Origin of the sequence: uncultured Veillonella sp., from assembly GCF_963543145.1 — a bacterium.
GTDB lineage: Bacteria > Bacillota > Negativicutes > Veillonellales > Veillonellaceae > Veillonella.
This window is the reverse complement of sequence record NZ_CAUTZP010000002.1, coordinates 57,672-115,342: the sequence shown is the minus strand read 5'-3', so window position 1 is coordinate 115,342 and position 57,671 is coordinate 57,672. Positions and strand designations below refer to the sequence as shown.

Annotated in this window: 57 protein-coding genes (2 of these 57 cut by a window edge); 56 read left to right on the top strand and 1 reads right to left on the bottom strand. The window is 37.8% G+C overall.

What is annotated here, in order from left to right:
• The 18 genes from trxA to RWZ05_RS02100 form a co-directional block, all read left to right on the top strand.
• A protein-coding gene (gene trxA / locus RWZ05_RS02185) for a thioredoxin (protein WP_005386226.1) crosses the window boundary here: on the top strand, positions 1–156 show its final stretch. It extends 165 nt beyond the left edge of the window; the window shows 156 of its 321 coding nt (coding positions 166–321); its start codon lies off the left edge, out of view; it ends in the stop codon at positions 154–156.
• 379 nt (positions 157–535) lie between these two features.
• A complete protein-coding gene (locus tag RWZ05_RS02180) occupies positions 536–8,308 on the top strand; it encodes an ESPR-type extended signal peptide-containing protein (RefSeq protein WP_314641653.1) in 7,773 nt (2,590 codons plus the stop codon).
• A 311-nt stretch (positions 8,309–8,619) separates the two neighbouring features.
• Positions 8,620–9,051 carry a division/cell wall cluster transcriptional repressor MraZ gene (mraZ, locus tag RWZ05_RS02175; RefSeq protein ID WP_314641652.1) on the top strand — a complete coding sequence of 144 codons (432 nt, stop codon included), beginning with the start codon at positions 8,620–8,622 and terminating at the stop codon, positions 9,049–9,051.
• 9 nt (positions 9,052–9,060) lie between these two features.
• Positions 9,061–9,993, top strand: coding sequence for a 16S rRNA (cytosine(1402)-N(4))-methyltransferase RsmH (gene rsmH / locus RWZ05_RS02170; RefSeq protein WP_314641651.1), 933 nt, complete (start codon positions 9,061–9,063; stop codon positions 9,991–9,993).
• A gap of 21 nt (positions 9,994–10,014) precedes the next feature.
• Positions 10,015–10,419: a cell division protein FtsL gene (ftsL, locus tag RWZ05_RS02165; protein WP_314641649.1), complete on the top strand. Its 405-nt coding sequence runs from the start codon at positions 10,015–10,017 to the stop codon at positions 10,417–10,419.
• A 55-nt stretch (positions 10,420–10,474) separates the two neighbouring features.
• Positions 10,475–11,959 carry a UDP-N-acetylmuramoyl-L-alanyl-D-glutamate--2,6-diaminopimelate ligase gene (locus RWZ05_RS02160; protein ID WP_314641647.1) on the top strand — a complete coding sequence of 495 codons (1,485 nt, stop codon included), beginning with the start codon at positions 10,475–10,477 and terminating at the stop codon, positions 11,957–11,959.
• 1 nt (position 11,960) lies between these two features.
• The gene (gene murF, locus RWZ05_RS02155) at positions 11,961–13,319 is read left to right on the top strand and encodes a UDP-N-acetylmuramoyl-tripeptide--D-alanyl-D-alanine ligase (RefSeq protein ID WP_314641645.1); all 1,359 of its coding nucleotides are present in this window, start codon (positions 11,961–11,963) and stop codon (positions 13,317–13,319) included.
• A gap of 58 nt (positions 13,320–13,377) precedes the next feature.
• Positions 13,378–14,364, top strand: coding sequence for a phospho-N-acetylmuramoyl-pentapeptide-transferase (mraY, locus tag RWZ05_RS02150; RefSeq protein WP_314641643.1), 987 nt, complete (start codon positions 13,378–13,380; stop codon positions 14,362–14,364).
• An 84-nt stretch (positions 14,365–14,448) separates the two neighbouring features.
• Positions 14,449–15,819 carry a UDP-N-acetylmuramoyl-L-alanine--D-glutamate ligase gene (murD, locus tag RWZ05_RS02145; protein WP_314641640.1) on the top strand — a complete coding sequence of 457 codons (1,371 nt, stop codon included), beginning with the start codon at positions 14,449–14,451 and terminating at the stop codon, positions 15,817–15,819.
• Entirely contained in the window at positions 15,819–16,928 is a 1,110-nt protein-coding gene (gene murG / locus RWZ05_RS02140; RefSeq protein WP_314641638.1) for an undecaprenyldiphospho-muramoylpentapeptide beta-N-acetylglucosaminyltransferase, read from the top strand. The genes murD and murG overlap by 1 nt, the downstream gene beginning before the upstream one ends.
• Positions 16,929–16,942: 14 nt before the next feature.
• Positions 16,943–18,325, top strand: a complete 1,383-nt coding sequence (murC, locus tag RWZ05_RS02135) for a UDP-N-acetylmuramate--L-alanine ligase (protein ID WP_314641637.1) — start codon at positions 16,943–16,945, stop codon at positions 18,323–18,325.
• Positions 18,322–19,254 carry a D-alanine--D-alanine ligase gene (locus RWZ05_RS02130; protein ID WP_314641635.1) on the top strand — a complete coding sequence of 311 codons (933 nt, stop codon included), beginning with the start codon at positions 18,322–18,324 and terminating at the stop codon, positions 19,252–19,254. The genes murC and RWZ05_RS02130 overlap by 4 nt, the downstream gene beginning before the upstream one ends.
• Before the next feature lie 28 nt (positions 19,255–19,282).
• Complete coding sequence (locus RWZ05_RS02125; RefSeq protein WP_314641634.1) at positions 19,283–20,164, top strand: FtsQ-type POTRA domain-containing protein; 882 nt, start codon at positions 19,283–19,285, stop codon at positions 20,162–20,164.
• Positions 20,165–20,860, top strand: a complete 696-nt coding sequence (locus RWZ05_RS02120; RefSeq protein ID WP_314641633.1) for a DUF881 domain-containing protein — start codon at positions 20,165–20,167, stop codon at positions 20,858–20,860.
• A complete protein-coding gene (locus RWZ05_RS02115) occupies positions 20,857–21,201 on the top strand; it encodes a small basic family protein (protein WP_314641632.1) in 345 nt (114 codons plus the stop codon). Before RWZ05_RS02120 ends, RWZ05_RS02115 begins: the two co-directional genes overlap by 4 nt.
• Before the next feature lie 137 nt (positions 21,202–21,338).
• Positions 21,339–22,379 (top strand): cell division protein FtsZ, encoded by a 1,041-nt coding sequence (gene ftsZ, locus RWZ05_RS02110; protein ID WP_314641630.1) that lies wholly within the window; start codon positions 21,339–21,341, stop codon positions 22,377–22,379.
• 80 nt (positions 22,380–22,459) lie between these two features.
• Positions 22,460–23,029: an outer membrane beta-barrel protein gene (locus RWZ05_RS02105; RefSeq protein WP_314641629.1), complete on the top strand. Its 570-nt coding sequence runs from the start codon at positions 22,460–22,462 to the stop codon at positions 23,027–23,029.
• A 250-nt stretch (positions 23,030–23,279) separates the two neighbouring features.
• Positions 23,280–24,527, top strand: a complete 1,248-nt coding sequence (locus tag RWZ05_RS02100; RefSeq protein ID WP_314641628.1) for an aminotransferase class I/II-fold pyridoxal phosphate-dependent enzyme — start codon at positions 23,280–23,282, stop codon at positions 24,525–24,527.
• 57 nt (positions 24,528–24,584) lie between these two features.
• Here RWZ05_RS02100 and RWZ05_RS02095 read toward each other — a convergent pair whose 3' ends face one another.
• Complete coding sequence (locus RWZ05_RS02095) at positions 24,585–24,854, bottom strand: DUF896 domain-containing protein (protein WP_314641626.1); 270 nt, start codon at positions 24,852–24,854, stop codon at positions 24,585–24,587.
• Between the two features lie 123 nt (positions 24,855–24,977).
• Here RWZ05_RS02095 and nth point away from each other — a divergent pair, with 123 nt between their 5' ends.
• The 38 genes from nth to pheT all read left to right on the top strand — a co-directional run.
• Positions 24,978–25,613 carry an endonuclease III gene (nth, locus tag RWZ05_RS02090; protein WP_314641624.1) on the top strand — a complete coding sequence of 212 codons (636 nt, stop codon included), beginning with the start codon at positions 24,978–24,980 and terminating at the stop codon, positions 25,611–25,613.
• Position 25,614: 1 nt separating this feature from the next.
• Positions 25,615–27,054, top strand: coding sequence for a hypothetical protein (locus RWZ05_RS02085; protein WP_314641622.1), 1,440 nt, complete (start codon positions 25,615–25,617; stop codon positions 27,052–27,054).
• A gap of 110 nt (positions 27,055–27,164) precedes the next feature.
• Positions 27,165–27,434, top strand: coding sequence for a YdbC family protein (locus RWZ05_RS02080; protein ID WP_005386267.1), 270 nt, complete (start codon positions 27,165–27,167; stop codon positions 27,432–27,434).
• Between the two features lie 79 nt (positions 27,435–27,513).
• Positions 27,514–27,711 carry a 50S ribosomal protein L31 gene (rpmE, locus tag RWZ05_RS02075; RefSeq protein WP_004696185.1) on the top strand — a complete coding sequence of 66 codons (198 nt, stop codon included), beginning with the start codon at positions 27,514–27,516 and terminating at the stop codon, positions 27,709–27,711.
• A gap of 57 nt (positions 27,712–27,768) precedes the next feature.
• Positions 27,769–28,674 carry a DUF1385 domain-containing protein gene (locus RWZ05_RS02070; protein ID WP_314641705.1) on the top strand — a complete coding sequence of 302 codons (906 nt, stop codon included), beginning with the start codon at positions 27,769–27,771 and terminating at the stop codon, positions 28,672–28,674.
• Positions 28,675–28,676: 2 nt separating this feature from the next.
• Complete coding sequence (gene prfA, locus RWZ05_RS02065; protein WP_314641620.1) at positions 28,677–29,759, top strand: peptide chain release factor 1; 1,083 nt, start codon at positions 28,677–28,679, stop codon at positions 29,757–29,759.
• Entirely contained in the window at positions 29,752–30,621 is an 870-nt protein-coding gene (gene prmC, locus RWZ05_RS02060; protein WP_314641618.1) for a peptide chain release factor N(5)-glutamine methyltransferase, read from the top strand. The genes prfA and prmC overlap by 8 nt, the downstream gene beginning before the upstream one ends.
• A 1-nt stretch (position 30,622) precedes the next feature.
• A complete protein-coding gene (locus tag RWZ05_RS02055) occupies positions 30,623–31,654 on the top strand; it encodes an L-threonylcarbamoyladenylate synthase (protein WP_314641616.1) in 1,032 nt (343 codons plus the stop codon).
• Positions 31,655–31,767: 113 nt separating this feature from the next.
• Entirely contained in the window at positions 31,768–32,214 is a 447-nt protein-coding gene (locus tag RWZ05_RS02050) for a low molecular weight protein arginine phosphatase (protein WP_314641615.1), read from the top strand.
• Between the two features lie 11 nt (positions 32,215–32,225).
• Entirely contained in the window at positions 32,226–32,663 is a 438-nt protein-coding gene (gene rpiB / locus RWZ05_RS02045; protein ID WP_314641614.1) for a ribose 5-phosphate isomerase B, read from the top strand.
• Positions 32,664–32,709: 46 nt separating this feature from the next.
• On the top strand, positions 32,710–33,942 hold the full coding sequence (glyA, locus tag RWZ05_RS02040; protein WP_314641613.1) for a serine hydroxymethyltransferase: 1,233 nt from the start codon (positions 32,710–32,712) through the stop codon (positions 33,940–33,942).
• A gap of 200 nt (positions 33,943–34,142) precedes the next feature.
• On the top strand, positions 34,143–34,769 hold the full coding sequence (gene upp, locus RWZ05_RS02035; RefSeq protein WP_314641612.1) for a uracil phosphoribosyltransferase: 627 nt from the start codon (positions 34,143–34,145) through the stop codon (positions 34,767–34,769).
• Positions 34,770–34,978: 209 nt separating this feature from the next.
• Complete coding sequence (locus RWZ05_RS02030; RefSeq protein WP_314641610.1) at positions 34,979–36,004, top strand: sugar-binding domain-containing protein; 1,026 nt, start codon at positions 34,979–34,981, stop codon at positions 36,002–36,004.
• Between the two features lie 58 nt (positions 36,005–36,062).
• Positions 36,063–37,073, top strand: coding sequence for a type I glyceraldehyde-3-phosphate dehydrogenase (gene gap, locus RWZ05_RS02025; RefSeq protein ID WP_314641608.1), 1,011 nt, complete (start codon positions 36,063–36,065; stop codon positions 37,071–37,073).
• Positions 37,074–37,086: 13 nt separating this feature from the next.
• Complete coding sequence (locus tag RWZ05_RS02020; protein ID WP_314641606.1) at positions 37,087–38,265, top strand: phosphoglycerate kinase; 1,179 nt, start codon at positions 37,087–37,089, stop codon at positions 38,263–38,265.
• Position 38,266: 1 nt separating this feature from the next.
• A complete protein-coding gene (tpiA, locus tag RWZ05_RS02015; RefSeq protein WP_314641604.1) occupies positions 38,267–39,037 on the top strand; it encodes a triose-phosphate isomerase in 771 nt (256 codons plus the stop codon).
• A gap of 13 nt (positions 39,038–39,050) precedes the next feature.
• Positions 39,051–40,577 (top strand): 2,3-bisphosphoglycerate-independent phosphoglycerate mutase, encoded by a 1,527-nt coding sequence (gene gpmI / locus RWZ05_RS02010; RefSeq protein ID WP_314641602.1) that lies wholly within the window; start codon positions 39,051–39,053, stop codon positions 40,575–40,577.
• Between the two features lie 113 nt (positions 40,578–40,690).
• The gene (gene eno, locus RWZ05_RS02005) at positions 40,691–41,974 is read left to right on the top strand and encodes a phosphopyruvate hydratase (protein ID WP_314641600.1); all 1,284 of its coding nucleotides are present in this window, start codon (positions 40,691–40,693) and stop codon (positions 41,972–41,974) included.
• 188 nt (positions 41,975–42,162) lie between these two features.
• The gene (locus RWZ05_RS02000) at positions 42,163–43,173 is read left to right on the top strand and encodes a GspE/PulE family protein (RefSeq protein ID WP_314641598.1); all 1,011 of its coding nucleotides are present in this window, start codon (positions 42,163–42,165) and stop codon (positions 43,171–43,173) included.
• Positions 43,157–44,176 carry an ATPase, T2SS/T4P/T4SS family gene (locus tag RWZ05_RS01995; protein ID WP_314641597.1) on the top strand — a complete coding sequence of 340 codons (1,020 nt, stop codon included), beginning with the start codon at positions 43,157–43,159 and terminating at the stop codon, positions 44,174–44,176. The genes RWZ05_RS02000 and RWZ05_RS01995 overlap by 17 nt, the downstream gene beginning before the upstream one ends.
• Before the next feature lie 8 nt (positions 44,177–44,184).
• Positions 44,185–45,360 (top strand): type II secretion system F family protein, encoded by a 1,176-nt coding sequence (locus tag RWZ05_RS01990; RefSeq protein WP_314641595.1) that lies wholly within the window; start codon positions 44,185–44,187, stop codon positions 45,358–45,360.
• Positions 45,361–45,422: 62 nt separating this feature from the next.
• Positions 45,423–45,869 (top strand): prepilin-type N-terminal cleavage/methylation domain-containing protein, encoded by a 447-nt coding sequence (locus tag RWZ05_RS01985; RefSeq protein ID WP_314641593.1) that lies wholly within the window; start codon positions 45,423–45,425, stop codon positions 45,867–45,869.
• A gap of 168 nt (positions 45,870–46,037) precedes the next feature.
• The gene (locus RWZ05_RS01980; RefSeq protein WP_314641591.1) at positions 46,038–46,580 is read left to right on the top strand and encodes a prepilin peptidase; all 543 of its coding nucleotides are present in this window, start codon (positions 46,038–46,040) and stop codon (positions 46,578–46,580) included.
• Positions 46,581–46,717: 137 nt separating this feature from the next.
• The gene (locus tag RWZ05_RS01975; RefSeq protein ID WP_314641589.1) at positions 46,718–47,020 is read left to right on the top strand and encodes a hypothetical protein; all 303 of its coding nucleotides are present in this window, start codon (positions 46,718–46,720) and stop codon (positions 47,018–47,020) included.
• Positions 47,021–47,027: 7 nt separating this feature from the next.
• Positions 47,028–47,384 (top strand): hypothetical protein, encoded by a 357-nt coding sequence (locus tag RWZ05_RS01970; protein ID WP_314641588.1) that lies wholly within the window; start codon positions 47,028–47,030, stop codon positions 47,382–47,384.
• A 189-nt stretch (positions 47,385–47,573) separates the two neighbouring features.
• On the top strand, positions 47,574–48,095 hold the full coding sequence (locus RWZ05_RS01965) for a hypothetical protein (protein WP_314641703.1): 522 nt from the start codon (positions 47,574–47,576) through the stop codon (positions 48,093–48,095).
• Positions 48,076–48,483, top strand: coding sequence for a hypothetical protein (locus tag RWZ05_RS01960; protein WP_314641586.1), 408 nt, complete (start codon positions 48,076–48,078; stop codon positions 48,481–48,483). The genes RWZ05_RS01965 and RWZ05_RS01960 overlap by 20 nt, the downstream gene beginning before the upstream one ends.
• Before the next feature lie 9 nt (positions 48,484–48,492).
• Positions 48,493–49,347: a hypothetical protein gene (locus RWZ05_RS01955; protein ID WP_314641583.1), complete on the top strand. Its 855-nt coding sequence runs from the start codon at positions 48,493–48,495 to the stop codon at positions 49,345–49,347.
• On the top strand, positions 49,331–49,927 hold the full coding sequence (locus RWZ05_RS01950) for a fimbrial assembly protein (protein WP_314641580.1): 597 nt from the start codon (positions 49,331–49,333) through the stop codon (positions 49,925–49,927). The genes RWZ05_RS01955 and RWZ05_RS01950 overlap by 17 nt, the downstream gene beginning before the upstream one ends.
• Before the next feature lie 205 nt (positions 49,928–50,132).
• Positions 50,133–50,324, top strand: a complete 192-nt coding sequence (locus RWZ05_RS01945; protein ID WP_314641578.1) for a hypothetical protein — start codon at positions 50,133–50,135, stop codon at positions 50,322–50,324.
• A gap of 115 nt (positions 50,325–50,439) precedes the next feature.
• Positions 50,440–51,207, top strand: a complete 768-nt coding sequence (locus RWZ05_RS01940; protein WP_314641575.1) for a shikimate kinase — start codon at positions 50,440–50,442, stop codon at positions 51,205–51,207.
• A complete protein-coding gene (locus RWZ05_RS01935; RefSeq protein ID WP_314641702.1) occupies positions 51,179–52,093 on the top strand; it encodes an ATP-dependent 6-phosphofructokinase in 915 nt (304 codons plus the stop codon). Before RWZ05_RS01940 ends, RWZ05_RS01935 begins: the two co-directional genes overlap by 29 nt.
• Before the next feature lie 173 nt (positions 52,094–52,266).
• Positions 52,267–53,349, top strand: a complete 1,083-nt coding sequence (locus RWZ05_RS01930; protein ID WP_314641573.1) for an efflux RND transporter periplasmic adaptor subunit — start codon at positions 52,267–52,269, stop codon at positions 53,347–53,349.
• Positions 53,350–53,361: 12 nt separating this feature from the next.
• The gene (locus RWZ05_RS01925) at positions 53,362–54,084 is read left to right on the top strand and encodes an ABC transporter ATP-binding protein (RefSeq protein WP_314641572.1); all 723 of its coding nucleotides are present in this window, start codon (positions 53,362–53,364) and stop codon (positions 54,082–54,084) included.
• Positions 54,077–55,288 carry an ABC transporter permease gene (locus tag RWZ05_RS01920; RefSeq protein ID WP_314641570.1) on the top strand — a complete coding sequence of 404 codons (1,212 nt, stop codon included), beginning with the start codon at positions 54,077–54,079 and terminating at the stop codon, positions 55,286–55,288. Before RWZ05_RS01925 ends, RWZ05_RS01920 begins: the two co-directional genes overlap by 8 nt.
• 227 nt (positions 55,289–55,515) lie before the next feature.
• Entirely contained in the window at positions 55,516–55,980 is a 465-nt protein-coding gene (locus RWZ05_RS01915) for a PaaI family thioesterase (RefSeq protein ID WP_314641568.1), read from the top strand.
• Between the two features lie 36 nt (positions 55,981–56,016).
• Positions 56,017–57,039, top strand: a complete 1,023-nt coding sequence (pheS, locus tag RWZ05_RS01910) for a phenylalanine--tRNA ligase subunit alpha (protein ID WP_314641565.1) — start codon at positions 56,017–56,019, stop codon at positions 57,037–57,039.
• Positions 57,040–57,048: 9 nt separating this feature from the next.
• Positions 57,049–57,671, top strand: the start of a protein-coding gene (gene pheT / locus RWZ05_RS01905; protein WP_314641562.1) for a phenylalanine--tRNA ligase subunit beta. The gene runs 1,822 nt beyond the window's last position; only the first 623 of its 2,445 coding nucleotides appear in the window; its start codon is at positions 57,049–57,051; the stop codon falls past the right edge of the window.

The following is a 57,671-nucleotide window of genomic DNA, read 5'->3' as shown; positions in this document are numbered from 1 at the left end:
AAAGTAAATGCTGATGAAGAACCAGAATTAGCACGTAATTTACAAGTTGAAGTATTGCCTACATTTGTTATCTTAAAAGATGGCGAAGTAGTAGATCGTAAAATTGGTTTCTTACCAAAAGGCGATCTTCAAGGTGCTATTGAATCTAAATTCTAATAATCGAAATAAAACGATATAAATAGAGACAAAAAACCCTCATCAATGTATAAAGTATACATTGATGAGGGTTTTTTCATATTTTCTATAGAAGTGAATAAAAATAATATTCTAAAAATTAAATAATTTTAAAAATTAAAATTTCATTTTATGAAATAATATTATATTAAATACACAGTAAAAATGCATATTTGTGATGGCTTTTTTATGAGTGAAAAATGAAGCATAAGTTTAACTTATTAATTTTTTTATAGAGTTTTAAAAAAATGTATGGTAATATTAAGTTAAATATTGTGAATGTTTAGTGAAAAAGAGTGCAATATTTGATTTATTTCTTCATTGTGGGGTGAGAGCCACAAATGTTGGGAGGGAACTTAATATGAATAAGGTATTCAAAGTTGTATGGAGTGCAACTAAGCACGCTTACGTTGTAACGTCTGAGTTGGCTAAGTCACATCAAAAATCCGCTACTACAATTGTAGCAGCAGTTATTTTGGCGGCTAGCTTTTCTGGAGGTGTTGCTAATGCATCCAGCCCTGAGGATTGGGCTAGAGCTGATCTTATTGGTAGCCAAAGATGGTTGACACCAGATCAAAATGCATGGGGACACAATCAAAATCAACATCAAGTGGATCCAGAACAATTAGATCAACAGCAACAACAACAGCAACAACAGCAGCAATGGCAACAACAAGTGCCACAGCAACAACAACAGCAGCAACAAAGACGTCCACGTCCACAAGTGCCGCAACAACAGCAACAATGGCAACAAGACCAACAACAATGGCAACAACAAGAACCTAAAAAAGACGGTTCTAATGGGAACACTGTAATTAACAATTATTATACAGTTGTAACTACTGATGTTAAGAATGTTAAGAAAAATACAAATAATATTAATATTCTTAACCAAAAGGTGGAAAAGAATACTTCTAATATTACAAACATTAATAATAACGTTGAGAGTGTAAAAACTGACATTATAGGTATTAAATCCGATATTACTACTATCAATGCTAAAGTTGATAAAAATAGTAAAGATATCGAAGGCCTAAAAGGTAAAGTTGGCACTCAAATTACTAATATTCAACAAGATATTACTAATATTAATAATAATATCGATGCTAGATTTACAGAAATCAACAATAACATCGACACAAGAATCAATAATCAAGTTACTAACATCACGAATAATGTTGTTAATAATGTAAACACTAATATCGATGCAAGTGTTAAAAAACACATCGAAGCTAATAATACTAATATTATTAACCAAGTAAATCAAAATATTAACACTGAAATTCAAAATAATAACACTACAATTTTAAGCAAAGTTGATGAGCGAATTGAAAACAACAATACAACTATTATCAATAATGTTAACAAAGATGTAGATGTTAAAATTGCTGATATTAAAACAAATATCAACAATGTAAAAACTGAGTTAAACAACAATATCACTAATGTTAAGACTGAGTTGAATAATAATATTAACAACGTTGATGTTAAAGTTAACGACAACAAAAAAGCTATCAATAATTTAACTGTTAATGTTAACAATAATAGCAAAGCTATTAATGATTTGACTGCTAAAGTTGAAGAGAATACCAATAACATTACTTTCAACAATACTATAGCGATGGAAAACCGCAAAGGTATCGGTGATAACAAAAAAGCTATCGGTGAAAATAAAAAAGCCATCGAAGACTTGAAAGGTAAAGTTGGTACAACGATTACTAACATCAATACAACTATTGACAATAAAATTACTGAAAATAACACAAAAATCATTAATGAAGTCAATAAAAATGTAGATGCTAAGATTGATGCAGTTAAAGTAGACATTACAAAGATTAATAACTCTGTAAGTAATGTAAGTGCAAAAGTTGATACTAATACAACTAACATCACTAATAACACTACAAATATTAACAAAAATTCTACTGCAATTACTGAATTGAATGCTAAAGTTGATAAAAATCATACTGATTTGATGAATCGTTTCAACTATCATAATGATGCGTTGAGCAATCATGAAGGTCGCATCCAGGCGCTTGAACAAGATAATAAAACTATCAAAACTGATGTATCCAACACTCAAAACCAAGTTAATATCAACACTAAAGATATTGCTGATTTAAAAGGTAAAGTTGGCCAAAATATTGGTAATGTTCAAGTAGATATTAAAGATATTAAAAACAATATCACTAATATCAATAGCAAAGTAGAAGCAAATGCAACTGCAATTAATAACGTTAATGTAAAAGTTGATGGTGTTAAAGGGGACTTGGATGGTCTTAAAGGTCGTGTAGATCGCCATGATCAAAGTTTAGAATACTTACATGATAATATTAATGATAACTCTACACGTATCTCCGTTGTAGAAGATGGCGTAAAAGCTAATAAAAAAGCTATCGATGAGTTAAAAGGTCATGTTGGCAATCAAATCACAAATATCGAAAATACAATTACTAATAAAATTAACGAAAACAATACAGTAATTAACAAAACTATCGATAATAAGATTGAAGCTAACAACACTACTATTATTAATAAAGTAGATCAAAATATTGATGCAAAGATTACTGAAAATAATAAAGTAATCAACACTAATATCAACAACGTAAACGTTAAAGTTGATGGTATTAAAGGTGACTTGGATGGTCTTACTAAACGTGTAGATAAAGCGGAAAACGATATCAACGTAGCAGGTACAATTGCTATTGAAAACCGTAAATTCATTGGGGACAACAAAAAAGCTATCGATGAATTAAAAGGTCATGTTGGCACACAAATCACAAATATCGAAAACACAATTACTAATAAAATCAACGAAAACAACACAGTAATTAACAAAACTATCGATAATAAGATTGAAGCTAACAACACTACTATTATCAATAAAGTAGATAACAATATTGACGCTAAGATCAATGCTAATAACACAACAATCATCAATAAAGTAGATCAAAATATTGATGCAAAAATCACTGAAAATAATAAAGTGATTAATAATAATATCAACAACGTAAACGTTAAAGTTGATGGTGTTAAAGGTGATTTAGATGGCCTTAAAGGTCGTGTAGATCGTCATGATGAACGTTTAGACTACTTACAAGGTAATATTGTAGATAACTCTACACGTATTACTGTAGTAGAAGATGGTGTTAAAGCTAACGCTAAAGATATCAATGTAGTTGGCACTATCGCTATGGAAAATCGTCAATTCATCGGTGATAACAAAGCTGCTATTGATAAAAATACAAAAGCTATTGATGCATTAAAAGGTCAAGTTGGCACTACAATTAAAAATATCGAAACTACAATTAATAACAAAATTACAGAAAACAATGTAACTATTAATAAAAATATCGATACTAAGATTGAAGCTAACAATACTGTTATCAACCAAAACATTGATAATAAAATTAACAGCAATAATACAACAATCATCAATAAAGTAGATCAAAACATTGATGCAAAAATCAATGCTAATAACACTACTATTCTTAACAAAGTTGATCAAAACATCGATGTAAAAATCAATGAAAATAACAAACAAATCAACAACACAATCAATACTAAGATTGGGGATGTAAATGTTAAGATTGATGGCGTTAAAGGTGACTTGAATGGTCTTAAAGGTGATTTAGATGGCCTTAAAGGTCGTGTAGATCGTCATGACCAACGTTTAGACTACTTACAAGGTAACATTGAGGATAACTCCACACGTATTTCCGTAGTTGAAGATGGTGTGAAAGCTAATGCAAAAGATATTAATGTAGTTGGTACAATTGCAATGGAAAACCGTCAATTCATTGGCGATAATAAAGTTGCTATTGCAAACAATACTAAAAATATCAATATCAATGCTAAAGCTATCGATGAGTTAAAAGGTCAAGTAGGTCAATCCTCTACAGTTATCAATGATATTAAGAAACAAGTTACTAATATCAACGGTAAAGTAGAAAACAATTCTACAAATATTGCTAAAAATACTACAGCAATTAACAACGTAAATGTTAAAGTTGATGCTAATGCAAACGCTATCGTAGACAATAGCAAACGTATCGATGCAACTAATATGAAAGTAGATGCTAATACTACTAACATTGCTAAAAATACTACAGCAATTAACAACGTAAACGTTAAAGTTGATGGTGTTAAAGGTGATGTAGAAGGCTTGAAAGGCCGTGTTGATCGTCATGACCAACGCTTAGATTACCTACAAGACAATATTGTAGATAACTCTACTCGTATTACAGCAGTAGAAGATAGTGTTAAAGTAAATACTACTAATATTGCTAACAATGCTGCAAATATCCAAGCGAATGTAATAGCAATTGCGGATAATAGCAAACGTATTACAGAAAATACTACAAACATTGCTAACAATACAACAGCAATCAACAATGTAAACGTTAAAGTTGATGGAGTTAAAGGTGACTTGAAAGACCTTACTGCTAAAGTTGAACAAAATACTAAAGATATCAACGTAGCAGGTACAATTGCTCTTGAAAACCGTAAATTCATAGGCGATAACAAAGCTGCTATTGCAAATAACACTACAAATATTAATGTTAATGCAAAAGCTATCGATGAATTAAAAGGTCAAGTAGGTAAATCTTCTACCGTAATCAACGATATTAAAAACCAAATCACTAATATCAACGGTAAAGTAGAAAATAATGCTACTAACATTGCTAACAATGCTACAAACATTCAAACTAATGTAGTGGCAATTGCTGACAATAGTAAACGTATCAATGAAAATACTACAAATATTACTAATAACACAACAGCTATTAACAATGTAAACGTAAAAGTTGACGGTGTTAAAGGTGATTTGGATGGTCTTACTAAACGTGTAGATCAAAATGAAAAAGATATCAATGTAGCTGGTACAATTGCTATCGAAAACCGTAAATTCATTGGCGATAACAAAAAAGCTATTGATGAATTAAAAGGTCAAGTTGGTAATACAGTTAAAAATATCGAAACTACTATTAATAACAAAATTACTGAAAACAATGTAGTTATTAATAAAAATATCGATACTAAGATTGAAGCTAACAACACTGTAATTAACCAAAACATTGCAAATGCAATCAACGAAAATAACACAACAATCATTAACAAAGTTGATAAATCTGTAGATGTTAAGATCGCTGAAAATAACAAAACGATTAACAATACAATCAACAATGTAAATGTTAAAGTTGACGGTGTTAAAGGTGATTTGGATGGTCTTACTAAACGTGTTGACCAAAATGAAAAAGATATCAATGTAGCTGGTACAATTGCTATCGAAAACCGTACATTCATTGGCAATAACAAAGCTGCTATCGACAAGAATGCAAAAGCTATTGCTGAATTGAACGGTAAAGTTGGTACTACCATTACTAACATTGAATCTACTATTAACAACAAGATTGAAGCTAACAATACTACAATTCTTAACAAAGTAGATCAAAATATCGATGCTAAGATTACTGCTAATAACACAACAATCATTAACAAAGTTGATAAAAACATCGATGTAAAAATCAATGAAAATAACAAAGAAATCAACAATACAATAAATACTAAGATTGGTGATGTAAATGTTAAGATTGACGGTGTTAAAGGTGATTTGGATGGTCTTACTAAACGTGTAGATCGTCATGATGAACGTTTAGATTACTTACAAGGCAATATTGTAGAACATTCTGGACGCATTAGTGCTAATGAAGATGCTATTAAGAAATTACAAGGTCAAGTTGGTACAACTGTTACTAATGTTGAAAATACAATTAATGCTAAGATTGAAGCTAACAACACTGTAATTAACCAAAACATTGCAAATGCAATCAATGAAAACAACACAACAATCATTAACAAAGTTGACAAAAATATTGATGCTAAGATTACTAATAACAACATAGAAATCAATAAAACTATCAACAGTATAGTTAATGAAGTAAATGTTAAAGTTGATGCTAACGCAAAAGCAATCGTTGATAATAGCAAAGCTATTACTGACATTAAAGCTAATGTGACAAACATCAGTAATAAAGTAGATGTTAACACTGCAGATATTAAAGCTATTCGCACAGATGTAACTAATAACACTACTAATATTGCTAATAACACTGCAGCTATTGCTAATGTAAGTAAACAAGTTACAAATAATACAACTAATATTTCTAACAATGCAACAGCTATTGCAAACATTAGTAAACAAGTCGCTGGTAACACAGCTAATATTACAGATGTAACTGCTAAAGTAAATGCTAATACTGGTCGTATTGAATCTAATACAACGGCTATTAATAACTTGACTGGTAAAGTTGATGCTAATTCTCAAGCTATTGAATCCTTGAAAGGTCAAGTTGGTAAAGGCAATACTACAATCGTTAATGTCGCTCAAAAAGTAGAAAATATTACTCAAAACATTAACGCTCAAAATAGTAACATTCAAGCTAATACTGTAAATATTCAAAACAATACTTCCAATATTAATAACATTAAAGCTAATGTTGTAAATGTTGAAAAAAATGTAAACAATATTAAAGCTGATGTAACAGTAGTAAAAGCTGATATCACAAACATCAATGCTAAGGTTGATCAAAAAATCAATATTGTAAATAACAATATCAACAACATTAGTGCTAAAGTTGATAAACAACTTAATATTGTAAATAACAATATTACTAATGTTCAAAATGATGTGAAGAATATTGATGCAAAAGTTACTAACATTGATAATAAAGTAACTACTATTGACAACAAATTGACTGATATTGATGTAAGAGTAAATAATCAAAATACTGTAATCAACAATATCAAAACTGATGTAACTGGCTTGAAAGACCAAGTTGGCAAAAACACCGAAGCAATCAAAAACTTACAAAACGTAAGTGTTGATGTAAGCAAAGTGAAAGAACAAGTGAATGCAAATACTCAAAAAGCAAATGCTAATGAAGAACGCATTAAAAATGTTCAAAGCCAAGTTTCTGTTAATACTGAAGCAATCAAACATAACACTGAAAACATCAATATTAACAAAGCAGCGATCAAACAAAATGCAGAAGCAATTCAAAACACTAATGTAACAGTACAAAAAGTAATCAACAAAGTTGATGAACATAGCAAAGTTATTAACGATGTATCTAAACAAGTTAATACTAATACAACTAATATTGCTAATATTAATAATGTTGTTAACCAAAATACGACTAATATTACGAATGTAACTAACCAAGTTAATACAAATACAAGCAATATTAGTAAAGTATCTAATCAAGTTAATACAAATATTGCTAACATCAACACTCTCAATGCTAAGGTAGATACTAATATTACAAATATTACTAAAGTAGATAATCGTGTAACAGAAGTAGCAACTCAAGTTAATGAAAATACTAAATTAACTAAAGCTGTTGGTACTCTAGCATTAGAAAATCAAGAAAAGGTTAGTGTATTAGGTTTACAAGTAAACAAAAATACTCAAGACATTTCTGATGTAAATAACAAAGTTGATGAAAATGTTAAATTAACTAAAGCTGTTGGTACATTGGCATTAGAAAATCATGAAAAAGTTAATGTATTAGGATTACAAGTAGATAAAAATACTCAAGACATCGGTACATTGGCTGAAGCTGCAAACTATAGCTTGAAAGCTTCTAACGTAGCTCTTCAAGACCATGCAACTCTTGTTCAACACGATGCTCAAATCGCAGAAAACTCTCGCCGTATTAGTAGCGTAGAACGCGATGTTAAAGTAGTGGGTGCTAATGCAGCAGCATTGGCAGCATTGAAACCTATCGAATATCACGAAGGTCAAAAAGCTCAAATCATGGCCGCTGTTGGTACTTACAAAGGTAAAACATCTACTGCATTGGGTGTAGCTCATTATGCAAACCCTGATTTGTTAATCCATGCTGGCGCAGCTTATGGTGGTGACCATAGCGTAATGGCAAATGCTGGTGTAACAATCGGTATCGGTAGTGCTCCTACAGCTCCTAAAGCATCCCCAGCAACTGTAAAAGTTCTTGAGGATAAAGTGGCTGATTTACAAGCTCAAAATAAAGAAATCCGTGATCTTCTTGATAAAGTGCTTGCACAACAACCACAACAAGCTCCACAAGCAGCTGTAAAAACAACTAAATAATTAGCCTCCCAATTGATAGATTAATTCTTTGATCTATCGTAGGTATAGAAACCGCGTAACAGAAATGTTACGCGGTTTTCTTTTTTGTGATATAAATTTTGTGTTGTTGTGGTAAATAGTGGTTTTTAACAGCTACTTTTAGTTTTATATTCGAACATATGTATTGTAGAAAAAAGAAGAAAAATAGAGATTGAATAAGAAAAATATAAAAAAGTGGGTTAAAAATGGAAAATTTGTTGTTAAAGGTGGGGAATTGTGGTAGAATTTACCATATAGTGGTGGATAAGGAATAGTAAAGGGCGGTGATACGTATGTTCATGGGAGAATATAATCACACCATTGATACAAAAGGGCGGATGATTATACCTGCCAAAATACGTGAACAATTAGGCGATTTGTGCATTGTCACAAAAGGATTAGATGACTGCTTAGCTATTTACACACAAGAGGCGTGGAAGAAAATTTCTGATGCCTTACAAGCACAATCCTCCACTAAAGCTAGCGTACGTGCCTTAAAACGTTTTGTTTTCGGTAGTGCTGCTGAGCTTGAATATGATAAACAAGGTCGTGTCCTCATTCCTGTGCCACTACGTGAATATGCGAGCCTTGATAAACAGGCCGTTATTGTCGGTGCTGGGGATCACGTTGAAATTTGGAGCCGCGAAAAATACGATTACTATGATGATCAAGTGGCTGAAAGTATGGAAGAATTAGTCGAAGGGCTTGAAGGGATTATGTTATAGGAGGCTATGATGGAATTTAATCATACCAGCGTACTTTTACGCGAAACGGTGGACTCCGTCGTAACTAATCCGAAAGGCATTTATGTGGACTGTACCCTTGGTGGAGCAGGTCATGCTCACGCAGTGGGCGAAATGCTTGACCCAGAAGGCATGATAATAGGTTTAGATCAAGACGAAGACGCATTGAGCGTAGCTAGACAGAGGTTGTCTGATTTAAATTGTCAGGTATTAACAATACCAACAAACTTTTCTAACTTAAAAGAAGCTCTCCAAACTGCGGGCATCTATGAGGTAGATGGTTTTATATTTGATCTTGGCGTATCAAGTTATCAGCTCGATACCCCAGAGCGTGGCTTTTCATATATGAATGATGGACCGCTCGATATGCGTATGGATAAAGATGCACCACTTACAGCAGAGGAAATTGTTAATGAGTACGATGCTGAACAATTGCTGCAAATCATCCGCGATTATGGGGAAGAACGATGGGCTAAGCGCATTGTTAAATTTATTGTGAATGCACGTCAAGAGAATCGAATTACTACTACCGGTGAGTTAGTTAGAATTATTAAGCAAGCAATACCTGCGAAGGCGCGTCAAGATGGGCCACATCCGGCGAAACGGACGTTCCAAGCCATTCGCATTGAGGTAAATAGAGAATTAGCTATCTTGCATGATAGTTTTGTAGATGCTGTATCTATGTTGAAACCAAAGGGGAAAATTGGGGTTATCACATTCCACTCTTTGGAAGATCGAATTACGAAACAAACTTTCAAAGAATTAAGTACAGCATGTATATGTCCTCCAGAATTGCCAATGTGTGTATGTAACCACAAAGCAGTTGTGAAGGCGAAGAATAAGGCTATAGAGCCAAGTGCAGGGGAGATTGAGGTTAATCCGAGGGCTAGAAGTGCGAAGTTGCGCGTAGCCGTCAAGTTGTAGAATTGGAAGGGGTTAGTATTTATGTTAGCGAGAAAGGCTGTTGTGGGCCAAGTAAAAAGCGATGTGTTGGTTGCTACACAAGGGAGAAAACGTAGTGCAAATGTGGTTCTAGATTTGAGCCCTATGATGTGGCAAGTTATTTATGGCATTGCTGCATTAGTTGCATTTTTACTTATCATGATGTTTATGAATGCATACAGCACGAAATTAGGCTATGAAGTAGTTAAAACACAGCAAGCTGTAGTACAATTAACAAAAGAAAACGATGCATTGGATGTAGAGGTAGCTTCCTTGAAGTCTCCTGTTCGTATCCAACAGATCGCAGAAGAACAACTAGGGATGGTTTTGCCTGATTCTTTTGTTTATAGCACTAAAAGCGCTGTTACTGAACGTAATGTGCAAGAGAAACAGCAAATTATAGACTAGCAGGCAAAGCAGCTCGTATTGGGCTGCTTTCCTTTGCGTGTAAAGGAGATTGTATATGAAACAATTACAAGATATAGTGAAAACATTGCAAGCACCGCAAGTAACAGGTAATACAGCTGTTGAAATTTTAGATATTACAGCGGACTCTCGTGCAGTTAAAGCCGGTAGTTTATTTATTGCTTTAGATGGTGCTACTGTAGATGGTCATAACTATGTAAATAAAGCTATTGAAGCTGGTGCAGTAGCAGTACTAGTATCTAAACCAGTAGAAGTAAGTGGTGATGTTTGTACTATCACTGTAGAGGATACTCGTGAGGCTATGATGGCTTGCGTACCTTATTTCTTTGATTATCCAGCTAACTCCATGCGTATGATTGGTGTTACTGGCACTAATGGTAAGACAACTACAACGCATATGATTCGTCATATTTTGAAAGCGCAAGGTTATAAAGTAGGGATTATTGGCACCGTTCATATTATGATCGGCGATACAACGTATCCGATACATAATACGACACCTGATGTAGTAGATTTGCAACATATTCTTCATCAAATGGTAGAGGAAGGCATTACACATTGTGTAATGGAGGTTTCTTCTCATGCTTTAGCGCTAGGTCGCGTATCTGGTGTTGAATATGATACAGCTGTATTTACTAATTTGACACAGGATCATTTAGACTTCCATAAAACCTTTGAGAACTATTTGGCAGCTAAATGTAAATTGTTTGAACAAGTAAGTGAACCTAACCAAACTAAATCTGGTAAGGGCGCTATTATCAATATCGATGATGAATATGGTCACCGGGTTGTTGAAAAAACTAAAGCACCTATTATTACCTATAGTATTGATGGAAACGGCACATTGAATGCTCACGATGTTGCTATGACGCCTAAATCTAGCCGTTATACTGTATCTTATGATGATCATGACTATACAGTGGCTATGAATACGACAGGTCTATTTAATGTGTATAACACGTTAGCAGCTATCGGTGCTTGTTTGTTAGAAGGTATCTCCATGGAGGATATTGATAAAGCATTAAAAACATTTAGTGCTGTACCTGGTCGCTTTGAATTAATCGAAGAAGGTCAACCATTTGCAGTTGTTGTAGACTATGCACATACACCTGATGGTTTAGAAAATATTTTACAAACTGCTAAGGCTATTCAAGAAAATCGTATTATCGTAGTCTTTGGCTGTGGTGGTGACCGAGACGCTACTAAACGTCCTATTATGGGCCGCATTGCTGCTCAATATGGTGATGTGGTATACGTTACATCTGATAATCCACGTACAGAGGATCCTGTACAGATTGTCAAAGATGTTGAAGCAGGCGTTAAAGAAGGCCTTCGTGAAGGCTCTCATTATGAAGTTATCGTTGATCGTCGGGAAGCGATTCAACATGCAATACAAAATGCAAAGCCGGGGGATATTGTACTGATTGCAGGTAAGGGGCATGAGGATTATCAAATCTTAAAGGATAAAACGATTCATTTTGATGATCGTGAAGAGGCGCGAGCGGCCCTCAAGGAGATCTAATATGGCAGAATTTACATTGTCTCAAGTGGTCGAAGCCACTGCGGGGACGAGTGCACATACCGACAATATTAAGTTTTTAGATGTATCTACTGATACAAGAACTATTGAATCTGGATTTTTATTTGTAGCCTTAAAAGGCGATACCTTTGATGGTCATGATTTTATTAATACAGCTATTGAAAAGGGTGCTACCGGTGCTATTGTAGAAAAAGGTCGTGTAGTAGAAGGTATTGCTTGTATTGAGGTAGAAAATACCTTGGTAGCATACCAAAACTTGGCACGTTACCATCGTCGCCGTTTTGATATTCCTGTAGTAGCGATTACTGGCTCCTCTGGTAAAACTACGACAAAGGAAATGGTGGCAGCTGTACTTGGTACAGAATTTAACGTTTTAAAAACAGAGAAAAACTTCAATAATGAAATTGGCTTGCCAAAAACATTGTTGCGTTTAACTGCAGAACATGAAGCTTGTGTAGTAGAAATGGGGATGCGTGGTCTTGGTCAAATTGAAGAGCTCGCATTAATTGCTGAGCCAACTATGGGTATTATTACGAATGTTGGTACAAGTCATATCGAACTATTAGGCTCTCGTGAAGCTATTGCAGAAGCGAAAGGTGAGTTAATTCGTTGCTTGCCAAAAAATAGTGTAGCTATTCTTAATGAAGATGATCCATATGTTAAGGCTATGGATAGCCTAGCTAAAGGTAAGACTATTACGTATGGCATCGAACGTAATGCTACATGCATTGGCAGCCACTTACGTTATAAAAAAGATGGTATCAAGTTTACTTGCAAATGTTATGATGAAGTTTTCGATATCTTCTTGCCTATGATTGGTGAACACAATGTATATGACGCATTGGCAGCAATCGTAGCTGGTCGTGTGTTAGGTATTAAGTCTAATACAATTCGTAAAGGCTTAAGTGAGTTTACAGGCACTCCTATGCGCCAAGAAATTGTACCATTTGACGATATGGTTATCTTAAATGACGCATATAATGCGAATCCTTCCTCTATGGCTGAAGCTATTAAAGCTTTAGGTCAATTAGAAGGAAAACGTAAGATTGCTATGCTTGGAGATATGCTTGAACTTGGCGATTTCTCCGAGGAAGCACATCGTGAAATTGGTCAATTATTGGCTGAAGAGGGTTATAGTGTAGTGTTTACCTTCGGTGATGCAGCTGCTTTTATAGCAAAAGAAGCAAAAAAAGCAGGGTTAACTACATTCCGTTGTAATAGCCATTTAGAAATGGCCAACGCTTATAGCGATATTCGCGAAAAAGGGGACGTTATCCTTGTAAAAGGTTCCCGTGGTTTGCGAATGGAGCGCGTTGTTGAAGAATTAAAAGATCGAGAATAAAAGGTAGCGGCTAGTTGTATCTAGCCGTCATCTGTTTATTAGTAAGAAGAGGATTCATATGATATATCATATTCTATTAGCCTTTGTAGTGACCTTTATCATTACAGTTGTGCTAGGTAAAATCGGTATTCCTATGTTGCGTTCTTTGCACGCACAACAAAGTATTCGTGAAGAAGGTCCTGAAAGCCATCAAGCAAAAGCTGGTACACCAACAATGGGCGGTGCTTTTATGATGGTAGCTCTCGTTCTTGGTGTAGCTATTTTTGCACCCTGGAATGTAGGTACAGGAATGTTATTATTTTTAACATTAGGTCATAGTTTATTAGGCTTCTTTGACGATTTTGTAAAAGCCGTTAAAAAACGTAATCTTGGTTTAACAGCTAAGCAAAAATTATTGGGCCAATTTATTTTGGCAGCTGTATTCTGTTACTTCATTACTGAAATTATGGTTGTTCCTACCACATTGTGGATTCCTGTAGCAGATGTACATCTTCAATTAGGTTGGGGTTATTATGTATTGGCATTCTTAATTATCGTAGGTGCTACAAATGCTGTAAATCTTACAGATGGTCTCGATGGTCTTGCAAGCGGTACGTCTGCAGTGGCGGCGATTGCCTTCTCAGTTATTGGCCTTATGCTTGCATCTATGACAAATTCTATTGGTGCTGAAAGCGTTGCTTACTTTGGTGCTATTGTAGCTGCTGTATGCCTTGGCTTCTTGGTATATAATGTAAATCCTGCTAAAGTATTCATGGGTGATACAGGCTCTTTGGCTTTAGGGGGTGCCTTTGCGGCCATGGCTATTTTAACTAAAACAGAATTGCTACTCGTTGTAATTGGCGGCATTTTTGTTATGGAAGCTTTATCCGTTATTATTCAAGTTATTTCCTTTAAAACACGCGGTGTACGTGTATTTAAAATGAGTCCTATTCATCATCATTTCGAATTGTCTGGATGGGCAGAACAAACCGTAGTTAATCGCTTCTGGTTTGCTGGTGCTGTATTAGCCGTTATTGGTGTAGTATTAGCGACTATAACTTTATAAGATAATACTTAACGGAACCCGTAAATAATGGTATGCTTATAAGATAGGAATACATTATTTTTGTTGATAATTTAGGTGATACAGATGGAATACGGAGATAAACATATACTTGTACTTGGCGCTGGTGCCAGCGGTATAGGCGCATCTTGGGTATTAGCCCAAGTGGGTGCTCATGTTGTATTAAATGATTATAAACCTGTAACATTGCCAATAGCAGAAGAAGAACGTTTAGTCGCTGCAGGTGTAGAGATTATTACAGGTCGTCAAGATGAATCCTTGCTAGATGGCGTGGATCGCATCGTTATTTCTCCAGGTATTTCTTTAGATATTCCCATTGTAAAAGCCGCTCAAGCTCGCGGCATTGATGTGGTTAGCGAAGTAGAGTTAGCTTACGAAGTATCTAAATCACCTATCGTAGCCGTTACAGGTACAAATGGTAAGACTACGACTACAACCTTATTAACTAAAGTGCTAGAAGGCTCTGGAAGGCCAGTTCGCGTTGGTGGGAACATTGGCGACTCTCTTAGTGAAGTGGCCTATTCGATGCCAGCAGGCGGTTTTTTAGTAGCCGAGCTATCTAGCTATCAATTAGAGACAATTAAGCATTTTAGACCTATAGGGGCCATTATGCTCAATATTACGCCAGATCATTTAGCGCGGCATAAGACGATGGAAAACTATATTGCCGCTAAGGAACGTATCTTTGAAAACCAATTGAAATCCGATTTCTTAGTTCTCAATATTGATGATTCTGTAGTAGCTGATATGGAGCATCGTGCGCCTAGTGACATTCTACAAATTAGCCAAAAACAAACTGTTGAGAATGGCGCCTATTATGCTAATGGTCAATGTTATGTAGTAAAGGACGGTATAGCGACAGCCGTTATTGGCGATGAAGATATCCATATTCCAGGTAGTCATAATATTGAAAATATCTTAACGGTTATTGCTTTAACATATGCGCTAGGAGTACCTATAGAGGAAATCCATCGTATTATTAGTGAGTTTCATGGTGTAGAACATCGGTTGGAACGGGTTAAAACAATTGATGGGATTACATTCTATAATGACTCTAAGGCGACCAATGTTGATTCTGTAGTTAAAGCTTTGGAATCTTTTAATAAACCCGTTATTCTATTGGCTGGTGGTCATGATAAAATGACGCCTTTAGAAGAGTTTATGCATCTGGTTAAAGAAAATACAAAAGCTGTCATTTTCATGGGGGAAGCAGCAGATCGATTTGAAGAGGCTGCAAAAGCGGCTGGTGTAGAGCCTATTTATCGTGCTTCAACTATGAGAGACGCTGTAGAGCAAGGCTATAAATTGGCTGAGTCTGGTGATATTGTATTACTATCTCCTGCTTGTGCAAGCTTTGATTGGTACAGCTGTTTTGAAGAACGCGGTGACGACTTTAAAGCTTGTGTTCAGATGTTGCAAGAAGGGGGACACCATTAATGAAAAGAATCATTATTTCTGGTGGTGGCACTGGCGGACATATATATCCTGCAATAACTATATATAAGGAAATCATGAAACAACACCCTGATGCACAGGTTTTATATGTAGGGACAAAGCAAGGTTTAGAGGCTACATTAGTTCCTAAAGAGGGTATTGAGTTCACTACGATTCCAGTACAAGGTTTGCAACGTCAATTATCATTGGATACATTAGTCACATTAGGTAAAACTGCATTAGGCATAGTTAAAGCTAATGCTATTATTTGTAAATTTAGACCTGATGTGGTAATTGGTACGGGTGGTTATGTATGTGGTCCTATTCTCATGGCCGCTGCATTACATAACATTCCAACCTTAATTCAAGAGCAGAATGTCATTGCAGGCATTACTAATAAAATTTTGAGCCGTTTTGTTGATGTTGTAGCGGTAGGCTATAAGGATGCAGAAGCATCTTTTTCAAAAGCAAAACGCGTAGTATATACTGGTAATCCAGTGCGTCCTGAGGTATTAGTTGACTCAAGAACTGCGGGACGTAATTATTTCAACCTAAATGATGATACTTTCACAGTCCTCATAGCAGGTGGTTCTCGGGGGGCGCGAACCATCAATAATGCCATGATTGATGTACATAAGCATTTCCAAGGTAAAGAAGGGATTAAATTAATCCATATTACGGGGAATGGAGCATATGAATCTGTTTTATCTCAACTTGGTATTACAGATGGGGATGGTTTAGGTAATTCATCTTTAATTTTGCCGTATTTACATGATATGCCAAAAGCATTGGCTGCCGCTGATTTGGCCGTATTTAGATCGGGTGCTATTGGACTTGCTGAGTTAGCAGTTCGTGGTATTCCATCTATATTGATACCGTATCCATATGCAGCGGAAGACCATCAAACCTATAATGCGCGTATCTTTGTACAAGAAGGAGCGGCTCACATGATCGTTGATAAAATGTTGAGTGCTCATGACTTAATAGGGGAAATTGAGATGTTTATGGCCAACCGTGATTTGTTGGCTCAAATGGGAGAACGAGCGTTGCAATTGGGTAAACCTAATGCAGCTCATGATATTGCAAAACTTGCATTATCTATTGCAAAGTAACAAGGAGAGCTTTTATGTTAGACGGTATTCACAAGATTCATCTCATTGGTATCGGTGGATCTGGCATGCGTGCTATAGCGAATATTTTAATCCAAAAAGGGTATGACGTATCTGGTTCAGATATAGCTGAATCTGCAGTTATTTCTAAGTTTAGAAAAATGGGTGCTACGGTTCATATCGGTCATAATAAAGAATATGTAAATGGTGTAGATGCGGTAGTTCGTTCTACAGCGATTCGTGAGGATAATCCTGAAATCGTTGCTGCAAAAGAACAAGGAATTACCATTTTGCATCGCTCTGATATTGTAAAAGCAGTACTCGATGTAACGGATGGCATCGCAGTAGCAGGCGCACACGGTAAGACTTCTACTACATCTATGATTGGCCAAATTTTAGTAGAAGCTGATGCTGATCCTACGGTAATTATCGGTGGTGAAGTAGATTATCTTAAAGGTAGTAGCTGCCTTGGTAAAGGCCACTTCTCCGTTGTAGAGGCGGATGAAAGTGATGGGTCTTTCTTGAAGTTGCGTCCGCATACTATCGTTATTACTAATATTGAAGATGATCATATGGATCACTACAAAACGATGGATAACTTACTTAATGCCTTCTGTGAGTTCGTAGAAACACTCCCAGAAAATGGCAAGGCCATCGTATGTGGTGATAATGAAAATATTCGTTACGTTATGAGTCGTGTAAAACGCAACTTTATTACTTATGGATTTGATGATAGTAATGAATATGTAGCTAAAAATATTCACTATGTAGATTCTACGTTGGTATACGATGTATATCATAAAGGTGTTAACCTTGAGCGCATTCGTTTGCGTGTTCCTGGCGATCACAACGTATTGAACTCTTTGGCTGCATTTATTGTGGCTCATGATTGTTGTGGTGTAGAAACACGTGTTATCACTAAAGGGTTAGGCAAATTTATTGGCGCAAAACGCCGTTTTGAAACGAAAGGTCATGTAGCTGGCGTATGGGTTGTAGATGATTATGCTCATCATCCTACAGAAATAAAAGCTACTTTGAAAGCTGCAAAAGAACTTGAGAAACATCGTGTCATCTGTGTATTCCAACCACATAGATTCTCTCGTACAAGCTTGTTGAAGGATGAGTTTGCTACTGCTTTCGCTAGCGCTGATGAAGTATACATGACAGATATTTATAGCTCTGGTGAAGATCCAATCCCTGGTATTGATGGGAATACGATCCCAAATGCTATTAAAGAAGCGACTGGTCAAGATATAAATTATGTACCATCAGTTGATGATTTACCTGAGGTATTGGCAAAAGTAGTAAGACCAAATGATTTGGTTATTACAATGGGCGCTGGTTCTATTAATCAATATGGACCAAAATTATTAGCGATATTGGAGGAAGGCTTACAATGAAAGATAAACAAATAATCGTATTGATGGGTGGTCCTTCCAAAGAGGCTGAAGTATCTCGTCGCACAGGTGCTGCTATTGCAGAAGCGCTTGTTAGCAAAGGATATAAGGCTCAAACATTAGAACTTAATCCTCGTACAGTATTGCAAGATATCGATTCCTTAGGCGGTGAAGTTGTATTTAATGCTATTCACGGTCGTTATGGTGAAGATGGGGCTTTGCAAGGCCTTTTAGAAATGGCTGAAATTCCATATACTGGTTCCGGCATCATGGCTCACGCTGTAGGTATGAATAAAAAAGTAAGTAAAGACGTATTTAAAGGCGCTAATATCCCAACTGCAAGATCTGAATCCTATAATGGTAATCTTGAATCTGCTGAGGCAATTATCGAGCATATTCGTGAAGAATTTACCATTCCTGTAGTTGTTAAGTCTGCTACGCAAGGTTCCAGTATTGGTGTGACAATCGTTCGAGAAGCATCACAATTAGAAGCAGCTGTAACGGAGGCTCTTAAATATGATCCAATTCTTGTAGTAGAACAATTCCTTGATGGTCGCGAGTTTACCGTGGCTGTTTTGGATGGTAAAGCATTGTCAGTCATTGAAATTCGTCCACATTCTGGCGAATATGACTACAAGAGCAAATATACGGTAGGTGCTACAGAATACTTGGTACCAGCACCTATTAGTGACGAAATGACTGCTGAAATGCAACGTATTGGGGAACTTGTGTATCGCGAAGTGCAAGGCAGTGGGGTTATTCGTGTAGATATTATGACGGATCATGCAGACAAAATGTATGTTCTTGAGTACAATACTGTTCCTGGTATGACGGCAACGTCTTTAGTACCAAAAGCAGCTAAAGAAATGGGAATCGATTTCCCTACATTATGTGAAAAAATTATATTAACAGCTAGTATAGGGAAATTTTAAAGGCTAAATAGAACAGAAGGAGTTATTTATGGATGATAAGCAAAACCATCCATCCAACTCTGGGGAGATGCAGTCTTCTACACCTGTTCGTGACGAACGGGCTGTATTTAGAAAACGAGTATTAAAAATCGGTGGTGCAGTTACTCTCGTGTTGGTGGGGTTGTTTACACTACCTATTCCTTTTGGATCCTTAAAAATCACGGGATCGGATAAGGTAACTGTACAAGATGTAATGGTAGCAGGTGATATACATGAACCTGTCAATATTTTGCAAATTAGTACAGAAAAATTGAAATCTAGATTGGCAAAGGATTTACGGGTTGAAGAGGCCCAAATACGATATCAATTGCCGCTGACTATGGAGGTTCACATTGTAGAACGTAAGGCCGTTGCTGTAGTACCGGCCCAGTTCGGATATTTGACTATTGATAGTAAAGGTCAGGTTATAGCATCTGAGCCAGCCATACAAGATACATCAGTACCTATGATTTCGGGTGTTAAAGCTGGTAATATTTTATTAGGTGATACGGTTGTAGATAAACCAATTCTAGCCGCTCTTGAGTATTTGAATTCTCTTGATGAAAGTACGTTTAAGAGTATTGCAGAGGTTAATATCGGTGATCCTGATGCTATTATGGCTTATACCGTATCTGGGGTACAAATTCGTTTAGGTGATGGAAAAGACTTACCTAAAAAGGCCGAGCTAACACAGTCGATGCTACAAGATATTAAGAAAACCCATGGTAATGTACAGTATATAGATGTTAATGTTTCATCACCGTACATTAAGACCGATGTAATTCCTGAAGGAAAGAAGCGTCATAATGGGGCACCGGCTACAGAAAATTCATCTACTAAGAAGGATGATACAAAACAAGATAAACAAGGTCATGTTGAAGATAAAAGGTAGATGATTGTCGTGAGACACGAACGGTGGGCAATTGCCTTAGTCAGCTGTATATTAGGGTTCATGGTTGTAACTCAATATAAGATGACACAAGATAATATAGAAGAAAACATTCGCTTACAGCGGGCTGGTGACTTAGCTGTTCAACTACGTGAAGCCCAAAGTGAGCGAGATGCTTTATTAAAGCAAATAGAAACGCTTAAACAAAATGGTACTACTACAGATATGAAAGCTGATGAGCAACTCATGATGAGAGCAGCTTTGACAAATGTTAAAGGTCCTGGTGTTAGCGTGTTGATAGAAGATAGTTTGAAACCAATTCAAAGTGGTGAAAATCCTAATTTGTTTGTAATTCATGATGAAGATATTTTACGTATCGTTAATGAATTACGCGCTGGTGGGGCTGAAGCTATAGCCATTAATGATCAACGACTAATTGGTACATCTGAAATACGTTGTTCAGGTCCTACTATTACAGTAAATGGGAAAGTATTTGGAGCACCTTTTACTGTTAAAGCTATTGGTGATCCTAAAACATTAAACTCTGCGCTTACTATGCGTGGTGGTGTAGTAGATTCACTTAAACATTGGGGCATCAAAGTAACTATTAAGGAAGAAAATGAGGTAGCTATTCCTGCTTTTACAGGAACATTCCGAGAAGAACATATGAAGCCTAATGAGTTAGGAGGTAAAGAATGAATATATATATCTTTGCTATCGCTGGGCTCATTGTAGGGGCCACATTAGGTTGGATAGCACCATTTCATATTCCTATCAGTTATGCGAACTACACATCTGTAGCGGTTCTGGCTGCATTAGATGCGGTATTTGGCGGTAGTCGTGCTGCCTTAGAACGAACCTTTGATCTCAGTAATTTTGTGATTGGGTTCTTTTCAAATGTAGTATTAGCTGTTATTCTTGTATATGTAGGAGACCTCATTGGTATAAATTTATATTATGTAGCCCTCATTGGATTTGGGTTGCGTGTATTTATTAATGTAGGCGCTATACGCAAGATTATTATGACTAAGCGGTTCTAATAAATCACATTCTATATAGTGGAAAGTTTTCAAATTTTAGTGTAAAATAAATGTAATTGTTATAAGATAATCAGTATATAAATCGATACATTGGGACATATATTGATACATACATAACGATAAGAGGAGGAAGTTCAATGTCTGATTTTGCAAATATTAAAGTTATCGGTGTAGGTGGCGGCGGTAATAACGCTGTTAATCGCATGGTAGATAACCAAATTAAAGGTGTTCAATTCATAGCAGTTAATACGGAGAACCAAGTGCTTGAATTGTCTAAAGCAGATATAACCATTCAAATTGGTGAAAAAGTAACTAGAGGTCTTGGCGCAGGTGCTAATCCACAAGTTGGTGAAGAAGCTGCTCAAGAAAGTCGCGAAGAAATTATTAAAGCTCTTGAAGGTGCTGACATGGTATTCGTAACTGCAGGTATGGGTGGTGGTACTGGTACTGGTGCTGCTCCAATCGTTGCAGAATGTGCTAAAGAAGTTGGTGCGTTAACTGTAGGTGTAGTAACAAAACCTTTTGCATTTGAAGGTAAACGCCGTCGTGCTGCAGCAGAAAAAGGCATTGAGTTCTTGACTCAAAAAGTTGATACAATTATCGTTATTCCTAATGATAAATTACTACAAGTTGTTGATAAAAAATGTACTATTACTGATGCATTCAGTAAAGCCGATGATGTTCTTCGCCAAGGTATCAAAGGTATTTCCGACTTGATTCAAATTCCTGGTTTGATTAACCTTGACTTTGCTGACGTTAAAACTATCATGACTGAACAAGGCGAAGCTTTGATGGGGATTGGTGTCGGCGAAGGTGAAAACCGCGCTGCTGACGCTGCAAAAATGGCTATTAACAGCCCATTGTTGGAAACTTCCATCGATGGTGCAAAAGGCATCTTGCTTAACATTTCTGGTAGCTCTGATTTGAGTATCTTTGAAGTTAATGAAGCAGCTGAAATTATTTCTGATGCAGCAGATCCTGATGCAAATATTATCTTCGGTTCTGTTATTGATGAAAGCTTGGGCGATAAAGTACAAATTACAGTTGTTGCAACTGGCTTTAATTCTAGTGCAAAAAGTGTGCCAGAATTCGGTAAAACAACAACTACATCTCGTCCAGCGTCCACTACAACTACTAACAGTGGTATCCCTGATATCCCTGTTTTCATGAAACGCTAATTTATAGAGTGTATAACTATAATATCTGTAAATAGTAACTTAGTAAGACATACCTGTGGGTATGTGTATAGGAGGTACAAATGAAAAAATTAGTATTATTAACTCTAGCAGCAACAGTTGTGGCAGGTAGCGCATTTGCAGCAGCACCTGTAACAAAAATTAGCGATGGTTCCACTAAGATACAAGCTGATTATGCATTTAAACAACATGTATCTAAAGGTGGTGGCAATAGCAACGACGGTTTCGGTGTTTCTTTGCAACACGATCTTTCTGATAAAACTGCTGTGCAATATTCTTATGATAAATTAAATGCAAAAAATGGTGATATCAAAGATCATCAATTAGCATTAGTTTACAAAGTGCATCCAAACGTAAACGTTTATGGTGCAGGCACTGCAATTCGTACACATGACACTGAACTAGGCTTCCAAGCTGGTGTTATCGGTCATGTACCTTTGACAGATAAAGTAAACGGCTTTGCTAAAGCTGGTTGGGGTAATGATATTAAGCAAACTTACCAAGTAGGTGCTCAATATGAAGTTCGCCCTGATGTAGACTTGAACGTATACTATGGCTATGATAAATATAGCGTAAACGACAACGATAAAACTGCAAAAGGTTTACACGCTGGTGTAGGCTACTCCTTCTAAGGAATTTAGGACCACTCTTGTGAGTGGTCCTTTTGTTATATATTTACCGATTCATTGCATATTATTTATAATTATTTCTTTATATAGTAAATTTAATATATTCTATACAAGCTTTATTTATGATTAAATTGCTAGTAATTAGTAAGATTAATTATGTATACAATATATTTCATGAATACACATTGTATAATTAAATAAGTTTAGGTATGATAGGTGTGTAATATTCATTTTAGATAGGATGGTGCAAGTTATGACTAGTGTTGCTGCAAAGCATGCAAAAGGGAAAAAATTAAAGGACGTAATCTTTGTCACTGCTGGACAAGCATTAGCTGATGCTAAAGAAAATGGTCGCGAGAACGTTGTAAATGGTACTTTAGGGGCTATTCACGATGAAGATGGTAAATTAGTTTTTCTCAAAACCGTTAAAGAAGAATATTTGGGTCTTTCTGACACTGAACATATTGGTTATGCCCCAATTGCAGGTGTTCCAGAGTTTTTAGCAGCTGCTGAGAAAGAATGTTTTGGTAATTCTCGTCCAGATGGTCATATCCGTAGCATCGCTACAGCTGGTGGTACTGGTGGCGTCCATCACTTAATTCATAACTATACTGAGCCAGGTGATGAAGTATTAACGGCAGATTGGTATTGGGGTGCATACCGTGTCATTTGTAGTGATATTGGTCGTACACTTGTGACGTACTCTTTATTTGATGAACATAATAACTTTAATCATGAAGCATTCCAAAATCGTGTAAATGAATTGGCTGCTAAACAAACAAATGTAGTTATTGTATTTAATACACCTGGCAATAATCCAACAGGTTACTCTATTGAAGATAAAGACTGGGATTCTATTCTTAACTTCTTGAAAGAGTTAGTTGCTATTGGTCGTAATCATGTAATCATTGGCGTTGACGTAGCTTACCTTGATTACTCTGGTGAAAAAGAAGAAGTGCGTGCATTCTTTAGCAAATTTGGTCACTTGCCAAAAGCAATTCTTACATGTGTGTGCTATAGCTTGTCTAAAGGCTTCACTATGTACGGTCAACGTGTAGGCGCTATGATTGGCATTTCTGATGACGAAGAAATAGCTGATGAATTCTTAGAGATTAATAAATCGACAAGCCGTGCAACATGGTCTAATATTTGTCGTCCTGCAATGCGTACAATGGCAAATATTGTGGCAGATCCTGTTAAATTTAAAGCCTATGAAAATGAGCGTAATAGCTATTACCAATTGATTCGCGAGCGTGCTGACATATTCAAACAAGAGGCCACACAAGTAGGCCTTCCTATGTTGCCTTACCGCGGTGGTTTCTTCATTACAATTCCTACAGATTCTGCTAATGCTATCTGCGAAGAGTTGAAGAAAGAACATATTTATGTTATTGCTTTAGCAAATGGTATTCGCATTGCCGCATGCGGTATTCCTAAATTCCAAATGACAGGTCTTGCAGAAAAAATTTATAATGCCATGAAACGACTTGGTAAATTATAATAAATAAGTAAAACTTATACAAAAAGCCAATTGATCTATTGATCAATTGGCTTTTTCTTAGTGAATATCTTTATGTTCTTTAATATCTTTGTCAGCTTCTTTAGCCAAGTTTTCGAGTGCTCGTTTAGGAGCTGTACGTTCACCTGTTTCTGGATCCACGAATTCAACGCGGTCTAGAGTAGATGTAATTTGACCTCGAATAAAACTTAAGTATATTTCATAAAGTTCTTTTTTTTCTGCTAATTCTTCTGGTGTGAGTTGTTGACCAGATTTTTTCTTTGTTGCTAGTTCATTTATGCGTTTTAATGTATCGTTAATATTACTCATATTGACCTCCTGTATTCTATATTAGAATAACATCATTTATTATAACATAGAACTAAATGAATACGTATGGTAAGATATAGGTTGTACGCGTCTGTACTTTCACAAGTGAGAAAGGAGAGCTGTATGCGTGTAACAAAAGCAATAAAGGCAGAGCAGTTAAAATTGCTACAAGAGCATTATTTTGATGCAAAACCTGCCCTTGAGTATACAAATGAATTTGAATTATTAGTAGCCGTTGTCTTATCTGCACAATGTACTGATGAGCGGGTGAATATCGTTACTAAGCGATTGTTCCCTGAGTTAAATCATCCTGCTAAGATGCTAGCAATTGGCGTCACTAAGTTAGAATCTCTTATTAAGGATTGTGGTCTTTATAAATCGAAGGCTAAAAATTTAATTGCTACATGCCAGATTTTAGTTGACCAATATCATGGAGAGGTACCTCGTGAGTTTGATCAACTCGTTGAATTGCCTGGCGTAGGCCGAAAGACGGCAAATGTAGTAGTATCTGTACTCTTTGGTACACCAGCCATTGCGGTGGATACCCATGTATTCCGTGTATCAAATCGACTAAAACTAGGTATTGCAAAAACACCAGAAGAGATGGAGTTAAAATTGCAAAAGGCTATTCCAAAAGAGGATTGGGCTGCTGCACATCACTGGTTAATTTATCATGGTCGTAAATTATGTAAGGCGCGCAAGCCTTTATGTGAAGACTGTTTCTTAAATCATCTATGTCCTTCTGCAGGAAAGGTTTAATATGAAAGCAAATAACGAAGAATTTATTACCCTTTGTGCCGCCAATGGTATTGAAGGTATCGATATTGTAAATGAATTAATGCGTTTCAATGTATTAGATCAATTGATTTCTAGCAATGCTAGTTCCCGTGAGTGGGGTGTCACACCTGAGGATCTATATGCATTGGCAGAAAAATCTACCATTGAATCCTTTGGTCCAGTACCATACGACTTAAATACACTCCAAGCTCTATATGGTCCTTCCTTTAAGGTTGAACTCTTTGATTTTATCAGTGATACCGGAATTTTGGATGGTCTAGATGTAGGCACTATTTGGGACACTCCTGTTCGTGAAAGCATTGAAGCTCATAGCAAAACAGGGGAGCTTGTTCTTTACGCCTATGTAGAAGAATATGCTGGTATGGTAGAAGAAATTCTTCAATCTTATGAAGATAAAAAGGTTGTTCTCTACACAGCATCTCCAGTTTGCTATAGCATCTTATCTCGTCTATATCCAATGGCTCAAATCATTAATCATTGGCCACATCGCAGTTACTTTGACCATATCTTTACAGGTACGGTGGGCATGTTCCAATCTTCTGAAGATATTGTAGAAGAAGTGGCTAATGGTTTGCATAACTTGGTACCAGAAGGGACTGCCCAATTATTTTTACCTGCTACGATGGCACAAAATCAATTGGGCTTGAACAATATGGCCTTACAATTCTTCTTGAACCAAAAACGTGTGGAAGCTATTCGCGAGTGGACTCCATTAGGGGCCTATGAAATCGTATATGGTAAATATGATGTTAAAAAGATGCGCGTTGGCCTTCGTGAGCGCGTGGGGGATGAGTGGAAGGCGATTAATTATATTCCATTGCCTCATGGTGTATTTGCTCAATTACCAGTATTTACGGTGTTGAATTATGGTTTATCGTTGCGCTCTATTTTATTGCCAGGTGGTCAAACAGATGTGGCATTAGGACAAGATGGCATTTACTGTATCGACAGTCGTGTATCTGAATTGGGTCGCAATGCTCTAGTTGAAAGCGGAGCATACTTCCTTACTTTTAAACGTCATACAGATCATGTAGACGTAGATATTACGGCAGAAGCACCTGTAGATGATGTATACTGGATGTTCCCAGATGCAGAGCTTGCTTATATGTGGTATGCGTACTTCTGCAGTACAATTGGACAAACATTGATTCAAGAAATTTCTATGCTTGTTCAAACAGAAGAATCCTTCGGCTATATGCTTAGCAGCGTACGTCGTCGCGTATTAGATGTAAAAGACGAATCTCAATTAATTGAATCTGTTCAGGCTGCAGATGAAGCGTATGTTGACGCAGTAACAGCAGCAACAGAAAGCTGGAAGGAAACAGTAGATACATTAGGGGCTCAAGTTATGCCTCCCACAACATCTATTGATATTGAAGATTACAGCGACTATAAAAATTAATTGTAAAACTTAAGCTTTTAGTTTAAAATATATCGTATCCTAAAAAATATGAACTACTAAATATAGTAGGTATGAAACATACTACACGAATGTGTAAGAAAGGAGATACTATGGCAGTTATCAATTTTGAAATCTTCAAAGTTATTGGTACTTTGTCTGAAGATAAAGACGGTTGGAAAAAACAATTAACATGTACTAGCTGGGGCAAATACAATCCTAAATTTGACCTTCGCGCTTGGGATAGTGAATATACAAGCATGAAAAAGGGGATTACCCTTTCCTTAGAGGAGCTTATCGCATTGCGCGATATCCTTAATGAAAGCGACTTAGAGACTATCCTAGCTGAGTCTATTGAAGAAAAACAAGCATCCAAGGAATAGTATTGGCAACTTGCATTTGTACAAGTGTCATGCTATAATCTATAAGAATAATATTGATTGTCGGAAAGAGGTGTATAGAATGAAACAAGGTATTCATCCAGACTATAAAGAAGCTACAGTAACTTGCGGTTGTGGCAACACATTCAAAACTGGCTCTGTAAAAGAAGACCTTCGTGTAGACGTTTGCTCCAAATGCCATCCGTTCTTCACTGGTCAACAACGCGCAGCTCAAGCTCGTGGTCGTATTGAACAATTTAACAAACGTTACGGCAAATAATTTGTCATGTAATGTAGCATCTATTGGCAGGGCTATGGGCTCTGCCTCTATTTGTTTATGAGAGGAGCTCTTGTGAACACAGAACGTATTAAAAAGTTTGTCGGTGGACAAGCTGTGATCGAAGGTGTCATGATGAGAGGCCCTGGCTATACGGCAACAGCTGTACGTGAGCCAGCAGGTACCATTGTAGTCCAAAAAGAGGCTACAAAATCCATTGCTGACACATATCCAATTTTGAAAAAACCATTTCTTCGTGGCTGTGTAGCTCTCTATGAATCTCTAGTGATTGGCATGAAGGCATTGTCCTTCTCTGCTAAAGCAGCTGGTGATGAAGAGGAAGAAATGTCTAATAGTGAAATTGCCATTACCATGGTTATTTCCACAGTCTTTGCGATAGCTGTATTTTTGGCTTTGCCAACATTTATCGTTAAATTCATTCCTGGTGTACAGGATAATCATGTAGTATTAAATCTCATTGAAGGTATCATTCGTTTAGTACTATTCCTACTCTATATTTGGGGGATTGGTCTTACGAAGGACATTCAACGAGTTTTCCAATATCATGGGGCAGAGCATAAAGCTATTCATACTTATGAATTAGATTTGCCTCTTACCGTAGAAAACGTTCGAAAACAAAGTCGCTTACATGCGCGATGCGGTACAAACTTCTTACTCATTGTTATGGTAGTTAGTATCTTTGTGTTTGCCTTTTTAGGGTGGCCTAATTTGTTAGAACGTATTGTGAGCCGAGTACTTCTAATGCCAGTTGTGGCAGGTATTGCGTACGAGGTTATTCGTCTTGCTGGTCGTAGTGAGCATTCTTTCGTGAAAGCGCTTATTAAACCGGGTCTTGTACTACAATACATGACAACACGTGAACCAGAAGATGATCAAATTGAAGTCGCTATACGAGCTCTTGAAGAGGTTCGTCCTCCAGAGAGTGATGCATATGAAGAGGAATAAACATGTTAGTAGATAAATTACAAGTTATTGAAGATAAATTTATGGACCTGGAGCAGCGCATTAGTGACCCTGAAGTGATTGCTCGTCAAGATGAATGGCGTAAATTGACACGTCAACATGCTCAATTATCTGAAACAGTTGAAACATTCCGTACTTATAAAAAAGTATTAACCGGTATTGAAGAAGCTATGGAAGTTATTGAAGATAAATCCATGGATGAAGAATTCCGTGAAATGGCACAAGAGGAACTAAAAGAATTAAAACCTCAAAAAGAGGAATTAGAAGAGAAGTTACAAATCCTTTTATTGCCTAAAGACCCTAATGATGATAAGAATATTATCATTGAGATTCGCGGTGGTGCCGGAGGTGATGAAGCGGCATTATTCGCAGGGGATTTGTTCCGTATGTATACAAAATATGCGGAAAGCCAAGGGTGGCGTTGCGAGATTATCGATGCTAATGAACCAGAATTAGGTGGTTTCAAAGAGGTTATTTTCTCTGTAGATGGTGAAAATGTATACTCTAAGATGAAATTTGAATCTGGTGTACATCGTGTACAACGTGTGCCTACTACAGAAACACAAGGTCGTGTACATACGTCCACTGTTACAGTAGCGGTGTTGCCAGAAATGGAAGATGTTGATATTGAAGTCAATGAAAAAGACTTAAAAATCGACACATATCGTGCGAGTGGCGCCGGTGGTCAGCACATCAATAAAACTGAATCTGCTGTTCGTATTACACACTTACCATCCGGTATTGTCGTAGCTTGTCAGGATCAACGTTCCCAATTACAGAACCGTGAAAAGGCTATGCGTGTATTGCGTGCTAAATTGCAAGACCAAGCTGAACAAGAGGCTATTTCTAGCATGGCTGCAGACCGTAAAAGCCAAGTTGGCACCGGTGACCGCAGTGAACGTATTCGCACCTATAACTACCCACAAGGTCGTGTAACAGATCATCGTATTAACTTAACATTGTATAAATTAGATGCTATTTTAAATGGCGATCTTGATGAAATCATTCAAGCCTTAAATGCTGCTGACCAAGCGGCAAAAATGCAGGAGGCTAATACAAATGCATAAGGAGATTTGGACAATCGGTCGTATTCTCCAGTGGACAGAGCAGTACTTTCAAAGCAAGGAGATGGATACACCTCGACTTGATGGGGAAGTACTGCTTTCTCACGTTTTAGGCAAGGAACGTATCTATCTATATACTCATTATGACCAACCACTTATTCAAGAGGAACTCGATGCCTTTAGACCTCTTGTTCAAGAACGCGCTAAGGGGCATTGTGTAGCAGCAATTATTGGGGAAAAGGACTTTATGGGCCTTACCTTTAAGGTTAATGATAAGGTTTTGATTCCACGACCTGATACAGAAACCTTGATTGAGCATGTACTAGGAACGTATCCAAAGAATAGTGAAGCGCGTATCCTTGATGTTTGTACAGGCCCTGGTACGATATTGTTAAGTATACTTCACTATTTGCCGAATGCGAGTGGTGTAGGTCTTGAAATATCTACTGATGCTTTATCATTGGCTGAGGAGAACAGTGAAAGATTCAACTTAAAGGATCGTGTTCAATTTTTAGCGTCCGATATGTTTTCTACATTAGCAGGCAATACAGAGCAGTTTGACCTTATCGTATCGAATCCACCATATATTCGTACAGGGGATGCTAAAATATTGTCTCAGGACGTGTTAAATGAGCCTCATATTGCTTTGTTTGGTGGTGAAGATGGCTTAGAATTCTACCGTATTTTAGCTAAAGAATGTGGAACATATTTAAAACCACAAGGTCGTATAGCTTTTGAGATAGGTTTTGACCAAGCTGAGGCTGTAAAAGCTTTATTGGAAAAAACAGGACAGTACTCTAATATTCAATGTATAGCAGACCTTGGTGGAAATGACCGCGTTGTAACAGCTGTGTATGAGGGCTAATATGGATACTAAAATTATTACAAATCCATCAGAAAAAGATATAGATATGTTAGCCCATGCTTTGCGTAATGGTGAGTTGGTATCTATACCGACAGAAACTGTATACGGTTTGGGTGCCAATGGTCTAGATCCAGAGGCAATGGATAAAATCTATGCTGCCAAAGGCCGTCCATCAGATAATCCATTGATTTTACATGTTCCTAATAGTGAAAGTATAAAACCTTTGGTAACAGAGGTTTCAAAGACAGCGCAACTATTAATGGATACTTTTTGGCCAGGACCTTTAACGATTACACTACCTAAGTCTGATTTAGTGCCAGACCGTGCAACAGGTGGATTGCCTCGTGTAGCGCTTCGCTGTCCTGATCATGATGGATGTCGCGTGTTGTTACAGCGTGCAGGTATACCTATAGCAGCGCCAAGTGCTAATATTTCAGGCCGCCCAAGTCCAACTACGGCTCAAGATGTATATAATGATATGAATGGTCGTATTTCTTATATTTTAGATGCTGGTCCTTGTACAATCGGAGTAGAGTCTACTGTAGTAGAAGTTCATGAAGATAAGGTTATCATATTGCGTCCTGGTGGGATTACAAAATCACAGCTAGAAACAGTTGTTTCTACCGTAGAGTACGATACGGCATTAGTGAATGCTGAAACCAAACCTAAGGCTCCTGGTATGAAGTATACACATTATGCTCCTGATGCACCGATGACTGTTGTCGTTGGTACTCCAGAAGCTGTGGCTAATACATTTAAAGAACTTTCAAAAGATATAGAAGGACCTATCGGCTGTTTAGTAAGTCATGAGACCTATGAGCTTATCAAAGATGATACACGTTTTATGTGCCATTGTTTTGGGGCACATGGTGATGCACTAGCATTAGGCCATGACTTTTATAAAAGTTTGTTACATTTTAATGAAAATCGTGTTACCCTAATCTTAGCAGAAGGTGTGAATGATGACGGTTTCGGCGTTGCTATCATGAATCGTATGGAAAAAGCGTCTGGTCATCATATCATTTATAATTAAATTTTCTAACATTATAAATGTCCACTGATAATAGAAAAATGTCTTTACATATTGGATGAATTTGCTATAATGTATAAAGTAATCACAAAATGTGATTAAGTAAGGATGTTATTATGAATATTTTATTTGTGTGTACCGGTAACACTTGCCGTAGCCCTATGGCTGAAGGTATTACACGGGTACTTGCAGCGGAGCAACATAAGGATGTTACCACTGTATCGGCTGGGTTATTTGCCGCTTATGGTGCAAAACCAACTGAACAAGCCGTGGAAGCCGTCCGTTCCATTGCAGATATTTCTGATCATGAATCGAGACCATTGACGATGGAGCTTGTCAATGCAGCAGATCTTATCATTGGTATGACGAAAGATCATAAATCTGTACTACTTCGCCAATTCCCATTTGAGGAACGTAAAATCAAAACGATTTCCGAGTGGGGTGGTCAAGATGGTGATGTTACGGACCCATATGGATCTGATCAGACCGTATATAATCAATGTGCGGAACAAATTTATCACTTAGTAGAGGCTGGTCTTACATCAGTGCCTCAGAAAGCGTAGGAGATGAAATTATGAAAGTTGCAATCGGTTGTGATCATGGCGGATTACATTTAAAATCATCCGTTAAGGAATTGTTAAATGCATTGGGACATGAAGTAGAGGACTTTGGCTGTCATACAGCTGATTCTTGCGACTATCCTGATATTGCTGTACCTGTAGCAAATGCAGTCGTATCTGGTCAAGTAGACAGAGGTATTTTGATTTGCGGTACTGGTATTGGCATCGGGATTAGCGCTAATAAGATTAAAGGTATTCGCGCTGCACTTTGCCATGACTCTTTTTCCGCTAAGTATAGTAGACTTCATAATGATGCAAATATTCTTACAATGGGGGAACGCGTTATTGGTCCTGGCCTAGCTAACGATATTGTAACCATCTTTATGGAAACAGAGTTCGAAGGTGGTCGTCACGCACGCCGTGTAGAGAAAATTAAAGCATTAGAGAAATAATACATCATTACCATTTATATATTCGTTTTGCACGAGGAGGATACTCATGAGTTTCTTAGAAAAACAAGACCCTAATATTCAAGCTGTTATCAATCAAGAATTGGCACGCCAACGTGACAAATTGGAAATGATTGCTTCTGAAAACTTCGTTTCTCAAGCAGTAATGGAAGCTCAAGGTAGTGTATTAACAAATAAATATGCTGAAGGGTATCCTGGTAAACGCTATTATGGCGGTTGTGAAAATGTTGACGTTATCGAAACATTAGCTATCGAACGGGCAAAACGCTTGTTTGGCGCTGAACATGCTAACGTACAACCTCATTCTGGCTCCCAAGCAAACTTTGGTGTGTACTTTGCATTATTACAACCTGGTGACACTATTGTAGGTATGAACTTGTCCCATGGTGGCCATTTAACTCATGGTTCTCCTGTTAACGTATCTGGTACATATTTCAATGTAGTACCTTACGGTGTAGATGCAGAAACACAACAAATCGACTATGATGAGTTCCGTAAAATTGTATTGGAAGCAAAACCTAAATTGATCATCGCTGGTGGTAGTGCGTATAGCCGTCAAATTGACTTCAAGAAAATGGCTGAAGTGGCTCACGAAGTAGATGCTATCTTCATGGTAGATATGGCTCACTTTGCAGGTCTAGTAGCAGCAGGTTTACATCCAAATCCAGTTGAATACGCTGATATCGTAACTACTACAACTCATAAAACATTGCGTGGTCCTCGTGGCGGTATGATTCTTTGTAAAGAAAAATATGCTAAAGCAATCGATAAAGCAATCTTCCCTGGTATCCAAGGTGGTCCTTTGATGCATGTTATCGCTGCTAAAGCTGTTGCTTTAGGCGAAGCGTTACAACCTGAATTCAAAGTATATGCGCAACAAGTTATTGACAATGCTAAAGCATTGGCTGCTGCATTGCAAGATAAAGGTTTAACAATCGTTTCCGGTGGTACTGATACTCACGTTATGCTCGTAGATGTTCGTAGCACTGGTTTAACTGGTAAAGAAGCAGAACACTTACTCGATGAAGTAGGTATTACATGTAATAAAAACACAATTCCATTCGATCCAGCTAGCCCATTTGTAACAAGTGGTATCCGTCTTGGTACGCCAGCGCTTACAACTCGCGGTTTGCAAGTGAAAGATATGGAAGAAATTGCGGATATTATTGCAGCAGTTCTTAAAAATCCTGAAGATAAAGCCGTTCATGAAGAAGCTAGCAAACGCGTTGCTGCACTTTGTGAAGCGTATCCATTGTACTAATCTATTGGATTAACCTATTGCATTAATGATAGTCATTACATATTTATAGCCCTATCGGTCTATAGTTAATATAAGAGGGATGTGCCTTGACATATCCCTTTTAATATTTTTATGGCATGATTTATAAATCTGTGATAGAGTAAATATGAATATTAGATGGATACCAATAGGGTATGTATATTATTTATAGGAGGACAGTCATGAAAGTTAATGTTATGACACATCCATTGATTCAACACAAGGTTACATTGATGCGCGATGCAGAAACAGGCTCTAAGGATTTTAGAGAGTTACTTGATGAGATTACTATGTTGATGGGTTATGAAATCACTCGTAACCTTCCATTAGAGGATGTAGAAGTACAAACACCTTTAACTAAAATGACTGGAAAACGTATTGCAGGTAAAAAATTAGGTATCATTCCGATTCTTCGTGCTGGTCTTGGCATGGTAAATGGTATGCTTAGCTTGATTCCAACTGCAAAGGTTGGTCATATCGGTTTATATCGTGATCCTGAAACTTTGAAACCAGTAGAATACTACTGCAAATTACCATCTGATGTAGGGGAACGTGATTTCATTGTAACTGATCCTATGCTTGCTACTGGTGGTAGTGCAGCGGCAGCTATTACTTTGTTGAAAGAAAAAGGTGCGCAACATATCAAATTGATGTGCCTCGTAGCGGCTCCAGAAGGCGTTGAAGTAGTAAATAAGGAACATCCTGATGTACCTATTTACGTAGCAGCACTTGATGAAAAACTTAATGATCATGGTTACATCTTGCCTGGTTTAGGCGATGCTGGTGACCGTATCTTCGGTACAAAATAAAATAAACATAAGCGGCATACTTTTAGGTATAAAACTAGTATTAATTTACCTCAAAAGTATGTCGTTTTCTGCTATTTAGGGTTGAATAAAATTCACATAGGGTATACAATACAAATGTAAAGGTATTTTTTTATTTTAGGTGGGATGAATTTTGTTCACATGGGACGAAAAACGATTCATATAATCCCAACGGGTAAAGGAGGGACCCGATGAACGAGTTTCTAATGATATGTGAACGTATTGTTCCTGAAATCGTTAGCGTATTAAAGGAACGATACAAGATACTAAACCACCTTGTTTATGAAGAGCCTATAGGCCGCAGGACTTTAGCTACAGCGACGGACCTTCCAGAGCGAACCGTACGAAGTCATATTGAGCTAATGCGTGCTAATGGTCTTGTAGACATTTATAAACCGGGGATTTTTCTCACTGACGAGGGACATACAATTGTTCCGAAGTTACGAAATTTTTTAAATGAACTAGATCGTATTAACGAACTAGAAAATCGATTGACGGAAGCACTTCATATCGATAGGGTTATCATCACTCCTACAGAAGGAACGTTAATGGTTAAAAAACTCGGCTTTGCTGCAGCAAAACTGTTACAGGAGTTATTAGAGCCTGATTCAGTTGTGGCTATTAGTGGTGGCAGTACCATGGCAGCGGTGGCTGAGGAAATGCCTGTTTTACCATTTAATCCTACGGTGATTCCCGCCCGTGGTGGTGTTGGTGAAGTAGTAGAATACCAAGCTAACGTCATTGCTTCGGTGTTAGCTGAGCGACTACGTGGGACCTACAAGATGCTTCATTTACCAGATGGGCTTTCACAAGATTCATTACATATGCTCATGACTTGTGAACCGCAAATCAAGGAAATCGGCGACCTCATTAGTAGGACCGATGTATTGTTGTTTGGTATTGGTACCGCCATGCGTATGGCAGATCAGCGCCATATCGCTGATGATGTACGCAAGCAGCTAGTAGATAATCATGCAGTAGGTGAAGCACTTGGTCAATATTGTGATATAGAAGGTAAGTTGATTTACTCCACTAATAATATAGGGTTATCACTTCCTGATGTTGCAAAAGTTCCGAATGTCATTGCCGTTGCTGGTGGACAAGAAAAAGCGAGCGCCATTATTGGTGTTATGCGAGCTTGCCAAAAAGGTATACTCATCATTGATGAGCAAGCAGCAGAAGGTATGCGTCAATTGTTACAAATTTCAGCCTTATAGGCGAATGATTAGTTATATAAATTTAGTTTACATATTTTTGTTATAGGAGGATTTAACAATGGCAGTAAAAGTTGGTATTAACGGTTTTGGTCGTATTGGTAAATGTGTAGTGCGTGCAGCGATTAATAATCCTGATGTAGAAATAGTAGCAATTAATGCAACAGGTGACAATGAAGGTACTGCATTATTGTTAAAATACGATTCCGTACATGGTACAATTCCTAACGAAGTAACATTTGATGAAAACAATATTTATGTTGATGGTAAAAAAATCCGTGTATTCCATGACCGTGATGCATCTAAATTACCTTGGTCTGAAGAAGGCGTTGAAATTGTTATGGAATGTACTGGTAAATACCGTGATGCAGAAGAAGCTAAGGTTCATTTGAATCAACCTACAGTTAAAAAAGTATTGATTTCTGCACCTGGTAAAAATGAAGACTTAACAATGGTTATGGGCGTTAACCAAGATATGTACGATCCTGTGAAACACCACATCATTTCCAACGCATCTTGCACAACAAACTGCTTGGCTCCATTTGCTAAAGTATTGTGTGATGAATTCGGTATTAAACGTGGCATGATGACAACTATTCATTCCTATACGAATGACCAAAAAATTCTTGATGCACGTCATAAAGACCCTCGCCGTGCTCGTGCAGCTGCAATGTCCATCATTCCTACAACAACTGGTGCAGCGAAAGCTGTTGCTAAAGTATTGCCTCAATTAAAAGGTAAACTTGATGGTTTTGCATTGCGCGTTCCAACTCCAGACGTATCTGCAACTGACCTTGTTTGCGAACTTGAAAAACCAGCTACTAAAGAAGAAATCAACGAAGCATTCCGTAAAGCAGCAGCTGGCGAATTAAAAGGTATTCTTGGCGTATCTGATGTGCCATTGGTATCTTGTGACTTCGGTTCCGACCCTCGCAGCTCTATTGTTGATGCTGACTTAACAATGGTTATGGACGGCAACATGGTTAAAATCGTTTCTTGGTATGACAATGAATGGGGTTACTCCGAGCGTCTTATCGACATGGCAGCATTCGTAGCAAGCAAAGGCTTATAATCGGGAGGCTTTGATGAAACAAACAATCGAAGGTTTACAAGTAGCTAATAAAACAGTATTTGTTCGTGTTGATTTTAATGTACCTATGAAAGACGGTGTCATCACTGATGACACTCGTATTCGTAGTGCTTTACCTACTATTAACTATTTAGTAGAACAAGGTGCAAAGGTTATCCTTGCTTCTCACTTTGGTCGTCCAAAAGGGGAACGGAAACCTGAAATGTCTTTGGCCCCATGTGCTAAACATTTATCTGCGCTTATCAACAAGCCTGTAAAATTTGTAGATGACTGCATTGGCCCTAAAGTTGAAGAGGCTGTAAAAGCATTGCAATCTGGCGATATATTGATGCTTGAAAACTTGCGTTATCACAATGAAGAAACTAAAAACGATCCTGAGTTTGCTAAACAATTGGCATCTCTTGCGGACGTAGCCATCAATGATGCGTTCGGTGTATCTCATCGTAATGCAGCATCCGTAGTAGGTATTGCTGATTACATCCCTATGGCTGCAGGATTCTTGCTCAAAAAAGAAATTGATGCATTGAGTGCAGCTGTTGTACATCCTAAAAAACCTATGGCCGCAATCATTGGCGGTGCAAAGGTAACAGATAAAATTTCTGTGATTTCTAACCTTTTGCCTAAAGTTGATGTAATGATCATCGGTGGTGGCATGGCTAATGCGTTCATTAAAGCACAAGGCTGCAATATTGGCAGCTCTTTATTTGAAGAAGGTCAAGAAGCTATTGCTACAGACCTTGTTATGGAAGCGCGCGTAGCAGGTGCTAAACTGTTAACACCTATCGATGCTGTAGTAGCAGATGCTTTCAGCAACGATGCTAATACTAAAATCGTTGACGTTGATCAAATTGAAGACGGCTGGATGGTTCTAGATATTGGTCCTAAAACACGGGAACTCTATGTAGAGGCATTGGCGCCAATGAAGACTATTATTTGGAATGGTCCTATGGGCGTATTTGAAATGGAAAACTTTGCAGCTGGTACAAATGCAGTAGCGAAAGCTGTAGCTGAGTCAGATGCGATGACTATCGTTGGCGGTGGCGACTCTGTGGCAGCCATTGAAAAGAGTGGCTTAGCAGATAAAATTAGCCATATCTCCACAGGTGGTGGCGCATCTTTAGAATTCTTAGAAGGCAAAATCCTACCAGGTATTGCTGCATTGTCTGAGGCATAATATGAGAAAACCTATTATTGCAGGAAATTGGAAAATGAATGGCACCATTGCGTCTGGATCAATTCTGATCGAAGCGTTTAACAGCGTGTTACAAGATATGGAATTATCCTGTGATGTAGTTGTTTGCCCGCCTTTCACAGCTATTGAGCGTGCTGTAGCGCTGACGCGTAGCACAGCCATTGAGGTAGGCGCACAAACTATGGATTATCATGATGCTGGTGCGTTCACTGGTGAAATTTCACCACTTATGCTTACAGAGATAGGCGTCAATTATGTTATTATCGGTCATTCTGAACGCCGTGAATATTATGGCGAAACAGATGAGACGGTGAATGCGAAAATTAAAAGTGCATTCCATCATAATTTGAGCCCTATTGTCTGTGTTGGTGAAAGTTTAGAGCAACGTGAAGCGGGTCATACTCTTGATTGGATTACGGCTCAACTTAAAGGGGCTTTACAGGATATTCCTAAAGAGCATGTTAGTCAGCTCATTATTGCGTACGAACCAATTTGGGCTATCGGTACGGGTAAAACTGCAACTGCAGATCAAGCTGAAGAGGTATGTAAGGCTATTCGCGATTACATTCGCTCTTTATATGATGATGAAGTTGCCGATGCTATACGTATCCAGTATGGCGGTAGCGTTAAATCGGAAAATGCATTAGAAATTCTAGGGGAACCAAATATTGATGGTGCTCTCGTAGGTGGTGCATCTTTAGTGGTTGATGAATTTATTGATATTATTAAAGCAGCGAATCAAGTAAGCGCTTAATATGAGGTTAAAAATGGCTAAATTAGAGGCTCCCGTAATGCTAGTCATCTTAGATGGCTTTGGCATGGGGGATCAATCAGATACAACCAATGCTGTAGTACAGGCGAAGCCGCACTGTTTTAATCAATTATGGGATATGTATCCACATACAAAATTAGAAGCATCAGGGCTTGCGGTAGGCCTGCCAGAAGGTCAAATGGGGAACTCTGAAGTCGGCCATTTAAACCTTGGCTCTGGGCGTATCGTGTATCAAGATTTAACTCGTATTACTAAAGATGTTGAATCTGGTGAGTTTTATAACCGCCCTGTCATGAAGGAACTATACGAAGTTGCTAAAAAACAAAGCTTACATCTTATCGGTCTAGTTTCAGATGGCAATGTACATTGCTCCTTAGATCACATTAAGGCAGTCATTAAAGGGGCTCATGATCATGGTATTGAGCACGTTTATGTACATGCCTTGCTTGATGGTCGTGACGTAGCTCCTCAATGTGCACAAGGCTATTTAAAGGACTTAGAAGCATATATGGCAGAGCTAAACTGTGGCAAGATTGCCACAGTGAGCGGTCGTTACTATGCAATGGATCGCGATAATCGTTGGGACCGTGTTGAACTTGCTTACAAAGCGATTGTAAATGGTCAAGGCGAAAGGGCCGCATCAGCTTGTGAAGCAGTGCAACAGTCCTACGACAAAGATGCGGCCGATGAGTTTGTTCTTCCTACCGTAATTGATGCTGAAGGCACTATCAAAGATGGAGATGCCGTTATCTTCTGTAATTTCCGCCCAGACCGTGGTCGAGAACTTACAAAAGCATTAGTATTGCCAGAATTTGATGGTTTTAAACGTGAACCTTTATCTCTATACATGGCGACCATGACCAAATATGAAGATGGTTTACCAGTTCATATTGTGTACGAAAAGGACATCTTATCTGAAACACTAGGTGAAGTGTTAAGTGTAGGTGGCTATCGTCAATTACGTATTGCTGAAACAGAGAAATACGCCCATGTTACTTATTTCTTTAATGGTGGTAAAGAAGAACCATTTGAAGGTGAGGATCGCATACTTGTGAAATCTCCGCAAGTGGCAACCTATGATTTGCAACCGGAAATGAGTGCTTATGAAGTAACGGATAAGGTAGTGCAGGCCATTCAAGATGAAACGTATGATATGATTATCTTGAATTTTGCAAATCCAGATATGGTCGGTCATACAGGTAACTTTGAAGCAGCTGTTAAAGCAGTTCAAGCAGTTGATACTTGTTTAGGTCGTATCGTAGAGGCTATTCGCAGTAAACATGGACATCTGTTGATTACAGCGGATCATGGTAATGCAGAGGTTATGGTAAACCATGAAACTGGTAAGGTACATACTGCTCATACTACAAACTTGGTTCCTTTAATTTTAATGAGTGATACATTGAAATCAGCTACATTGGAAGCTGGTAAATTATGTGATATCGCTCCTACATTATTAGACTTAGCTGGCATAGAACAACCAAGTGCTATGACAGGACATAGTTTAGTAAATAAAGCATAATATAGAGCTTTTACTATATTGGTAGTTAATCTGAGTTATAACTATATGATATAGCTCAACATATAAGGGCTGTCAAAAGACAACCAATCTATTAGTTTTTATGAGGTGAAAAAATGGCAGTAATTGAACAAGTCATTGCAAGAGAAATTTTAGATTCCCGTGGTAACCCAACTGTTGAAGTTGAAGTATGTTTAGAAGATGGCACTATTGCAACAGCAGCGGTCCCATCTGGTGCTTCCACAGGTAAATTTGAAGCTGTAGAATTACGGGATGGTGATAAATCTCGTTACTCCGGTAAAGGTGTATTAACAGCGATCGATAATGTAAATGCTAAAATTGGTCCTGCACTTATCGGTTATGATGCAACTGAACAAGTAGCCATTGATAACTTGATGTTGAAATTAGATGGCACAGATAATAAATCTAACCTTGGCGCTAATGCAATTCTAGGCGTATCTATGGCTGTAGCTCGTGCAGCTGCTGAATCTTTGGACTTGCCATTATTCGCATATCTTGGCGGTTTCAACGCTAAAGAATTACCTGTTCCTATGATGAATATTTTGAACGGTGGCGCACATGCAGACAACAACGTAGATATTCAAGAATTCATGATCATGCCTGTAGGTGCTACATCCTTTGCAGAAGCTCTTCGTAGTTGTGCAGAAGTATATCATACATTGAAATCCGTACTTCATAACAAAGGCCTTAGCACTGCAGTAGGCGACGAAGGTGGTTTTGCTCCTAACTTGGCATCCAACGAAGAGGCATTGGAAGTAATCTGCGAAGCTATTAAAGCAGCTGGTTATGAACCTGGTAAAGACTTTAAATTAGCTCTTGATTCTGCATCTTCTGAATTTTATGAAGATGGCAAATACAATCTAGCTGGTGAAGGCAAAGTTAAAACAGCTGCTGAAATGGTAGAGTTCTACGAATACTTAGTAGGTAAATACCCAATCGTATCCATCGAAGATGGTCTTGCTGAAGAAGATTGGGAAGGCTGGAAATTATTAACAGATCGTCTTGGTGATCGCGTTCAACTCGTTGGTGATGATTTATTCGTAACTAATACAAAACGTTTGGCTCGTGGTATTGAGCTTGGTGTAGGTAACTCTATTCTTGTAAAAGTTAACCAAATCGGTACTTTGACAGAAGCATTCGATGCTATGGAACTTGCTAAACGTGCTGGTTATACTTGCGTAGTATCTCACCGCTCTGGCGAAACTGAAGATACATTCATCGCTGACATCGCTGTAGCTGTAAATGCCGGTCAAATTAAGACTGGTGCACCAGCACGCTCTGAACGTGTAGCAAAATACAACCAATTGCTTCGCATTGAAGAAATGTTATACGAAACAGCTCAATATAAAGGTAACGATGTATTCTACAACTTAAAATAAGATACATTATATCTGATAGTCAAATAAGGGCGCCCTTCGGGGCGCCTTTTTTGTATGTTTCAAAATATAAAAGTTTTCGCTTCGTGGATTTTTAAAAATAAAAAAGGGATTTTGGGAATGATGTCGAAACCTATAACGCCATACGCTAGTGTGAGGTAAAAACATACCGCAAGGTATTGGAGGTGACCATGTATGTAGATGTGACATTAGACGATATTATTTTGTATGCCTTAGAACATCATGTGAGTGACATTCACTTTGATCCTCTTAAAAGTGGTGTGCATGTTCGACTACGACAAGATGGACTGTTACAAAATTACATGACCGTATCTAATGAAGATGCGGAACTTATTATTAATCGCATCAAGGTTTGTAGTTCACTCGATATTAGTGAGAAAAGATTGCCTCAAGACGGCCGTTGGGCTTGGAGTCATAAAGATAAAGCCATAACTATGCGTGTATCTACTTTACCCAGTTTATACGGAGAAACTTTAGTCTGTCGCCTTATGGGAAATGAGGGCAGTCATAAAGACCTTAAAGCATTAGGTATGCGTACAGATATTTTCGAGCATATTGAGGAACTCCTTAAACGACCTTATGGCTTACTGCTCATCTGTGGGCCTACAGGCAGTGGTAAGACGGCTACTCTATATGCTATGCTGCGTATGTTAAATTTAGAAGAAACAAAGCTCATATGTCTCGAAGATCCTGTAGAAGCTGAAATAAAAGGAGCCATCCAAATTGGCATCAATGAGAAGATTGGATTTACCTTTGCAAAAGGTCTTAGATCTGTATTACGGCAAGATCCCGATACGATTATGATTGGTGAAATCAGAGATAAGGAGACTGCAGAGCTTGCAGTTAAAGCCGCTTTAACGGGACATCGCGTATTATCGACTATTCATACCAATACGGCGATGGGAGTTGTGACGCGACTTATGGATATGGGCGTAGAACCCTATTTAATACGGGCTACCTTAATGGGGGCAATTGCACAAAGGTTAGTACGAAAGTTTGACGGCAAAGCGTACCACGGGCGGACCGCTCTATTTGAATATTTAGAAATACCTACTAATACGCCCAACTGGGAGCAATTAGAAACACATGTATTACTTTCATTAGAGGAATCTGCTCGTGAGGCCGTTTCTCAGCATGTTACATCTATTGAGGAGGTGCATCGTTGTGGACTCATGTTGTAAGAATGAAAGTTTAGAAACCATTGTAGAACAAGCCATACAATTATCATCAACAGATATCCATCTACAATGTGGTGAGCCTATCTATTTGAGGTATGGTGACGGATTAAAAGCCACTTCGTTTACGTGTACTACTGCATTAATCGAAGATATTTTACGGCGCTGTGGTATAGCCTCTTATGAATGGCAATCGCTTGATGAAGCCTGTTCTTGTTGTGGTATGCGCATTCGCGTCCATCTATATCGGGCTAATCAAACCATATGTGGTACATTGCGACTACTAAGTCATCAACAGCTAAAACTAGATGATACTAGTGAAGGACAATTGTTGCAAAAATTATGTGAATCCCATGATGGCTTGTTGCTCGTTTGTGGTCCTACAGGCAGTGGTAAAAGCTTTACGTTGGCTTGTTGTATCGACCACATTAATCAAACAATGGAGCGCCATATCATAACGTTAGAAGACCCTATCGAGTTTGAATTTAAACCTAAAAGATCTTTAATTCATCAAAGGCAATTAGGGGCTGATATTAAGTCTATGTCTGACGGCATTCGAGATGCCTTGCGGGAGGATCCAGATGTCATTATGGTAGGCGAACTTCGAGATCGAGAAACATTGGAAGCTGCACTTCATGCAGCAGAGACGGGGCATCTTGTAATGGCTACTATGCATACACAACGTGCTGTTATGGCTGTACATCGCATGATTTCACTATTCCCTGGAGAGCAACAAGAAGAGGTACGCAGTCAAATATCTCAAGTGTTACGTGCCGTTATATGTCAGCGACTCCTTAGGTGGAATAAGAAGTTCATTACTATTCGTGATATTTTGCTAAATACCCATGCGGTAGCAAATTTAATTCGCACTCGTAAGGAACCTCAAATTATTTCCATTCAAGAAACACAATTACCTATGAAAACACTAGAAATGGCTGTGCGAGATGTGAAGGCACAATATGGTTCTCAACAACAACTACATACGTTGTTAGATCAACAATTATCGTAGGTGAATACATGGAGGCTTATGAATATGTCGTAAAAAATGAGAATAATGAAACAGAGAAAGGTTTGATGTGGGGCGATTCAGAACAGGAGATCGGAACGCGGCTGAAACGCGATGGATACAAGATTTATAGAATATCTTTACACGTAGAAAAGAAGAAATATAAATGGAATCATTCTATGGTGGTTGATGTAACCTATCAACTGGGATTACTGATAGAGTCTGGTGTACCTTTACGAAGGGCTTTACAGTTACTCTGTCATGGAAAGCGAGGTTTGCTATATACGGCTCTGTATGAATCGATTGAGAGAGGACAAACTTTATCGCAAGCATTACGTAGTGAAGGTTGTCCTGCTATAGCCTTAGCTTTACTAGAAAGTGGAGAGGCAGCAGGTACCTTAGGTGAAAGCTTACAATATATTTCACGTCACTACGATTGGGAACGACAAATCCGGCAAAAGGTTATGAGCGCTATTTCTTATCCTATATTTCTTCTTCTCATGATGAACGTATTCTTTCTCGTTACTATCCTGTTTATTATCCCATCCTTTGAAAAGGTTTTTACTACTATGCATATTACATTACCATTGATGACACGAGCCCTCTTTGCATTAGGACAAGGGTTAAAGGAACATCCTTTAATGGTAATAGGTATACATAGTGTTGTAATAGTTTCAATAGTATTTGCTTATAAGAAGCATAGTATAAGATGTAAAGTACATCGTTGGCTTTGGCATTTGGCTCACCGATACCAATGGAGTACTTGTATGTACTATACGAGTATGTTGAAAGTTTGGGCACTGCTTCTTGACTCGGGGATTTCGATCATTCAAACCGTGAATATTACTCGTTCCTTATGGGGCAATCTATATGGCAGCGAATGTAGTGAGCAGGTGGAGGCTAAACTATTAACTGGCTTTTCTTTTGAAGAAAGCTTACGAAGTGGTCATATAGGAAATGATTTTATATGGCAAATGGTTTCTATTGGAGAAGAAAGCGGTGAGTTAGTAAAGATGTTAAACCATTGTGGTCACTACTATGAGTCTATACTTTCAAAATATATCGGTCGCTTAGAGCGACTATTAGAACCTGTACTATTAACCGTCATGGGCATTGGTGTAGCCGTATTAGTCGTTTCTGTTATGTATCCCTTATTTACGTCTATTGGCAAACTAGGAGGACAATAGATATTGTTTTACAAGTATTATATAGTATCGAATTGTATCAAATAATGTAAAAGGAGGATATTATGAGTTCCGTTATACATATGGTTCATGGGATAAATCATCGATTAGAAATGTGTGGACAATGGATAGTCGAGCGATTACATATATGTCGTGTTCGAGAAGGACTTAAGAAGTCGAGAAAAGGTGGTTTCACCCTTGTAGAATTAATGGTTGTCGTTGCAGTTATTGCCATATTAGCAGCCATTGCGATGCCGCAGTTCTTATCTGCCGCAGATAGAGCACGATCTGCAAAAGAAACGGCAGATATTCAAATCATAAAAAATGCCACTCAGCTCTACATGATCGATAAGAATGTAGATACTCCACCAACAGTAGAAAATCTTTACAAAGAAGGCTATCTTACAGAACATGTTAAGACTGCAAAAGGTAAAGAATATACCATTACCTATGAAGCTGTTAGCGGTGGTACTGCAAAAGCTGTAGTTGTAACAGCACCTAGTGTGCCTTAATCGATAGTATGCATTATTTAATGGGCATATAGTGTTTATTAGGTACATAGTATTTATTAGGTAAATAATGTTTAATTTAATCGGCAAATAGTGTGTATTAGGCACGTAGACATTGATGGCTTGGTATTGGCATCGATTAAAGGTGCTTGATATATGGAAGGACAAGGTATGAAAGGGACTAGTTATGTAATAGGGCTCATCGTATATATAGCATCTGTAGTGTTACCTATTCTATTATCCTCAAAGGCAATATCTTTTATTCACGTTGCTTTGTATGCTGTGTTTTCACTCATCATCATAGCAGGTGCTACCATCGATATGCATTACTATATATTGCCCGATGAAGGGGCTATGGCCCTTGTAATAGGTGGTATTATATATAGCTATATAAACGATACATCTATGTTAATAACCCTATTAAGTGTTATAAGTGTAGCGTCTATTACATATGGACTTCGTCTGATTAGTCATAATGGCTTTGGACTCGGTGATGTGAAATGGTTTTCTGCCATTGCCACATGGCTTACGCCATGGGAGACTGTATGTTTCTTTTACGTAGCTTTTGGTGTTGGTTCTCTCTATCTCTTACTAACAGGCTATCGTAATCGATACATTCCGTTTGGTCCCTTTCTATGCTTTGGTGGGTGGTGTGCCTTACATGGTGGACCCTATATGGAGGTACTTTACCAATGGTTAAGGAACAACTTTTAAATTGTCAAAGGGGCTCACTACTTGTAGAATGGCTAATTACGATAACTTTAATCTTACTGCTCATATCCATCGCATTACCTATAGTGACAACACCAAGTCGTTATACTTTAAATGGTGCCACACAAGAGGTGGCATATATGCTTAAGAAAGTACAACTTTGGTCTATGCTTGGTCATAAATCAAATGGAAAAGGAAGAATGCTCTTTATATTACATAAGGATAGTTACACCTTAGAGGAGGATACTCAACACCCTACCGTTGATATGTCGTTGCCTCCCCATATTGAAAGTACTCGTCCTTTGACGGTTATTTCCTTTTCTGCACTAGGTTTACCATACGATGGAACTGAAATTATTCTAGAGGATCGAGAAAGTGGTGAGAAAAATCGCATATGGATATCTGTACAAACGGGACGTATCAGATGGGAAGAAGTACACTGAAGGGTTTATGTATGGTGATGCTTTAATCTCGGCAGCTATTATAATGTTTATGTTACCTATTGTATTATCTGTGTTCTGGATATCGACGCTAACGATATATAAAGCTTATTATTGGGACCATATATTGCAAGATACTATAACGTATGTGGAGGAAGGTAAAGCAGCATATTATGAAACGGGAACACTTCAAACAGGTGTACATAACTCACAATTTATCATGAGCCCTAGTGAGGCTATTACTTATAAAACCTATGTGGACCCCGTAGTAGTGCAGGGTATTTCACTACAACGATTAACGGTAGATGCCATAGATAATGCAACAGTTGTCTATTCATTGTCCGTTGATTTGGAAGAGAAACAGTAAATAGCAACCATATAGAGAATAGGCATTGATGAGGTAAAGTTGAAAGAATATAAAAGAAAGAGCAAATATAAGGATATACCTAAGACTATAGTTAAGGGGCATCTTAATGATAGAGCTCAGACAAAAGCTACAACTATTAGCAAAGTTAATAATCATGAAGGCTTTATATTGTACTCGACCCTTATTAGTATGACTATTTCTATTATCGTCCTTACCTTACTCTTAGGTATTGTATTCTATGCGGTTATGTGGGATGCCAAATTACTAGATAGCGTAGCGATGATGGAGGATGGTCGTTATACACGGCGCATGGTTGTAGCTCAAATGATATGGAATCCTGCAAAGGTTACCGTAGAGGATAAGAATATAAGCTTATATATTCATGATACAAAACGTACGACCTTGACCGTACAAAGACATGCTCTTTACAGAAAGCTCACGGATGGTAGCCTGCAACCTGTTAGTGGCAGTCGCATCATCGGAACAAGAGATAAGCGTAATGTAGGGTATACGCAGGAGCATCCTTTTAGTTTGGATAATAATAAAACAGTTCATATGCGATGGTACATTAATAATCGCTTTGCTAATAATAAGCCTTATACTAGCGGATATGGTGGATTAGCTCTATATGAGGTCTCTATAGGGCAGAGTACTATTTATGATTGGTATAGAGATAATGAGGAGACAAGCCATGAACGGAGGAGCCCATAATGCGGGCTTTATTACATATGTAGCTATACTTACAATGTCCTTATTATTGGTCTTAGCCTTTATGGGGCTTCGTATTGGTCAAATTTGTGAAAGTAATGCAATAGATGAATTACATTTAGAGGAGGCTCATTATGCGGCGCAGAGAGGGGCTCATTGGTTTGTAGGCTATTGTAAAGGTGGCAATACATGGGACTTTCAAGAAAAAATAATCGTAGTAGATGATGATGAGCTTGAAATCATTATTGAAGCAGACCATTCGCCAGACAATCCTCGCCATATTATGAGCTATGGTAGATTGAAGCATCGTGAAATAGTAAGTCGCGTTCATATGTATGTTACTGTAGATAACGATAAACATATGCATGTTATAAAGGTAAAACCGTATTGAGGTGAAGCTATGAAACGGAAAAAGAAAATACATTCTGGAGTATGTATTACGGATGAACATATTGTATGTGTTACTGCTCATATTGAAAATAAAACTATGGTCATTACCGATGCGTTAGAGATGAAACGGAGTGGACCTATTGATGAAGACATTACTAAATTTATTGAAACCTATGATTTAGACGAAGGGGCTTATAGTATTGTAGCTAATATAGATACCCAAATGCATGTAGCCCCTTATGATCCTCACGATTTTGATATGAAGGAATTTATAAAATGGAACGTAGAGGATTACTTTAATTTTGATGGTGATAGCTTCCAAATGGATGCATGTCGTCGAGAATACCCAAGACATAGTTATCATATGTTTATGGTTGCCGTAGATCGTCATTCACTGGAGTTATTAAAACAAGGTATACGAGATACCTATGCCCCTGTTGATGTTATCGATTTTTGGCCTATTCCAATTTGTTACAGCTTGATGCGGCGCAGTGGTACCGTAACAGGTGTTGTTGAAGATGGAGCCATGCATCTATGGCTATGGTGGAATGATATATGTATTCAAGAGTGCATCGTACCTATAACAGGTAGCGATGTATCAGAAGCGATGAATACATTAGAAGCAAGGCTACAAGAATTTGGTATAGATGAGATACAGGGCGTTCGCATGTATGGGTTAGAAACTATTACTGATGCTGAACGAAGCGATATGGAAGAAATAATTTCTATGTATGGTGAAAACGAATATATTCCGTTATTGTTCTTAGGTCGTGGTCGCAATCGTTGTAAAAAGGGCCAGTTAGATTGGGATATGGCTATTGGTATGGCCGCAAGGGGGCTTAAGTGGATTGGCTTGGGATGGTAAAGATAAATGTATAAATTTAATGCCTCGCTCCTTACGTTGGCATAGTGTATGGCATACATATCGATATCATCTTTATGGGATAAGTTTTATCTATGCTATAGTAGGACTCGTTTCCTTGTATAGTTCCTGGCTTAGTTATGGTGCTTATGAGAAGGTAAAGATAGACTTTTTACAATTACAAGCTAATGTTCAGTATCAGTCTATACACCAACGGTATGGAGAATTAATGGCTATTAAAAATAAAATAGTACAGACTAAGTCTCCTAAGAATCAGTCTAACATATATTCCAACACCATGGTCTTATATATTCTTGATACAGCTATGGCGGAACATATAAGCTTACAACATCTTAGTGTTAAGGATAGGCGTATAAGTGTTGATGGCATCGGTGTCAGTGATGATAAGTGTCGTAAATTTATAGCTATACTCCAACAAAAGTTAGTAGGAATGGAGTGTCATGGAACAGTTAAAGCAGATAAAGGTGTTTATACATTCCATATGGACGGATATAAACGAGAGCACAACGTATCAGGTGAATCGAATACTGATAGTCCTGGTGGTGTGGGGAATGGTAATTAGTCTTTCCTTATATGGGCATATCTATTTAGATCAAAAGACGAATAATCTTAAAAATTTACAAGATAATTACGTTATACAAATGAATGCTGAGTCGGATTATATAGTATCTAATGAAGCAAAACTATTAGAATCTTTTACAGAAAATAAGAATTCTAATAGGAGTGCGAATACAAGTATATTTGATTCCTTACAAGGAGAACCATTAATGATTGTCAGTACGGATGAGCATGAAGGTATATTAGAATTAACACTATTAGGTAGTACAGAACGCATGATAAACTGGATTAATACTGTAGATGAAAAAGATCCTTCACGCCGTATAGAAATAGAAGATATAGAACGGAAAGGCAACGTAGTCTATGTACATTGTGCAGTTAAATCCATCATAAAGCCTTAAAAAATAGGCTGTATTATAAGAGGCAGATTATAGATTTTCGTCTATAGTCTGTCTTTGTTTTTGCGTCATTTTATAGTACAATGAAGGATATGTAATAATAAGGGGCACATAATAAATGATAATTAAACGCAATATTATGCTCATCGGATCTATGGGAAGTGGTAAAAGTCACTTCGGCCGAAATCTTGCAGAACGTAAAGGATGGCAATTTGTAGATACCGATCGTGTATTAGAAAGTCGTTTTGGGTTGCCCATTGCTGAAATATTCAAAAAGATTGGGGAAAAAGCATTCCGCCGTGCTGAAATGGATGTACTTAAAAAGGTATGCTTGTATCATGAAGCTGTTATTTCTGTAGGCGGTAATTTCCCTATTGAACATCGCACATTGAAGGTATTGAAAAAATACTCTTATATCATTGGTATACGAGCTGCACAATTCCGTATAGTGAGTCGTGTTAATCGACGTATTGGGAAGCGGCCTACTATGGATTATACTAATGTTAATGCCTTTGTACACGCTATGATACAGTCTTGGAAGCCCGTGTATAAGCAGTGCGATTTTGTACTGGACACAACAAATGGTCGGACCTATGATTTCATGCAACGTATTGAGGACGAATTAGAGGCCTCAGATGTGCAATTTAAAGCAAGACGTCAACCCAATGAAACGGACAAAATAGATGTAAAAGATGCATCTAAGGAAACACAATTTGATAAATGTGGCAAGCAAAAGGCGTCTAATGTAGGAAACAAGAAACGAAAGACTGAGACTATATCCAAACAACGTACACCACAAGGGGGCAAAGGATATGAGAAGAATCGCAATACTAACAAGCGGCGGAGACGCACCTGGAATGAACGCCGCCATAAGAGCGCTAACTAGAAAAGCCATATATGAAGGTTTCGAGGTATTTGGTATTGAACGAGGCTATTTAGGCATCATTGAAGAACAGATTTTTCCTTTAACGAATCGAGCCGTGGGCGGCATTATAACCCAAGGTGGGACGATGCTAAAAACGGCTCGCTTTCCTGAGTTTCAAAATGAAGAGGTTCAGAAAAAGGCTTATGATATTTTAAAAGCTAATGGTATAGATCATCTTATCGTTATTGGTGGTGATGGTTCTATGCGTGGTGCTAAAAGTTTGGCAAAACTCGGTATGTCTACCATGACTATTCCTTGTACCATTGATAATGACATAGGGGGCACTCAATACACTTTAGGTTTTGATACAGCTTTAAACACTGTAGTTGATGCGGTTGGTCGTATTCGCGATACATCTAACTCACATGAGCGTGTAGCCATTGTAGAGGTAATGGGGCGTAAAGCTGGTCATATTGCACTTAAAGCTGGGCTTGCGTGCGGTGCAGAAATCGTATTAGTTCCAGAAAATCCTATGCCTTTACATGCCGTATGCCGTCATTTAAAGGAAACCCAGATTCGAGGTAAAGAATATAGTGTGATTCTCGTAGCAGAAGGTACCTATAATAGCGGTGATGTAAAAGCCTTTATTAAGGAGCATACTGAGTTTGATCCGAGCTTGACCGTATTGGGATATTTGCAACGCGGTGGTGGTCCATCTGCATTTGATGCGATTTTAGCGGCTCGTATGAGTGAAGCTTGTATCAATCTTTTGATGAGTGGTGTAGATAATCGATTAGTAGGCTACATAGATGGACATATTCGTGCTATATCCTATCAAGAGGCTGAACGCCTAGAATTCCCAATTAATGAAAAGGATTATACATTACTAACTATTTTGAGTAGTTAATACGATTAAAAATGACCAGTAAGTGTCATTATATATATGTCATAATTCATTCATAAATGAAATTATATTGCGTAAAAGCAATTAGTGCTGTATAATTAAAAAATACTATACGTATCTATAGAAAATAGATATTTATGTTGAGTATATCTTCGTTTTTATTTAAGGAGATTATAATGAAAGAGTTTTTACAAAAGCATCGCAAACGAATTGTAGCAGGTGCTGTTGCTCTTTGTGTTCTTGGTGGTGGAACATACTACTACATGCATAGTCAAAATGCTAGTCAAACACAAAACTTATATACTACTGGCAAGGTAGAAAAGGGTGATGTAAAAACAAGCATCAGTGCAACTGGTACCATTAACCCTGTAAATTATGTAGACGTTTCTACGAATGTGGCTGGTAAGCTTGAAAAAGTTTTAGTAAAAGAAAATGATCAAGTTACAGAGGGACAAGTTATCGCTTATATTGATACGCGACAGCTACAGGCTTCTGTTGATGATGCTCGTGCAGCTTTAGCGAATGCGGAACTTGATATGAACCGTTATAAGGCATTGGCAGCCCAAAATGCTATTGCACAAAAAACGTATGATGATGCCGTAACAGCTTACGAACGTGCTAAATCTACGTATGAACGTGCAGCAGCAGATTTAAGTGATGCCACAATTACGGCACCTATGTCCGGTACTGTTGTAGGCACACCTTTAAAAGCAGGTCAAACTATTAGTACAGGCATTTCTACCCAAATGATTATTGCTACTATTGCAGATTTAAGTAATTTAGAAATTTATCTAACTGTAGATGAAACGGATATTGGTAATATTAAACAAGGGGCTAAAGTAGAATTTACGGTAGACTCTAAACCAGGTGAAACCTTCACAGGCTATGTATCTGAAATTGCAAAAGGAACAAAAGGCAACATGGGTACTACAAGTACAAGTGTTGTGTACTATACTGTAAAGGTTCAAATTCCAGAAAATATTGCAGGTAATTTCCTACCAACTATGACGGCTCGTGCCACAATCTTTGGTGAAGATATTAAAAATACCTTAGTAGTTCCTATTACTGCAGTACGTACAGATAAACAAGGTGAATACGTATATGTAATGAAAGACGGTCAACCAGTTCGTACAACTGTTTCCACAGGTGTAACTGGTGATACGAATGTACAAATTCTAGAAGGGTTATCTGAAGGTGATGAAATCATTGTAAGTGGTGATGTTACAGCACCTAAGAATAATAGCCGTGGACCATTCTAATAGTAGGTGAATATGAATCAATCAGTAATCGACATACAAGGGATTACAAAGACCTATGTAAATGGTAAATTATCGGTACCTGTATTGCATGGTATCGATTTGCAGGTCAATAAGGGAGAATTCGTATCTATTATGGGTCCTTCTGGTTCGGGTAAGTCTACCTTTATGAACATTCTTGGTTGTTTAGATCGACCAACGACAGGTTCCTATCGTCTTAATGGTGATGAGGTAGCAACCTTATCTGATGATGAATTGGCCTTTGTACGAAATAAACAAATAGGCTTTGTATTCCAAAGTTTTAACTTATTAACAAAATTAACTGCTCTAGAAAATGTAGCACTTCCTATGATTTATGCTGGTATGGATAAGAAGACAAGGAATGAACGTGCTGCTGCACTATTAGCATCAGTTGGATTAGGTGAACGTATGGATCACTTGCCATCTGAGTTGTCTGGTGGTCAACGGCAGCGTGTAGCTATTGCTCGGGCTTTAGCAAATAACCCTGCCATTATTATGGCCGATGAACCGACAGGGAATCTTGACTCCAAGTCTACCATTGACGTTATGAATATTTTTAGAGGGCTTTATGATGAGGGCCGTACAATACTTCTTGTTACGCATGAGCCAGAGATTGCTACTTATGCTAGCCGTAATGTGGTATTGCGTGATGGTGTGATTGTAGAAGACAACTTCAATCAAAATATGACACCAGTACAGGAGGTGACTCATGTATAAAGAGAGTTTCTTAATGGCATGGGCATCCCTCGTTGCTAATAAATTACGTTCTATCTTAACTATGCTTGGCATCATTATTGGTGTAGCTGCTGTAATTGCATTAGTGTCCATTGGTAATGGTGTAAGACAAGATATTCAAAATTCCATTTCTAGTTTAGGTTCAAATCTATTAATGGTAATGCCCGGTGCACCACGTACGCCAGGGGTTAGAGCTGCTGCAGGTTCTATGCAATCATTAAAGGTTTCCGACTATGAAGCGATTTCTAAGCTGGATGGCGTTAAAGCGGCGAGCCCTATGACTAGTGGTTCATATGTAGTCATTTATCAAAATAAAAACTGGACTACCACTGTATCTGGTGTTAACTCTAATTATATGGATGTTAATAACTGGACTATGAAGTCTGGTCGTTTCTTCTCCGATAAAAATGTACAAAATCGTGAACGGGTTGCTGTTATTGGCCAAACAGTTGTTAAAAACTTATTTGGCGATGAAGATCCAGTAGGTGCTGAAATTCGGGTTAAGAATATTCCATTCCGTATCATCGGTGTGCTCAATAGCAAGGGTAGTGGCTCTATGGGTGCTGACCAAGATGATATAGTACTCATTCCATATACTACTGCTATGGAACGGGTAGAAGGTGTTGACTATCTCCGAATGATTTATGTCGTAGGTGAAGATGAAAATGGTATTGATCGTTTGCAGTCCGATATCGAAAACCTATTGCGGGTACGACATGGTATCAAAGATTCAAATCTAGATGATTTCAACATTCAAAATATGAATTCCATCATGGAAACTATGGAGGAAACAACGGGAACCTTAACATTATTCCTTGGTGCTGTAGCGGCCATTTCTCTCGTAGTTGGTGGTATTGGTATTATGAATATCATGCTCGTGTCGGTAACAGAACGGACGCGAGAAATTGGTGTACGTAAGGCATTAGGTGCTACATATAATGTCATCGTCACACAGTTCCTTATTGAGGCTGTTGTTATCAGTTTGATGGGGGGATTAATAGGTATTGTGCTCGGTATAGTGGCTTCAAAAATGATCAGTGTATCCTCGGGGATGAGTACCGTTATTTCCATTCCAACCATCGTATTATCCTTTGCTTTCTCCATGGCGATCGGTTTGGTATTTGGTATTTATCCTGCTCGAAAAGCAGCAAAACTTAATCCAATCGATGCATTACATTATGAATAGTCTGGAACTTATACATGTGTTTTCTTAAGAACATACTATATAATTAGATAGAGTTATTCGCATATGGTGCGTTGCATGATACAATATGTATGATGTAACGCACCATTTTTATATGCTTGTATGTAATTAGTGCTATATAACTATGAAGATTTCAGGCAAGCAATTTGTAATAAAAGGGGTATGTGGATTACCTAATTTACTGGTAAGTATATTGAATGGAGAACCTTATGACTACAACATTGTTAGAATATTTCAACGAATTACGAGATCAGAATCCTTTTTCTTGGGTAAAAGATTCTGAGATTACTGCTGTTGAACCTGGTCATGCAGAAATGACATTACAAACAAATGAAACAGACTATTGCAATTTTAGAGGTGATTTACATGGCGCTGTTTGTATTGGTTTAGCGGACAGTGTGATGGGTACAGCTTGTTTTACATTGGGAAAATCTGTTAGTACTATTGATCTTAATGGTAACTATGTGAAAGCTGTTAAGGGGGGTACTGTATTACGTGGTGTAGCCAATGTAGAGCATAATGGTAAAACGACTATGGTCGCTACTGCACGTATTTATAATGAACTAGGTGAGCTAGTTCACTTAGCAAGAGGCACTTTCTATGTCTTAGAAGAGAAGCCATTACCTGATTTACCATGGCGTTTTATTGAAGAAGACAACCCTGATTTGGTATAATATAGTTTAGACTTTTAACTATAGGAGGATGCTTGAATGGAACAAGAATTACAACGCATTAAAGAGGTAGCGCTAACAGCTATCAGAGCTGCCACTGATCAACAAGCGTTGCAAGACGTACGCGTAAAATATTTAGGTAAAAAAGGTGAAGTAACTGCACTGTTAAAAGGTTTAGGTAAATTATTACCAGAAGAACGTCCTAAGATGGGGGCTCTTGTAAATGCTGTGCGTGAAACATTAGAAGCTGAATTAGATAAAATTAAGTCCTCTATGGAGGCGGCGGCTATGAATGCTCGCTTGGAAGAGGAAAAAATAGATATTACTCTACCTGGTAGAGCTCCAAAAACAGGTCATATCCATCCATTGACTACAGTTAATGAAATGATTGAAGACTTCTTTATGAAAATGGGGTATACCGTTGAAGAAGGCCCAGAAATAGAGCAAGATTACTATAACTTTGAGTGCTTAAACTTGCCTAAAGATCATCCAGCACGCGATATGCAAGATTCCTTCTATATTACAGAAAACTTCTTGTTACGTACACATACATCTCCGGTGCAAGCTCGTACTATGCAACGTCATGAGCCTAACAGCCCAATTCGTATGATTGCGCCTGGTAAGGTTTATCGTTGGGACTATGATGCGACACATTCCCCAGTATTCCATCAAGTGGAAGGTCTCGTCATCGACGAGCACATTACATTTGCTGATTTAAAAGGTACACTGGAGTCCTTCTTGCGTTACATGTATGGTGATGAAACAAAGGTGCGTTTCCGTACAAGCTTCTTCCCATTCACAGAGCCATCTGCAGAGGTAGATATTTCCTGTGTAATGTGTGGTGGCGAAGGTTGTCGTGTATGTTCTCATACAGGTTGGCTAGAAATCTTAGGCTGTGGTATGGTTCATCCTGACGTATTGCGCATTAATGGGTACGATCCTGAAAAGGTAAAAGGCTTTGCCTTTGGCATGGGCGTAGAACGTATTGAAATGCTTTTATACGGCATTAACGATTTACGTCTATTCTATGAAGATGATGTACGATTCTTGGAACAATTTTAGGAGGAACTCATGAAAGCAAGCTTACAGTGGATGAATGAATATGTGCCTGTGGATATGAATCGTCCTGCTCAAGAATTGGCCGATGAATTAACACAAGCTGGAATTCCTGTAGAAGATGTCATTACTTTGGATAATGGCATTAAGAAAATTTATACTGGTAAAATCGTAGAAATTACAAAACATCCAGATGCAGATAAATTACAAGTATGCCAAGTAGAATGTCTTACTGAAGAAGGTGAGCCTGTTACTAAGCAAATCGTAACGGCTGCTACAAATGTTGCAGTAGGTCAAATTGTGCCTGTAGCATACCATAAATCTCGCTTAGCGGATGGCACAGAAATTAAAAAAGGTAAATTACGTGGTGTAACTTCTGAAGGTATGTTCTGTTCTGTAGCAGAATTCGGTATCTCTAGTGACTTAGTCTTGCCAGAGGAAGCGCAAGGCATTTATATTTTCCCTGAAAATACACCAATTGGTCTTGATGTAAAAGATGTATTAGGATTAAACGATATAGTATATGAATTTGAATTGACTGCTAATCGTGCAGATTGCTTCTCCATGGTTGGCTTATCCCGTGAATTCGGTATAATGACAAATCAAAAGGCTTTATTCCCTGTTATTATGGTCAACGA

Excerpts from the sequence above, each read along its gene's own strand:
- gap (WP_314641608.1), top strand. The coding sequence starts at position 36,063 with ATGGCAGTAAAAGTTGGTATTAACGGTTTTGGTCGTATTGGTAAATGT.
- RWZ05_RS02095 (WP_314641626.1), bottom strand. The coding sequence starts at position 24,854 with ATGAGTAATATTAACGATACATTAAAACGCATAAATGAACTAGCAACA.
- RWZ05_RS02130 (WP_314641635.1), top strand. The coding sequence starts at position 18,322 with ATGAAAGATAAACAAATAATCGTATTGATGGGTGGTCCTTCCAAAGAG.
- RWZ05_RS02180 (WP_314641653.1), top strand. The coding sequence starts at position 536 with ATGAATAAGGTATTCAAAGTTGTATGGAGTGCAACTAAGCACGCTTAC.
- RWZ05_RS02160 (WP_314641647.1), top strand. The coding sequence starts at position 10,475 with ATGAAACAATTACAAGATATAGTGAAAACATTGCAAGCACCGCAAGTA.
- ftsL (WP_314641649.1), top strand. The coding sequence starts at position 10,015 with ATGTTAGCGAGAAAGGCTGTTGTGGGCCAAGTAAAAAGCGATGTGTTG.
- RWZ05_RS01980 (WP_314641591.1), top strand. The coding sequence starts at position 46,038 with ATGAAAGGGACTAGTTATGTAATAGGGCTCATCGTATATATAGCATCT.
- RWZ05_RS01935 (WP_314641702.1), top strand. The coding sequence starts at position 51,179 with ATGAACGCCGCCATAAGAGCGCTAACTAGAAAAGCCATATATGAAGGT.
- RWZ05_RS02105 (WP_314641629.1), top strand. The coding sequence starts at position 22,460 with ATGAAAAAATTAGTATTATTAACTCTAGCAGCAACAGTTGTGGCAGGT.
- RWZ05_RS02055 (WP_314641616.1), top strand. The coding sequence starts at position 30,623 with ATGGATACTAAAATTATTACAAATCCATCAGAAAAAGATATAGATATG.
- RWZ05_RS01920 (WP_314641570.1), top strand. The coding sequence starts at position 54,077 with ATGTATAAAGAGAGTTTCTTAATGGCATGGGCATCCCTCGTTGCTAAT.
- RWZ05_RS01925 (WP_314641572.1), top strand. The coding sequence starts at position 53,362 with ATGAATCAATCAGTAATCGACATACAAGGGATTACAAAGACCTATGTA.
- gpmI (WP_314641602.1), top strand. The coding sequence starts at position 39,051 with ATGGCTAAATTAGAGGCTCCCGTAATGCTAGTCATCTTAGATGGCTTT.
- murC (WP_314641637.1), top strand. The coding sequence starts at position 16,943 with ATGTTAGACGGTATTCACAAGATTCATCTCATTGGTATCGGTGGATCT.
- RWZ05_RS02000 (WP_314641598.1), top strand. The coding sequence starts at position 42,163 with ATGTATGTAGATGTGACATTAGACGATATTATTTTGTATGCCTTAGAA.
- RWZ05_RS01940 (WP_314641575.1), top strand. The coding sequence starts at position 50,440 with ATGATAATTAAACGCAATATTATGCTCATCGGATCTATGGGAAGTGGT.
- mraY (WP_314641643.1), top strand. The coding sequence starts at position 13,378 with ATGATATATCATATTCTATTAGCCTTTGTAGTGACCTTTATCATTACA.
- RWZ05_RS01960 (WP_314641586.1), top strand. The coding sequence starts at position 48,076 with ATGAACGGAGGAGCCCATAATGCGGGCTTTATTACATATGTAGCTATA.
- RWZ05_RS02070 (WP_314641705.1), top strand. The coding sequence starts at position 27,769 with ATGAGAGGAGCTCTTGTGAACACAGAACGTATTAAAAAGTTTGTCGGT.
- RWZ05_RS01990 (WP_314641595.1), top strand. The coding sequence starts at position 44,185 with ATGGAGGCTTATGAATATGTCGTAAAAAATGAGAATAATGAAACAGAG.
- tpiA (WP_314641604.1), top strand. The coding sequence starts at position 38,267 with ATGAGAAAACCTATTATTGCAGGAAATTGGAAAATGAATGGCACCATT.
- RWZ05_RS01975 (WP_314641589.1), top strand. The coding sequence starts at position 46,718 with ATGCTTAAGAAAGTACAACTTTGGTCTATGCTTGGTCATAAATCAAAT.
- RWZ05_RS02085 (WP_314641622.1), top strand. The coding sequence starts at position 25,615 with ATGAAAGCAAATAACGAAGAATTTATTACCCTTTGTGCCGCCAATGGT.
- glyA (WP_314641613.1), top strand. The coding sequence starts at position 32,710 with ATGAGTTTCTTAGAAAAACAAGACCCTAATATTCAAGCTGTTATCAAT.
- RWZ05_RS01930 (WP_314641573.1), top strand. The coding sequence starts at position 52,267 with ATGAAAGAGTTTTTACAAAAGCATCGCAAACGAATTGTAGCAGGTGCT.
- RWZ05_RS01915 (WP_314641568.1), top strand. The coding sequence starts at position 55,516 with ATGACTACAACATTGTTAGAATATTTCAACGAATTACGAGATCAGAAT.
- RWZ05_RS01955 (WP_314641583.1), top strand. The coding sequence starts at position 48,493 with ATGAAACGGAAAAAGAAAATACATTCTGGAGTATGTATTACGGATGAA.
- RWZ05_RS02050 (WP_314641615.1), top strand. The coding sequence starts at position 31,768 with ATGAATATTTTATTTGTGTGTACCGGTAACACTTGCCGTAGCCCTATG.
- pheS (WP_314641565.1), top strand. The coding sequence starts at position 56,017 with ATGGAACAAGAATTACAACGCATTAAAGAGGTAGCGCTAACAGCTATC.
- RWZ05_RS02115 (WP_314641632.1), top strand. The coding sequence starts at position 20,857 with ATGAATATATATATCTTTGCTATCGCTGGGCTCATTGTAGGGGCCACA.
- RWZ05_RS02120 (WP_314641633.1), top strand. The coding sequence starts at position 20,165 with ATGATTGTCGTGAGACACGAACGGTGGGCAATTGCCTTAGTCAGCTGT.
- ftsZ (WP_314641630.1), top strand. The coding sequence starts at position 21,339 with ATGTCTGATTTTGCAAATATTAAAGTTATCGGTGTAGGTGGCGGCGGT.
- RWZ05_RS01945 (WP_314641578.1), top strand. The coding sequence starts at position 50,133 with ATGATTGTCAGTACGGATGAGCATGAAGGTATATTAGAATTAACACTA.
- murD (WP_314641640.1), top strand. The coding sequence starts at position 14,449 with ATGGAATACGGAGATAAACATATACTTGTACTTGGCGCTGGTGCCAGC.
- rpmE (WP_004696185.1), top strand. The coding sequence starts at position 27,514 with ATGAAACAAGGTATTCATCCAGACTATAAAGAAGCTACAGTAACTTGC.
- RWZ05_RS02080 (WP_005386267.1), top strand. The coding sequence starts at position 27,165 with ATGGCAGTTATCAATTTTGAAATCTTCAAAGTTATTGGTACTTTGTCT.
- RWZ05_RS02125 (WP_314641634.1), top strand. The coding sequence starts at position 19,283 with ATGGATGATAAGCAAAACCATCCATCCAACTCTGGGGAGATGCAGTCT.
- RWZ05_RS02030 (WP_314641610.1), top strand. The coding sequence starts at position 34,979 with ATGAACGAGTTTCTAATGATATGTGAACGTATTGTTCCTGAAATCGTT.
- mraZ (WP_314641652.1), top strand. The coding sequence starts at position 8,620 with ATGTTCATGGGAGAATATAATCACACCATTGATACAAAAGGGCGGATG.
- rsmH (WP_314641651.1), top strand. The coding sequence starts at position 9,061 with ATGGAATTTAATCATACCAGCGTACTTTTACGCGAAACGGTGGACTCC.
- rpiB (WP_314641614.1), top strand. The coding sequence starts at position 32,226 with ATGAAAGTTGCAATCGGTTGTGATCATGGCGGATTACATTTAAAATCA.
- prfA (WP_314641620.1), top strand. The coding sequence starts at position 28,677 with ATGTTAGTAGATAAATTACAAGTTATTGAAGATAAATTTATGGACCTG.
- nth (WP_314641624.1), top strand. The coding sequence starts at position 24,978 with ATGCGTGTAACAAAAGCAATAAAGGCAGAGCAGTTAAAATTGCTACAA.
- upp (WP_314641612.1), top strand. The coding sequence starts at position 34,143 with ATGAAAGTTAATGTTATGACACATCCATTGATTCAACACAAGGTTACA.
- eno (WP_314641600.1), top strand. The coding sequence starts at position 40,691 with ATGGCAGTAATTGAACAAGTCATTGCAAGAGAAATTTTAGATTCCCGT.
- RWZ05_RS01970 (WP_314641588.1), top strand. The coding sequence starts at position 47,028 with ATGTATGGTGATGCTTTAATCTCGGCAGCTATTATAATGTTTATGTTA.
- RWZ05_RS02100 (WP_314641628.1), top strand. The coding sequence starts at position 23,280 with ATGACTAGTGTTGCTGCAAAGCATGCAAAAGGGAAAAAATTAAAGGAC.
- prmC (WP_314641618.1), top strand. The coding sequence starts at position 29,752 with ATGCATAAGGAGATTTGGACAATCGGTCGTATTCTCCAGTGGACAGAG.
- RWZ05_RS02020 (WP_314641606.1), top strand. The coding sequence starts at position 37,087 with ATGAAACAAACAATCGAAGGTTTACAAGTAGCTAATAAAACAGTATTT.
- RWZ05_RS01985 (WP_314641593.1), top strand. The coding sequence starts at position 45,423 with ATGAGTTCCGTTATACATATGGTTCATGGGATAAATCATCGATTAGAA.
- RWZ05_RS01965 (WP_314641703.1), top strand. The coding sequence starts at position 47,574 with ATGACTATTTCTATTATCGTCCTTACCTTACTCTTAGGTATTGTATTC.
- murG (WP_314641638.1), top strand. The coding sequence starts at position 15,819 with ATGAAAAGAATCATTATTTCTGGTGGTGGCACTGGCGGACATATATAT.
- murF (WP_314641645.1), top strand. The coding sequence starts at position 11,961 with ATGGCAGAATTTACATTGTCTCAAGTGGTCGAAGCCACTGCGGGGACG.